This window comes from Streptomyces inusitatus (assembly GCF_014651115.1).
Lineage (GTDB): Bacteria > Actinomycetota > Actinomycetes > Streptomycetales > Streptomycetaceae > Streptomyces > Streptomyces amakusaensis.
The window spans coordinates 113,362-171,032 of sequence record NZ_BMWG01000007.1; the positions used below are offsets into that span (position 1 = coordinate 113,362).

The 57,671-nt window shown below is 71.0% G+C and carries 38 protein-coding genes, 1 tRNA gene and 2 pseudogenes (2 of these 41 only partly in view); 22 read left to right on the forward strand and 19 right to left on the reverse strand.

All coding sequences use genetic code 11. The annotated features are described in order from the left end of the window. The 7 genes from IE247_RS14410 to IE247_RS14440 form a co-directional block, all read left to right on the forward strand. Positions 1 to 340, forward strand: the 3' portion of a protein-coding gene (locus IE247_RS14410; RefSeq protein WP_190123484.1) for an EboA domain-containing protein. It extends 257 nt beyond the left edge of the window; only the last 340 of its 597 coding nucleotides appear in the window; its start codon lies off the left edge, out of view; the stop codon is at positions 338 to 340. Then, positions 340 to 1,188: a TatD family hydrolase gene (locus IE247_RS14415; protein WP_190123485.1), complete on the forward strand. Its 849-nt coding sequence runs from the start codon at positions 340 to 342 to the stop codon at positions 1,186 to 1,188. The genes IE247_RS14410 and IE247_RS14415 overlap by 1 nt, the downstream gene beginning before the upstream one ends. Positions 1,189 to 1,197: 9 nt before the next feature. Next, complete coding sequence (gene eboE, locus IE247_RS14420; protein ID WP_190123486.1) at positions 1,198 to 2,367, forward strand: metabolite traffic protein EboE; 1,170 nt, start codon at positions 1,198 to 1,200, stop codon at positions 2,365 to 2,367. Continuing rightward, positions 2,364 to 3,800 (forward strand): alkaline phosphatase family protein, encoded by a 1,437-nt coding sequence (locus IE247_RS14425; RefSeq protein ID WP_190123487.1) that lies wholly within the window; start codon positions 2,364 to 2,366, stop codon positions 3,798 to 3,800. Before eboE ends, IE247_RS14425 begins: the two co-directional genes overlap by 4 nt. Before the next feature lie 34 nt (positions 3,801 to 3,834). Then, entirely contained in the window at positions 3,835 to 4,881 is a 1,047-nt protein-coding gene (locus IE247_RS14430) for a sugar phosphate isomerase/epimerase family protein (RefSeq protein WP_190123488.1), read from the forward strand. 240 nt (positions 4,882 to 5,121) lie between these two features. After that, positions 5,122 to 5,209, forward strand: a tRNA-Leu gene (locus IE247_RS14435). Positions 5,210 to 5,424: 215 nt separating this feature from the next. Continuing rightward, the gene (locus IE247_RS14440) at positions 5,425 to 6,906 is read left to right on the forward strand and encodes an HNH endonuclease (protein WP_190123489.1); all 1,482 of its coding nucleotides are present in this window, start codon (positions 5,425 to 5,427) and stop codon (positions 6,904 to 6,906) included. Between the two features lie 226 nt (positions 6,907 to 7,132). Here IE247_RS14440 and IE247_RS14445 read toward each other — a convergent pair whose 3' ends face one another. From IE247_RS14445 to hemC (IE247_RS14450), 3 genes are all read right to left on the reverse strand, one after another. Next, the gene (locus IE247_RS14445; protein WP_190123490.1) at positions 7,133 to 7,414 is read right to left on the reverse strand and encodes a hypothetical protein; all 282 of its coding nucleotides are present in this window, start codon (positions 7,412 to 7,414) and stop codon (positions 7,133 to 7,135) included. An 11-nt stretch (positions 7,415 to 7,425) separates the two neighbouring features. After that, complete coding sequence (locus tag IE247_RS34735) at positions 7,426 to 7,560, reverse strand: hypothetical protein (protein WP_268247193.1); 135 nt, start codon at positions 7,558 to 7,560, stop codon at positions 7,426 to 7,428. A 96-nt stretch (positions 7,561 to 7,656) separates the two neighbouring features. Next, positions 7,657 to 8,574 carry a hydroxymethylbilane synthase gene (gene hemC, locus IE247_RS14450; RefSeq protein ID WP_190123491.1) on the reverse strand — a complete coding sequence of 306 codons (918 nt, stop codon included), beginning with the start codon at positions 8,572 to 8,574 and terminating at the stop codon, positions 7,657 to 7,659. 99 nt (positions 8,575 to 8,673) lie between these two features. Here hemC (IE247_RS14450) and hemC (IE247_RS14455) point away from each other — a divergent pair, with 99 nt between their 5' ends. After that, complete coding sequence (gene hemC, locus IE247_RS14455) at positions 8,674 to 9,606, forward strand: hydroxymethylbilane synthase (RefSeq protein ID WP_190123492.1); 933 nt, start codon at positions 8,674 to 8,676, stop codon at positions 9,604 to 9,606. Here the strand turns inward: hemC (IE247_RS14455) and IE247_RS14460 are convergent. Both IE247_RS14460 and IE247_RS14465 read right to left on the reverse strand, forming a co-directional pair. Then, complete coding sequence (locus IE247_RS14460) at positions 9,596 to 10,525, reverse strand: porphobilinogen synthase (protein WP_190123493.1); 930 nt, start codon at positions 10,523 to 10,525, stop codon at positions 9,596 to 9,598. The two genes, hemC (IE247_RS14455) and IE247_RS14460, sit on opposite strands and share 11 nt — an antisense overlap. Before the next feature lie 268 nt (positions 10,526 to 10,793). Continuing rightward, entirely contained in the window at positions 10,794 to 10,949 is a 156-nt protein-coding gene (locus IE247_RS14465) for a hypothetical protein (RefSeq protein WP_190123494.1), read from the reverse strand. 1,450 nt (positions 10,950 to 12,399) lie between these two features. Here IE247_RS14465 and IE247_RS14470 point away from each other — a divergent pair. The 5 genes from IE247_RS14470 to IE247_RS14490 all read left to right on the forward strand — a co-directional run bounded on the left by IE247_RS14470 (position 12,400) and on the right by IE247_RS14490 (position 25,871). Next, positions 12,400 to 13,836 carry a hypothetical protein gene (locus tag IE247_RS14470; RefSeq protein WP_190123495.1) on the forward strand — a complete coding sequence of 479 codons (1,437 nt, stop codon included), beginning with the start codon at positions 12,400 to 12,402 and terminating at the stop codon, positions 13,834 to 13,836. Beyond that, a complete protein-coding gene (locus tag IE247_RS14475; protein WP_190123496.1) occupies positions 13,833 to 18,242 on the forward strand; it encodes a DUF6603 domain-containing protein in 4,410 nt (1,469 codons plus the stop codon). Before IE247_RS14470 ends, IE247_RS14475 begins: the two co-directional genes overlap by 4 nt. A gap of 31 nt (positions 18,243 to 18,273) precedes the next feature. Continuing rightward, positions 18,274 to 20,550, forward strand: coding sequence for a hypothetical protein (locus IE247_RS14480; RefSeq protein ID WP_190123497.1), 2,277 nt, complete (start codon positions 18,274 to 18,276; stop codon positions 20,548 to 20,550). A 37-nt stretch (positions 20,551 to 20,587) separates the two neighbouring features. Beyond that, positions 20,588 to 24,448: a hypothetical protein gene (locus IE247_RS34740; protein ID WP_190123498.1), complete on the forward strand. Its 3,861-nt coding sequence runs from the start codon at positions 20,588 to 20,590 to the stop codon at positions 24,446 to 24,448. Positions 24,449 to 24,515: 67 nt separating this feature from the next. After that, complete coding sequence (locus IE247_RS14490) at positions 24,516 to 25,871, forward strand: hypothetical protein (protein WP_190123499.1); 1,356 nt, start codon at positions 24,516 to 24,518, stop codon at positions 25,869 to 25,871. Positions 25,872 to 26,017: 146 nt separating this feature from the next. Here the strand turns inward: IE247_RS14490 and IE247_RS14495 are convergent, their stop codons facing one another. The 3 genes from IE247_RS14495 to IE247_RS14505 form a co-directional block, all read right to left on the reverse strand. Beyond that, entirely contained in the window at positions 26,018 to 26,536 is a 519-nt protein-coding gene (locus IE247_RS14495) for a hypothetical protein (RefSeq protein WP_190123500.1), read from the reverse strand. A gap of 85 nt (positions 26,537 to 26,621) precedes the next feature. Next, on the reverse strand, positions 26,622 to 27,083 hold the full coding sequence (locus tag IE247_RS14500) for an LIC_13387 family protein (protein ID WP_190123501.1): 462 nt from the start codon (positions 27,081 to 27,083) through the stop codon (positions 26,622 to 26,624). Continuing rightward, complete coding sequence (locus tag IE247_RS14505; protein WP_190123502.1) at positions 27,080 to 28,270, reverse strand: FAD-dependent monooxygenase; 1,191 nt, start codon at positions 28,268 to 28,270, stop codon at positions 27,080 to 27,082. The genes IE247_RS14500 and IE247_RS14505 overlap by 4 nt, the downstream gene beginning before the upstream one ends. A 72-nt stretch (positions 28,271 to 28,342) precedes the next feature. Between IE247_RS14505 and IE247_RS14510 the strand changes: the two genes are divergently transcribed. The 4 genes from IE247_RS14510 to IE247_RS14525 all read left to right on the forward strand — a co-directional run bounded on the left by IE247_RS14510 (position 28,343) and on the right by IE247_RS14525 (position 33,047). Then, a complete protein-coding gene (locus IE247_RS14510; protein ID WP_190123503.1) occupies positions 28,343 to 28,927 on the forward strand; it encodes a TetR/AcrR family transcriptional regulator in 585 nt (194 codons plus the stop codon). A gap of 481 nt (positions 28,928 to 29,408) precedes the next feature. Continuing rightward, a complete protein-coding gene (locus IE247_RS14515) occupies positions 29,409 to 30,845 on the forward strand; it encodes an MFS transporter (protein ID WP_190123504.1) in 1,437 nt (478 codons plus the stop codon). A 150-nt stretch (positions 30,846 to 30,995) separates the two neighbouring features. Continuing rightward, positions 30,996 to 32,486 (forward strand): hypothetical protein, encoded by a 1,491-nt coding sequence (locus IE247_RS14520; protein WP_190123505.1) that lies wholly within the window; start codon positions 30,996 to 30,998, stop codon positions 32,484 to 32,486. A gap of 84 nt (positions 32,487 to 32,570) precedes the next feature. Next, on the forward strand, positions 32,571 to 33,047 hold the full coding sequence (locus tag IE247_RS14525; protein WP_190123506.1) for a DUF5680 domain-containing protein: 477 nt from the start codon (positions 32,571 to 32,573) through the stop codon (positions 33,045 to 33,047). 84 nt (positions 33,048 to 33,131) lie between these two features. Here the strand turns inward: IE247_RS14525 and IE247_RS14530 are convergent, their stop codons facing one another. The 3 genes from IE247_RS14530 to IE247_RS14540 all read right to left on the reverse strand — a co-directional run bounded on the left by IE247_RS14530 (position 33,132) and on the right by IE247_RS14540 (position 45,393). Next, entirely contained in the window at positions 33,132 to 38,822 is a 5,691-nt protein-coding gene (locus tag IE247_RS14530) for a non-ribosomal peptide synthetase/MFS transporter (protein WP_229869114.1), read from the reverse strand. Beyond that, positions 38,822 to 41,890 (reverse strand): non-ribosomal peptide synthetase, encoded by a 3,069-nt coding sequence (locus IE247_RS14535; protein ID WP_190123507.1) that lies wholly within the window; start codon positions 41,888 to 41,890, stop codon positions 38,822 to 38,824. Before IE247_RS14535 ends, IE247_RS14530 begins: the two co-directional genes overlap by 1 nt. A 344-nt stretch (positions 41,891 to 42,234) precedes the next feature. Continuing rightward, positions 42,235 to 45,393 (reverse strand): AMP-binding protein, encoded by a 3,159-nt coding sequence (locus IE247_RS14540; protein ID WP_229869115.1) that lies wholly within the window; start codon positions 45,391 to 45,393, stop codon positions 42,235 to 42,237. Positions 45,394 to 45,916: 523 nt separating this feature from the next. On the opposite strand from IE247_RS14540, the gene IE247_RS14545 reads away from it, so the two are divergent. Together IE247_RS14545 and IE247_RS14550 are read left to right on the forward strand one after the other, a co-directional pair. Next, complete coding sequence (locus IE247_RS14545) at positions 45,917 to 46,954, forward strand: polysaccharide deacetylase family protein (protein ID WP_190123509.1); 1,038 nt, start codon at positions 45,917 to 45,919, stop codon at positions 46,952 to 46,954. 108 nt (positions 46,955 to 47,062) lie between these two features. Beyond that, positions 47,063 to 48,358, forward strand: a complete 1,296-nt coding sequence (locus tag IE247_RS14550; RefSeq protein ID WP_190123510.1) for a serine hydrolase domain-containing protein — start codon at positions 47,063 to 47,065, stop codon at positions 48,356 to 48,358. A gap of 47 nt (positions 48,359 to 48,405) precedes the next feature. Here the strand turns inward: IE247_RS14550 and IE247_RS14555 are convergent, their stop codons facing one another. Both IE247_RS14555 and IE247_RS14560 read right to left on the reverse strand, forming a co-directional pair. Continuing rightward, the gene (locus IE247_RS14555) at positions 48,406 to 49,575 is read right to left on the reverse strand and encodes a glycoside hydrolase family 113 protein (protein ID WP_229869116.1); all 1,170 of its coding nucleotides are present in this window, start codon (positions 49,573 to 49,575) and stop codon (positions 48,406 to 48,408) included. Positions 49,576 to 49,736: 161 nt separating this feature from the next. Beyond that, positions 49,737 to 50,600, reverse strand: coding sequence for an endonuclease/exonuclease/phosphatase family protein (locus IE247_RS14560; protein WP_190123603.1), 864 nt, complete (start codon positions 50,598 to 50,600; stop codon positions 49,737 to 49,739). A 315-nt stretch (positions 50,601 to 50,915) separates the two neighbouring features. On the opposite strand from IE247_RS14560, the gene IE247_RS14565 reads away from it, so the two are divergent. After that, on the forward strand, positions 50,916 to 51,554 hold the full coding sequence (locus IE247_RS14565) for a flavin reductase family protein (protein ID WP_190123511.1): 639 nt from the start codon (positions 50,916 to 50,918) through the stop codon (positions 51,552 to 51,554). 60 nt (positions 51,555 to 51,614) lie between these two features. Here the strand turns inward: IE247_RS14565 and IE247_RS35135 are convergent. The 5 genes and pseudogenes from IE247_RS35135 to IE247_RS34990 all read right to left on the reverse strand — a co-directional run. Beyond that, positions 51,615 to 51,713 (reverse strand): annotated as a pseudogene (locus IE247_RS35135) (DUF1062 domain-containing protein); the annotation flags it as partial. 6 nt (positions 51,714 to 51,719) lie between these two features. After that, a complete protein-coding gene (rutA, locus tag IE247_RS14570; RefSeq protein WP_190123512.1) occupies positions 51,720 to 52,832 on the reverse strand; it encodes a pyrimidine utilization protein A in 1,113 nt (370 codons plus the stop codon). Positions 52,833 to 52,917: 85 nt separating this feature from the next. Continuing rightward, complete coding sequence (locus IE247_RS14575) at positions 52,918 to 54,438, reverse strand: glycosyl hydrolase family 18 protein (protein WP_190123513.1); 1,521 nt, start codon at positions 54,436 to 54,438, stop codon at positions 52,918 to 52,920. A gap of 154 nt (positions 54,439 to 54,592) precedes the next feature. Continuing rightward, entirely contained in the window at positions 54,593 to 54,898 is a 306-nt protein-coding gene (locus tag IE247_RS34870; protein ID WP_308433233.1) for an alpha/beta hydrolase family protein, read from the reverse strand. 221 nt (positions 54,899 to 55,119) lie between these two features. Further along, positions 55,120 to 55,671, reverse strand: coding sequence for a DPP IV N-terminal domain-containing protein (locus tag IE247_RS34990; RefSeq protein WP_373305559.1), 552 nt, complete (start codon positions 55,669 to 55,671; stop codon positions 55,120 to 55,122). 9 nt (positions 55,672 to 55,680) lie between these two features. On the opposite strand from IE247_RS34990, the pseudogene IE247_RS14585 reads away from it, so the two are divergent. Further along, a pseudogene (locus IE247_RS14585) lies at positions 55,681 to 55,975 on the forward strand (MarR family transcriptional regulator); the annotation flags it as partial. Between the two features lie 51 nt (positions 55,976 to 56,026). Here IE247_RS14585 and IE247_RS14590 read toward each other — a convergent pair. Beyond that, positions 56,027 to 56,695: a GNAT family N-acetyltransferase gene (locus IE247_RS14590; RefSeq protein WP_190123514.1), complete on the reverse strand. Its 669-nt coding sequence runs from the start codon at positions 56,693 to 56,695 to the stop codon at positions 56,027 to 56,029. A 247-nt stretch (positions 56,696 to 56,942) separates the two neighbouring features. Here IE247_RS14590 and IE247_RS14595 point away from each other — a divergent pair, with 247 nt between their 5' ends. After that, positions 56,943 to 57,671 carry the 5' portion of an alpha/beta hydrolase gene (locus IE247_RS14595; RefSeq protein ID WP_190123515.1) on the forward strand. The gene runs 2,034 nt beyond the window's last position, so only the first 729 of its 2,763 coding nucleotides appear in the window; it begins with the start codon at positions 56,943 to 56,945; its stop codon lies beyond the right edge, outside the window.

The following is a 57,671-nucleotide window of genomic DNA, read 5'->3' on the forward strand; positions in this document are numbered from 1 at the left end:
CCTGCCCCACCTGGACAGCCTCACCCCGCCCACCGCCGCACTCCCACTCGTCGAAGACGCCCTGCGCACCAACGACACCCGGCTCATCGCCGCAGCCCTCGGCCCCTACGCCGCCCAACACCTCGACGCCCACTCCTGGCGGCACGCGATCCTCAAATGCCTCTTCACCGGCGTCCCCCTCGACACCGTCGCCGACCTGGAACACCGAGCCCGAGGCGACCGCGAACTCGCCCGCATGCTCACCGACTACACCGCCGAACGCACCGCCGCCGGCCGCACCACACCCCCCGACCTGACCCGCGTACAGACCCTGACCGGCGAGCCGCCCAAGGAGACCTGATGCGCATCTTCGACCCGCACATCCACATGACCTCCCGCACCACGGACGACTACCAGGCCATGCACACGGCAGGCATCCGCGCCCTCGTCGAACCCGCCTTCTGGCTGGGCCAGCCCCGCACCTCACCCGCCAGCTTCCACGACTACTTCGACGCACTCCTCGGCTGGGAACCCTTCCGCGCCGCCCAATACGGCATCGCCCACCACTGCACCATCGCCCTCAACCCCAAAGAGGCCAACGACCCCCGCTGCACACCCGTACTCGAAGAACTGCCCCGCTACCTCGTCAAAGACTCCGTCGTCGCCGTCGGCGAAATCGGCTACGACTCCATGACCCCCGCCGAGGACACCGCACTCGCCGCCCAACTCCAGCTCGCCGCCGAACACGGCCTGCCCGCCCTCGTACACACCCCGCACCGCGACAAACTCGCCGGACTCCACCGCACCCTCGACGTCATCCGAGAATCAGACCTCCCCCCGGAACGAGTCCTCCTCGACCACCTCAATGAAACAACCGTAGAACACGCCACTGACAGCGGCTGCTGGCTCGGCTTCTCCATCTACCCCGACACCAAGATGGACGAAGACCGCATGGTCACCCTCCTCCGAACCCACGGAACCGAGAAAATCCTCGTCAACTCGGCCGCCGACTGGGGCAAGAGCGACCCCCTCGCCACCCGCAGAGTCGGCGACGCCATGCTCACCGCCGGATTCACCGACGACGACGTCGACCAAGTCCTCTGGCGCAACCCCATCACCTTCTACGGACTCAGCGGACGCCTCCAAGTCGACACCACCCCACCCCCACCCCTCCACCAGGGAAACTCCATCCTCCGCGGCGGGGAATGAGAGGCCCCCATGCGCTTCCGTCACCCCGACGGCACCACCGTCCACCTCGCCTACAGCACCAACGTCCACCCCGCCGAAACCCTCGACGGAGTCCTCGCCCAACTCCGCGACCACTGCGAACCCGTACGCAGACGACTCGGCCGCGACCGACTCGGCATCGGCCTCTGGCTCGCCAAGGCAGCCGCCGGCACCCTGATCGCCGACCCCTCCGCACAACGCGCACTACGCGCCGAACTCGACCGCCGAGGCCTCGAAGTCGTCACCCTCAACGGCTTCCCCTACGAAGGATTCGGCACAGGCCACGTCAAACACCGCGTCTACCGACCCGACTGGACCGAACCCGAACGCCTCTCCCACACCACCGACCTCGCCCGACTACTCGCCGCACTCCTGCCCGACGACATCACCGAAGGCACCATCTCCACCCTCCCGCTCGCCTGGCGCACCCGCTTCGACACCAAGGCCGCCACCACCGCCCGAACAGCCCTCACCACCCTCGCCGAACGACTCGACGCCCTGGAAGAACTCACCGGCAAATCCATCCGTGTCGGACTCGAACCCGAACCCGGCTGCGCCGTCGAAACCACCGCCGACGCCATCGAACCCCTCACCGCGATCGGATCCCCCCGAATCGGCGTCTGCGTCGACACCTGCCACCTCGCCACCTCCTTCGAAGACCCCGCCACCGCACTCACCCGGCTCACCAACGCCGGCATCACCATCCCCAAGGCACAGCTGTCCGCCGCCCTGCACGCCGAAGAACCCCACCTCCCCGACGTACGCACCGCCCTCGCCGCCTTCGCCGAACCCCGCTTCCTCCACCAGACCCGCACCCGCACCGCCGCCGGCCTGCGCGGAACCGACGACCTCGACGAAGCCCTCAACCAGGAAGCCCTGCCCGACGGCGCACCCTGGCGCGCCCACTTCCACGTCCCCCTCCACGCCCCGCCCGCCCCACCCCTCACCTCCACCCTCCCTGTCCTCCAGGACACCCTGACCCGGCTCGTCGGCCAAGCCGCACCACTGGCCCGCCACCTCGAAGTCGAGACCTACACCTGGCAGGCCCTCCCCACCGCACTGCGCCCCCGCAACCGCGCCCAGCTCGCGGACGGCATCGCCGCCGAACTCGCCCTCGCCCGAGACCTCCTGACCGGCCTCGGACTCAAGGAGCTCCCATGACCACCCCCGGGGGCCTCCCCCCTCCCCCCTCCCCACCCACCCCCGCCCCCCGACCCACCCCCCTGCTCGTCGTCGACGTCGTCGGCCTCACCCCCCGGCTTCTGGAGCACATGCCGCGCCTCAAAGCCCTCGCCGCGTCCGGGTCGCGGGCCCCGCTCGACACCGTGCTGCCGGCGGTGACCTGTGCCGCCCAGTCGACGTTCCTCACCGGAACACCGCCCGCAGAGCACGGCATCGTCGGCAACGGCTGGTACTTCCGTGAGCTGGGCGAGGTGCTGCTGTGGCGTCAGCACAACGGTCTGGTCGCGGGGGACAAGGTGTGGGACGCGGCCCGCCGTGCCCACCCCGGCTACACGGTCGCGAACATCTGCTGGTGGTACGCGATGGGCGCGGACACCGACATCACCGTCACCCCCCGGCCCGTCTACTACGCGGACGGCCGCAAAGAGCCCGACTGCTACACCCGGCCGCCTTCCCTGCACGACGAACTCGTCGAGGAGTTCGGCGACTTCCCCCTCTTCCACTTCTGGGGGCCGGGCGCGGACATCGTGGCCTGCCGGTGGATCGTCGGAGCGACCCGGCACATCATGCGTACCCATGACCCTGATCTGACCCTGTGCTACCTCCCTCATCTCGATTACGACCTACAGCGCCACGGCCCCGACGATCCGCGCTCCCACCGTGCCGCCGCCGAGCTGGACGCCGTCATGGCACCGCTGCTGGACGACGCGCGCGAGCAGGGCCGTACGGTCGTCGCACTCTCCGAGTACGGCATCACTCCGGTGAGCCGGCCCGTCGACATCAACCGTGCTCTGCGCCGCGCCGGACTCCTGGAGGTCCACACCCAGGACGGTATGGAGTACCTCGATCCGATGACTTCACGAGCTTTCGCCGTGGCCGACCATCAGATCGCCCATGTCTATGTGCGTCGGCCGGCGGATCTGGAGGCCACCCGGGAAGCCCTCGCCGGGCTCCCCGGTGTCGAGCGGCTCCTCGACGACGAGGGCAAGAAGGCCGAGGGCCTCGACCACCCCCGCTCCGGCGAACTCGTCGCCGTCGCCGATCCCGACGCCTGGTTCACCTACTACTACTGGCTCCACGACGACCGGGCCCCGGACTTCGCCCAGCTGGTGGAGATCCACCGCAAACCGGGCTACGACCCCGCCGAGCTGTTCATGGATCCGAACGACCCCTACGTACGGCTCAGGGCGGCCGGGGCGCTCGCCCGCAAAAAGCTCGGTATGCGGTACCGCATGGCCGTCGTGCCTCTCGATCCGTCGCCCGTCAGGGGCAGCCACGGCCGCCTGCCCCTGAGCGATGAAGAAGGTCCGCTCATTCTGTGCTCCACCTCCCGCGCTGTGGACGGCCGCGTCGCGGCCACCGATGTGAAGGCCCTGCTGCTGCGGCTCGCCGGGCTTCACCGAACTCACTGAACCACATCCCGCCGACCACGAGGAGTTATCCACAATGAGTCGCTTCGGCAAGGACGGCGACCCCGAACTCATCCACAGATTGAGCCGACGAGGCATGCTCGGCGTGGCAGCGGGTACTACCGCCGCCGCCCTGCTCGGTCCCGGTGCCCCGCCCGTTTCCGCGTCCCCTGGCGAGAAAGACGGAGAGCGGGGGAGGGGCCGTCCCGTACTGCCCCGAGGCCGCCTCGGAATACAGCTCTACTCGCTGCGTGACAAGGTGACCACCCTCGGTTTCGCGGCCGTCTTCGCGGAGCTGGAACGGAACGGCTACGACGAGATCGAGTTCGCCGGCTACCAGCAGGGCTCCGCCGGTCCCCTCACCCTCACCCGGCTGAAGGACCTCGCCCGCGACCACGGCCTCAACCCGATCGGCAGCCATGTCGGCTACCACTCCACCAACCCGAACGCCTACACCTTCGCCCAGAACCTGGACAGAGTCCTCGACGACGCCCAGGCCCTCGGCCTGCCGCACATCGGGACGGCTTCCTCGCCCTTCCGCTACGGCACCACGGTCGACGCGTGGAAACGCGCGGCCGAGGACTTCAACAGCTACGGAGCCGCCGCCCGCCGTCGCGGCATCAAGTTCTACCAGCACAACCACGCGGAAGAGTTCTCCTTCGCCACGGACAAGCCACAGGTCCGCCTCTACGACGTCCTGCTCGCCGAGACCGATCCCGATCTTGTCTTCCTGGAGATGGACATCTACTGGGCCCATGTGGCGCGGCACCGCTTCAGCAAACGCGCGGACGGCACTCCCGCCCCCTTCGACCCACTCCGCTACGTCCTTCGCCGGCCGGACCGCTATCCCCTCTTCCACATCAAGGACGGCGACCGGGACGAGACCGTCCGCGACGGCTACCGGATGACAGACGTCGGAGACGGGGACATCGACTACCGGGCCTTCATCTCCGCCGTGAACCGAACCCCCGGCGGCCGTCGTGATCACCACTGGCAAGCAGAGCACGACAACCCGGCCGACTCCCTCTCCTTCGCCCGCAAATCCAGCGCCCACCTGCGCTCACTCCGCGAGAACGACTGCTGACCGCCCCACCCGGACCGACTCCCTTTTCCCTGGATACCCCCAGGGGGTCTATGGGTGTCCAGTGATGCCCGCCCTGACACCCCCACCGCCACCGTCGCGAGCCCCAGGGCTCGCCCGGCCACTGGTCACCCAGGGTGTCCTGTCAGGGCTCCGGCCCGCGTAAGCGCAGGCCAGGGGAGGTGAGGGTGAAACTCCTGGTATTGTTTTCTCTGTCGCCACGGGAAACCGGGCGGTCACCTGGTCCGGGTGGCGGAATGGCAGACGCGCTAGCTTGAGGTGCTAGTGCCCTTTATCGGGCGTGGGGGTTCAAGTCCCCCCTCGGACACCAGCGAGAACCCCAGTCGATCTGGGGTTTTTTGCTTTCCTGGGCTGTGGCGTGACCCACCATGCGACCAACGGCCCAGAGATTTCCCAGGCCAGACGAGGGATGGCAGGCCGGCACGGGAAAGCGCGCCCGCGCTCCAGTCCAGGCCCTTGGAGCCTCACCTCCTCGCGCAGACACCACGAACACCGACTGTCAGTCGCAGCGCCTACCGTACGCTCATGAACGACAACCCACAGAAGTCGAATCCGGGTCAGTGCACAGCTCGCTCCGAGGTCCTCCAAGGGGCAGCCCCGCCCGAGAAATCCGAAGCCGATGGAATAAAGGGCATTGCCCTTTATCACGACATGCGGGTCGAAGAGGACTTCACTAAGTGCGCCACCCGCCTCTTCTCGATCCTCAAGCACGCTGCCGCTTCCAACCCTGGAGCCCCACGCCGACTCTTCCTCGATGTCCAAGGACACCGCAACGCCGCCGGGGGCTTCGATGCCGATGCTTTCGAGATCATCCAGGAGTTCCTGCTGGGCTTCCTCAGCCCCTACCTCACAGAGATCAGCACGCCTCTCTATCGGGTAAGGAATCCAGAGCCGCAGCGCGAGGACGTACCTGACGTCCTGAACATTCAAGACCCGGACCGTGAACACACCTACGACCACCGCGAGCTGCGTGTGCGCAATCGGGAGAGCAATCCCGATCCGCGCCGCTCCCGACCTCCGGTCCGGGCCATCGCCGACTATCTCGGCCTCGATGAGCCGATCTGTCTCGTCTGCTGGCAGGCACCGGTGGAGAGGGCCCATGTGGTCCCAGAGTCGCTCGGCGGTTCCAACGATGTGCGTAACTTTGCCCTCCTCTGTCCGCGCCACCACCGCGAGGCCCCTGACGTCGCGGACGCCGAGGCGTTCTGGTCCTGGGTCGACTACGCCTGTGAGCGCGACGGCCATATGAAGTGGGAAGGTGTGGATCCTGAGACGCTGGCCAGGGCGGAACGTGTCGGTCTCCGCATCGACACGTCAGGACCGGTCCGAAAGAGCGTTCACCATTTCGGCCGGGTCCGCGACGAACTCGTGCGTCACTACGGCTGGGGCCCGGAGGACTTCGCCGGTGGCGACCACTGGGGTGTGCTGATGGAGGAGTTCCACACTGTGATGGACGCCGCGACCAGCACCCACTTCAATGTCGCCAAGAAGGCATCCACCGAGGCATGGGCCTTCGAAGTAGCCCGCAGACGCCTGCGGGACAGCGCGACGGAGCCCGGGGCGGATGAGGATCTGCCGTTGGCATCGAGCCATCCATCAGTTGAACTGGCCGAGCGGACGGTGCGGAAATCGCCCGAGAGCGGTTCCGCGCAGAGCCTTGTCGATGCCGCACGCCGAGCCGACATCGCCACCGAAGCGGCGGCACTCGTGCACGACATCATCGTTTCTGCTGGGGTTTCCAGTGCCGAGGAAGTGCTGCGGGGCATCAAGGAAGAGGTCGCGGACCGCACCGCGCAGCTCAAGCGGCTGTCTGACGAGTTGATGGGGCACACAGTCTGCCGACACTGCGGCCACGGAATAGCCCGAATCGGGGACGCCGCCTGGCGCCACAGTGCCGCAGCACCCATGTCCCGTGGCTGCCGGGCCGCCAGCTTCGACCGAGACGGCACCTGGGACGATTCCCTCGACCGAGCGTGGAAGGCGAGCCCGCCGAAGACATATCGGTGAGGCGGCCGCAGCTCTGGTCGGGCTGCGGCGGCATGTCGCCGAAACCGTTGGGGAACTCGACTCCTCCCTCAGGGGGCACCTTTAAACAGATGTCCGGCCGGGCTTGAGGTGGGGAAGAATTCAAGTCCCCTCGGACATCAGTGAGAACCCCAGTTGATCTGGGGTTTTTGCGTTGTCGGGTAGTCGCGTGCCCCGCAGAGTGACTCGCGCATCAGCGAGTTTTGAATCAGGCCGGCGAACCCAGGTTGATTCGGTTGGCGCTGGAGGCGGCCAGCTTCTTCGCCCCCTCGGAACGACGCCGACCGTACTTGGACATCGTGTAGCCCGGTGAGTGGTGCCTCGCGTTGGCGCTGACCTCTACAGGGTTCTCGTGGTTGTCAAGATCGTTCGTGATCTTGCTTCCCCTGAAATCGCGCAAACGGAAGTCCGGCTGCTTGGCCGTCCCTCTTGGTCCGGCCTGCGTGAACTCGTGGGGGTGGGATTCCGGAAGCTGCGAAGTGCTCAGCATCTCAGCCAGCTTCAACCGCTGCCGGGCCGTCCGCTCTGGAGCTTGAAGCCGTCCCGGGCAGACACGAGGCCGTGATCCACCCAGAGGTCTCCGAGTCGTTCTTTCTCCGCCTGCTGCCGCTCCCACTGCCACTTGAGAACATTCATCAAGGCTTGGTCCACATAGATGATCGCGTTGTCATCTCCGTCCTTGGACAGCCCCCCGGCCCCTCCTGCGAGAGTGCTGGGGGCCTCGCCCAGGTGTCAAACCGCTTCCCTCAGTTCGCGGGCACCGTGACGGGTGAGTCGCTCACACACCTTCATGGCGGATTCCGACGCGTCATCGCTGGTGTCGCGTACCTCGATGACCGTGCTGCCGTCAGGGGTGAAGACGCGGGCCCGGACGGTGTACAGGGTGGCCCCGTTCATCTGGCTGGTGGTGCAGTATCCGGCGAGCGCCGCGTTGCAGTGTCCCTCCATCTCCCGGAGGATCAGGCGCTCGGCCTCTACCTCGATCTCCGTGTCCGTGTCGTGGAGCTTGAAGATCCTTTTGCGTGTCTTCGTGTCGCCCTCGCGGATCTGGAGGGCGATGACCGCAGCGCCGAGCGGCGGGCAGATGATCTCCGGGTGGATTTTCTGGGCTATGCGGTGGGTGAGTCCGAGGCGTTCCATGGAGCAGGTGGCCACGACGAGGGCGTCTACGTCGCTGAGGCTGTCAGGGCCCAGGGCTCGCAGGCGCTGGTCTACGGGGCCGCGCATGGGGACGACCTCGATGTCCGGCCGATAGGAGAGCAGGGCTGCGGTGCGGCGGACGGAGGAGGTGCCGATCACGGTGCCGGCGGGGAGGGTTTCCAGAGTGAGCCCGGCCTCGCGGGTCACCAGGCAGTCACGGGGGTCGTCCCGTCGCAGGTACAGGCCCGTCTCCAGGCCGGGGGTGTCGTGGGCCGGGAGATCCTTGAGGCAGTGGACGGCGACATCGATCTCCCCCGTGAGGAGAGCTGCTTCGATCTCCTTCGAGAAGGCGCCGTCGGCATCCAGCTCGGCGCGTTCCACCAAGCGGTCGCCTCCGGCGCCGGAGAACGGGTGCAGGATCGTGGGCGTCGATGACAGGCGGGCGAGGACGGGCGCGGTTTGGGCGAGGGACATCAGCGATGAGCGGGCACCGATGCGAAGGGGTTTCACGCTGCTTCTCCTTTGGTGACATTCTGTCGGAAACTGCATGCTTCTGGTGCAAGTAGGATCGGTTCTCAACAACCCTGCTGTTGCGAGGAGTTGAGCCGAATGAGCGACCTGGTGCGTATCGGTTCCCGGGCGAGCAAGCTGGCGAGGAAGCAAGTCGCGGAGTGGCTTGCGCCCGTCGCCGAGGAGTTCCCGTCCGTCCGTTTCAAGCGGGAGGTGATCCTCGAAGGCGGGGATCAGGACCGCGTTACCCCCACGCTCGCCGAGGTTGCGAAGTCGGCCGGAGGGTCCGCGTTCTCCAGCAATCAGGAAGAGGCCCTGGTGGCGGGGAGGGTCGACGTGATCGTGCACTCCCTCAAGGACCTTCCCACCACCGTTCATAAGGGCACCCTCCTGCTGACGACTCCCGGCCCGCGCGAGGATGTGCGCGATGTGCTGTGCGGAGCCGTACTCGCTGACCTCCCTCCTCGCGCCCGCGTGGGGACCGGGGCTCCCCGTCGTGTCGCTCAGCTCCTCGCGCTCCGTCCGGACCTGGAGGTCGTCCCGATCCGCGGCAACGTGCCCGGACGGCTCGCGCGCACCAAGGGCCGTGACCGTCTCGACGCGGTCGTCCTCGCCGCCGCCGGGCTCAACAGGCTCGGCCTGATGCCGGAGGTGCACGAGATCCTCGACCCGGCCGTTTTCCCTCCGTCTCCCGGTCAGGGCGCGCTCGGAATCCAGGTCCGTGCCGATTCCCCGGCAGCACGGCTCCTCGCCGGAACCGGTGACCCGCAGGTGGATGCCTGCGTACGCGCGGAGCGGTTCCTCCTGGCCGACCTCCACGGGGGGTGCTCGGTCCCGGTCGGCGCGTGGGGACGGATCGGGCCGGACGGCCTGCTGCATCTGTCGGCGGCCGTGACGTCCCTGGACGGGGCGAGACAGGCCGTTTCGGCCGGCACGGGGCCGGCAGAGGACCCGGAGAAGCTGGCCGGCTCCCTCGCCGCCGAACTCCTCGACCAGGGAGCGGCGGAGATCCTCGCCACGTTCAGGGCGTGAGGATCTCGGTGATCTCGCGGGCCGCGTAGGTGATGATCCGTTTCGCGCCGGACCGCTTGAGCACCGTGTAAGACTCCGCCAGTGGTCCGACGTCGAGTGTGCCGTCCGTGCGGCGCTCGGTGAGTCTGCTGTACTCGCCGGAGACGGAGAAGGGCATCACGGGCACGGGCAGGATGCCCTTCAGCGCCACGAGGGTGTCGACGGTGAAGAGGGCGGGCTCCAGGAGGATGGCGTCGGCGCCCTCGTCGACGAAGGCGAAGGCGGTCCTGATCGCCTCTTCCGGCTGGCGGGGGTCGAGCTGGAATGAGCGGGTGCCGGAGGCGGGTGAGGCCTCCATGGTGGTGCGGTATCCCTCGTAGAGGCCGGAGTCGAAGATGAGATGGGGCATGAGGAGGACGCCTTGATGTCCGGCGGCGTCCAGGGCATCGCGGACGAGCTTGACCGAGCCGGGGATCATGGAGGCCGGGCCGACGATGTCAGCACCCGCCTCCGCGTGGGTGAGCGCCTGGGTGGCGATCACCTCTCTCGACTCATCCAGGTCGATGCCGCCCCGCAGGTCGGCGAGCCAGCACTCGCCGCTCAGGGCGTGCGAGCAGAGGCAGTTCTCGGTGATGACCGTGAAGGCCGGCCGGGCCTTCTTGATGGCCCTGATCGCGCGGGACATGAGGCCGGTCGGTGAATCGGCCTGGGAGGCACGGTCGTCCCGGATCCGGCTGCCCGCGAAGAGCTTCCCCGATCGGACCCCGAGGTCGTCCAGGGCGCGAACGGCTTCAGGCAGTTCCGCCACGCTGAAGGTCGGCATGGGCCGGCCCCCGGGGCTCTCATCGTCATCCCGGACGAGGAAGGTCATGGTGAGGTCGGCGGGTGTCAGCTCAGGACCGCCGAGGAGCTTCCGGACGGCTAAGCGATGAGTGGACAAGTAATCCTCCTGCAAGGTCGAACGTGGGCTGATTCGATCGAATGTTCATGGGCGCGCCGGTAGGCGTCGTGCGTGATCGAGAACTTCCGCATCGGACAACGCGCACGGGCGTGGGGCTTGCGGAGTCGTGTGCACCTGCAAGTGACGCTCCACCACTGCCACCAGCAGCCGGCATTGTGGGGAGGGGCACCGCAAGGAGGTGATGACTCCCCTGCCGTCCCGCGCGACGAAGTTCAAGTAGTCCATGAGCGGTTCAGACGGTCTGGCCTCACGCGGTGAGGAACCCCGTCAGGTCGGCGACATCGAGGGACTCGGCGGGCACGACCGTGCGGGCGCTCTCATCCTGATGGTCGCCGTCCGATTCCGGGACGGTCTCGCCACTCGTCCCGGTCGGCTCGGAATCGGGCTTGTGGTTGCCGGGCAATGTCCTGCCTCTCAATTTTCTGTGGGCTCCGGCCCAACCGGACCAGAGAGGCCCGCCTGCCCGTCACAACAGGCGGGCATCCGCCATCGGCTGGCTGTCGGCCGTAGTGGGTACCGACAGCGCCCGGGAAGTCCCCGACCGACGGCGGAAGTCCGATCAGTCGCCGGGCTCCTGCTTGGCGGCCCGCGAGTCTTTGATGCGCTGGAGAATGCGTTCCCCGGCCTCCGACAACTCCTCTTCCGACATCTCCCGAGCCCGGTACAGCTCGCGCGCGATGTCAAGCTGCCGGTACAGCTCCCGGTATCTAACGTGCCGATTCCAGAACTCCTCGACACGCCATACTGCGAGGAGAACCCGATCGCGCAGAGTGGGAGGTGGAGGGCCGCACCAGATACGGCACAAATTCTTCTGGACGTTCGACACAGGCCGCCCGTGCACTCGGCAGCGCTGACGGAACCGACGCGGCCGGCCGACCTGGGGACGACGGCTCACTCCGCACCCCCGGGACGGTCAATCTCGCGGTAGGCGATGACAGACGGTTCGCGCCAATCAGTCGCCAAGTTCCACGGACGCGCTCGCGCCCTGGTCAGATAGCCGCGCTTCTGCAAGAAGTCGGTGACCTTCAGCTTCGCGGTGTCCCGGTCGGCGGCAGTAGCGTTCGGCCACGCCCTCCAGTGGACAGACATGCACTCAGAGGCGTACGGAGGCCACTCGAACGGATCGACGCTGTAGCAGTGAAGCGACTTTGCTCATCTGGGCGCCGCCGATCTCGTCATCTCGATGCCTCATGTGGCGGCGCTGGACGCGAACGGGCTGAGCTGCGCGGGGGCGATTGTCCGGGCGCGGGCTCTGTTCAACTGGCGTGGCTCCTGTTGGTGAACCGCAGCCCCCGGGGCCGATAAATGGGTGGTGTGTCCTTTTACGCCATCCGCTGTGGCCGGGTTTTGTCTTCGCGAGACTTGACCTTGTGCGGCATCTGATTGCCCCGTACGCTGCAATTCACTCGCGCGACCGGTCTCGTCCTGTGAAGCCGGCGCGGCCCCTTCTGGGTACGGCGCACTGACGTTTATCCCCGGCTGTGCAGTGAATTCACGCGGGTGGGCGCGATGACTGTTTCCGTCTTCAGATTTACGCACGTACACCGCTGCGGTACACCCGGATTGATCGGGAACCGGCCGCCTGCTGCTCGGCGATGGCAGATCTGGAATTTGCACGCGCGCAACGGAGTCAGTTATCCGCGCGCGCCGGGAAGTTTCTCGCGGCTTCTGGCTCAGGACCACGGTGCCCCTCGCCTCGCAGCCGGGTAACAATCCTGAGACCGGGCGGCATTCCTTTTCATGTGCGGCGCGCCCATGTGCATGTTCCGCCCGTTTCCTGACCGGACAGTGACTTGGCAGGTGGTGTGATGCCCGTCTCGGCTGAGGTGAATGACGCTTACGGTGGCGTGTTGGTGACCTCGAAGTACTCCCCCTTGCGGAATATTGGGTTCGGCGACGATGAGGATTATGGCTCCAAGCTGATGCGGCTCCGGACGGGGATCCTGAGAGGGATGAATCTCATCGGGCGGCTGGAGTTCGTCGTGGAGAACTGGGCGGATGTGCGGACCACGGAAGCCAATGCGCAGCGCAGGCCGCCACTGGTCGTTGTCTCCACAGGTCGAGCGGATTGGATCAGCGCGGGCGTCAATGCCGCCAAGGCTCGCGGGGAAGCCCTGAATGGCGCAGGGGTGCCGTTGCGGGGCATTGGGGATATGCGTGCTCTCGGGCTTGTCCCTGCTGATGAGGGGAATCTGCCCGCCCTCTCGCCAGTCTATTCTCCCGGGCGGGTGGGGGATCACCGCAGCGTTTATCTGATGGTGAACGCGAGGGAGTACACCTATTACGCGAAAAAGCTCAAAGACACGGGAATCACCGTGGTGGGATGGCAGTCCGGAAATGGCATGAAAACTCGTCTGGCAGGGTTCGGGGCCAGCAGGTTCGCCGCTCTCCAGTTCTGCAAAGAATTGCGTGCCGGGCATGCGGCATGGCCCTACGCCTGGGTCTTTGATGACAACGTCGTCGCACTGACCGGCTTACCCGTCAGGGGGCAGAACCAGGCCAATCCGGTGCCGGACGGGCTGTCGGGCATCGAGGACGCCGTCGTCACGGCGGCAGGGGCCGCAGAGCCGTTTCCCGTGTGTGTGGGATTCCAGGCGGGAACGGCGGCGAAGTCCGCGGAAGAGATAGGGGCCTTGGCCACCAAGAACGTGGACAGGGCTCCCATCGCGCTGACTCTGGAGGAGAAGCCGGGTCTGGTGCAGCAGGCCGTCCTGTGGAACATGGGCAGGCTCAATCCACAGGTGCAGCCGCCGCACGATGCTCAGCAGGAGGGTACCGACTGGGGCCTCAATATCGGGCCCGCGTTCGTCGCGTCCGCCGAGGACGTCAGCATGATCAACTACTTCAAGCGGACAGGGATCCCCTACCGGCAGTACAAGGGGATCGCCGTGGTGAAGGCCGCTCCGGCGGAAGACCGCAGCGGAAACCTCGGCAACAAGGGCGCTGCGGATGTCCGGGCCTATCGCGAGGAGATAGCCAGGGTATGCGCACGGGCCGAGAGCGAGTCCTTCGGAGTGGATCCACAGAATCCGCCTCCTCCCGTCCGCGTGCGTGACCAGGTGCTGAGTTCCTTCCTCGCAGCGTTGAACGGAGCCAGTGCGAACGGCGCGTTCGATCAGAACAAGGCGGCGTGCCAGGCCGTCGAACAGATGATGGCCAAGGCGCTCACCGACGACGCTCAGGCCAGAGATCAGACGGCCCTCGAATCCGTCTTCAAGATCAGATTAATGCCGACTGTGTTCCGCAATTCGGGCTTCAGGAACATTCAGCCCGCTCAGGAGGGGCCGTGACCACGCCGTCGGCCGATCTCGACACACTCGCCGGGCGGCTGCGGACCGCCGCCGGCAAGGGCGGGACAGTGGTGCTGGACGACTCGGTGGTGGGCTCGGGCACCGCTGCCGCGCTGGCCGCCGCGTTCGCCCTGCCGGATGGGCAGCGGCTGACGATCAAGGGTGTCACCTCGGGGGACATCGTCGACCCGGTGGGCGGTGTGCTGACCGTCGACGGCGGCACCGCCACCGTACTGAAGGTGGCCGATACGCCGGTCACCCTCACCTTCACCGTGGCGGGAGGCGCCCTGAGGGCGACCGTCACCGCGGCGATGACGAACGGCTGGCACTTCACCGACAGCTTCCCCGGCCTGACCGTGTTTCCCTTCGACACGCTGACGGTGAGCGGCGCGCGGTTCGTCTACGCGACCGACGCCGAGCCTGCGTTCGTGTGGCCGGGCGAGAGCACCAGGGTCGCGCTGGAGCCGGGGCTGAATCTGCTGTGCCGGCTCGGGTTCGGCGGGGTGTCCCTGGCCGGTGCCCTGCTGGGTGAGGCGTTCGGTACGAGCACCTGGCCGGCCAATGGGCCTTTCGCTCCGGTGACCGGTGAAGTCCTGCCGGTGGGGACGCTGTCGGCCCCGATCGACGGCGGCCAGGGGTTCAGCATCGGCCACACCCCCTACGAACTCTCGCTCAGCGAACCGCGGGTGGCTGTCCGGATCGGCACCACCGACGACCTCACCCCGGTGCAGGAGGTCGATCTGCTGGTCGAGGGAGTCTTCCAGCAGAAGCTGTCGGTGTCGGTGTCGGTCCCGGTGGAAGGCGGCGTCTACACGCTCTCCACCGCGCCGCTCACCCCCGGGGACGGCTCGGTGGCCTCCCTGCTCAACGACCTCCCGCTGCCCGGCGGCGCGCATATCACCAGCTATCTTCCGGCCGAGCTGACGGACGTCTTCTCCGCGATCGGCCTGGACGACTTCTCCCTCGCCGTGACCGCGGAGCCCATGGCGGTCGCCTACGCCGGAGTGTCGGTCAGCACCCTGAAGAAGTGGCAGCTGATCCCGGACGCGCTGGAACTGGACGGGCTGCGCCTGGTCGTCGAGACGCTCGATCCCTCCGGTCTGAACTGGACCGCGGTCACGGTCACCGCGGAAGCCACGCTGTTGCCTCAGATCTTCCCCGACCCGTTCGAGTTCACCGCAGAGATCGACAAGACCCCGTCAGGGTGGGAGGTCGGCTCGGTCGGCGGAGCGTATCCGGGGACGGCCGACCTCGGCGATCTTGTGGCCGGACTGACGGGCGACGGCGACAGCCTTCCGCAGGAGCTGCGGGACATCGTCCTCGCCGACATCCGTGTCACCGCCACCCGCCCGGCGGCGGACCAGGCGTTCTCGTACACCCTTCACGGCAGTGTCGAGGCCGCCCTGCCGGTCCACGGCACCGCACTCACCGCGCGTCTGGACCTGACCGCCGACAAGACCTCCACCGGCCACAGCGTGGAACTCACCGGCAGCCTGGTGATCGGTGAGGAGACCTTCGGGTTCGACATCACCCTCGGCACCGACGGTGCCTCCCTCGACGCCACGTGGTCCAGTGGCGGCAGCCCGCTGGAGTTCGCCGACATCGCCGGCGCGTTCGGCTGGACCGACCCGCCCGAACTCCCCGGCGGCCTGGACCTGGCGCTGACCGGAGCCGGGTTCCGGTACGACTTCACCAGCGGCGCCCTCGTTCTCACAGCCACCTCGAAGAACTACGGGCAGCTGGTCCTCGCCGGCACGAAGACCGACTCCGGGCGGGCGTTCCTGCTCGACCTGGCCGTGCCCCTGGACATCAAGCTGTCGGACCTCCCGGTCGCCGGGCCGCAGATCCCCGCCTCGGTGAATGTCGGCATCCAGCATCTGGAGATCGCCTACGCCTCCGAGGCCTGGTCCGCGGAGACGGTGACCGCGCTGAACACCACCCTCCAGGCGCTGCACGGCAGCTCCCTCGGATACGACAAGCTCGACAAGGGGCTGATCCTCACCGCCGGTCTGACGCTGGGCACCGAGACCCGGGAACTGGTTCTGCCGCTCACCACACCCGGCACAGCCAACTCCTCCGACGGCGCCGCCGAGGCGGTCACCTCCGGATCCACCCCCGCCGCCCCTGCGGACACGGCCACCCCCGCGCCGACGGCCGCCACCCCGCCGGCGCAGAGCGGCACCACCTGGATCACTGTCGGCCGGTCGTTCGGGCCGCTGCATCTGGACCGGATCGGCATCCAGTACACGAACGGTGTCCTGTTCTTCCTGCTGGACGCCGATATCGCGCTGGGGCCGCTGGCGTTGTCGCTGGACGGCCTCGGAGTCGGCTCGTCGCTGAAGAAGTTCGACCCGGAGTTCGCCCTCACCGGCCTGAGCGTGTCCTACGACGAGCCACCGCTGTCGATTCTCGGCGCGATCCTGCGCGTCCCGGACGCACAGCTGACCACCGGGGTGAAGTTCCAGTTCGACGGGGAACTCGTCGTCCAGTACCAGAAGTACAGTCTCGGGGCGCTCGGCTCGTACGCGCAGTTCACCGACGGTACGCCGTCGCTGTTCGTGTTCGTCCAGCTGGAGGCCCCGCTCGGCGGCCCACCGCCGTTCTTCGTCACCGGGCTGATGGGCGGCTTCGGCTTCAACCGCACGCTGGTCATGCCGGGGCAGGACGAGGTGACGGACTTTCCGCTTCTGCTGCTGTCCACCCAAAACCCGGGAGGCTCCGGCGCCTCGGCGCAGGGGCCGGACGCGGTCCTGAAGATCATGGAGGGACAGGCGGCCGGGCCGAGCGGCGTCACGAAGAAGTGGATCACCCCGCAGGCGGGGGAGTACTGGCTGGCCGCGGGCCTGGAATTCACCACCTTCAAGGTGGTCAAGTCCAAGGCGGTGCTCGCGGTCGACTTCGGCAACGACCTCAGCATCGCCCTGCTGGGCACATCCACACTGCGACTCCCGCTCGACGACGAGTCCGGCGGTGAGGCGAAGCCGTTCGCCTTCGTCGAGCTGGGCATCCGGGTAATCGTGCAACCGTCCCAGGGCCTGTTCGCGGCCAGCGCGATCCTCAGCCCCAACAGCTACGTCCTGACCCCCGACTGCCATCTGACCGGCGGGTTCGCCTTCTACGTCTGGTACGGGAACAATCCGAACGCCGGGCAGTTCGTGACCACCCTGGGCGGCTACCACCCCGCGTTCAAGGCCCCGGCCTATTTCCCGCAGGTGCCCCGTCTCGGCTTCAACTGGGCCGTCTCGGACGAGGTGTCCATCACCGGTGGCGCGTACTTCGCGCTCACCAGCTCGTGCGCGATGGCGGGCGGCTCTCTCGACGCCGTCTTCCACGACGGGAGCCTGCGGGCCTGGTTCTCGGCGTACGCGGACTTCCTGGTGAGCTGGCACCCCTTCTTCTACACCGGGGACATCGGCGTCTCCATCGGCGTGTCCCTGCGGATCCATGTCCTGTTCTTCACGATCACCATCAGCCTCTCGCTGGGTGCCTCGCTGGAGGTGTGGGGGCCGCCGACCGGCGGGATCGTCACCGTGCACATCGTGGTGGTCAGCTTCAGCGTCTCCTTCGGCGCCTCGCGGCCCGCCGCCGCGACCGAGCCCCTGGACTGGACCGCCTTCACCGAACTGCTGCCCGCCCACACCGACATCTGCGGGATCACTCTGACCGGCGGACTGTTCAAGACCCGGGACGACACGGCCAGCAGCAGCGGCAAGGAGTGGATCGTCCGCGCCAAACAGTTCGCCTTCGAGACCCGCTCGGCCGTCCCCGTCAGCGTCCTCTCCTACGGCACCACCACCCGGCACACCTCCGCCACCACACCCGGCGGCATCTCCATCACCCCGATGGACAAGACCGGCGTCGTCTCCACCCACAGCATCACCATCCACCGGCAGGGGTCGACCACACCCGTCGATGTCACCGAATGGTCGCTCCAGCCTCTGGAACAGACCATGCCCGCCTCGCTGTGGGCCGCGCCGCCCGCGCCGTTCACCCACATCCCCACCGCGGCGTCAGCGAAGATCCTGCCCGGGGAGCTGGTCGGTTTCACCGTCACCGCGCCGCCCCCCACCCCCGGCACGACCCGTGGTGCGCTCCCTCAGAAAGTGCTGTTGGAGGAGTACCTCTCCCCGGACGGACGAGCCCCCTGGCCGCTCGCGGCAACGCCGACCCAGGAGTACATCCCCACGGCGGACCCGCACACCGTGGCCTTGCTGAAGGACGTGAACAGCGCCACGGTGAAGCAGGCCCGGACCGACCTCTGCACGCTCCTCGGCACGGTGACCGCGGCGGACAACGGTCCCCTGTTCACCGGCACGGACGGTGACCTGGCCGCCCTCGCGGCCGGCGCGGGGCATCTCTTCAGCGACGCACCCCTGCGACAGGGCGGACAGGGCGGACAGGACTGACAGGCCCCGAGGAGCCCGGAACGGAGCAGCTGTGACCACTGATCTTCCCATCGGCGACCTGCGGTTCTACGACAACCAGGTGCCGGCACTGGCCGCCGGGAACTGGCAGATCAACCTCACGCACACTCTGAAGGACATCACCACCGGCACCATGGGCGCCACCCAGAACCTGGTCGTCAGCGCCCCCCAGTTCGCCATGGACCCCGCCCTGATCCTCAACCGCTACCCACCCGCGGACAGCACCGGACCCTACGACACGGTGCTGCCGCACATCGTCCTCAACGACGCCCTGCTTCCGTGGGAACGGACCATGACCAACACGGCGGACGCGAATCGCACACCGTGGCTCGCCCTGCTGGTCCTCGGCGAGGACGAGATCATCGGCGGGAGCACCTCCCCGACCCGCACCCAGACCGACACCGTGAGCGGCTTTCTCGCCGCCGACCCCGCAGTGCTCAAACCGGCGGTCACCCGCGAGGACGATGTCGCTCTCGCCGACCCGTGCACCTTCATCCAGCTACCGGCCGACCTCTTCGCCCGGCTCATCCCTCGTCTGGACGAGCTGAGGTTCCTCACGCACTGCCGCGAGTCCCACATCGGCGACAAGGCCGAACAGGGGCTGGAGACGGACGGTCTGTTCTCCGCCGTCATCGCCAACCGCTTCCCGGCCGCCCCCGCCACCGGCACGGAGGCCCAGAAATCCATCGTCCACCTGGTCTCCCTGGAGGGCCTCGAACCGTATCTGGTGGACCAGCCGGCTTTCACCAAGGGCATCTCCTCCGTCGCGCTGGTGTCGCTCGCCTCCTGGACCTTCCACACCACCCCCGACAACCCACAGGACTTCCGCGGCCTCGCGGCCAACCTCGTCGGTCAGGAATACGCCACCGGCACCTGCGACCCCGAAAAGCTGTGGCTGCGGCTGCCGGAACTCTGGGGCTATCTCGGCACCCAGGCCGGCAGCGAAGTCTTCCAACGCGTCACTGAGGGATTCGTGCCCCTCGGGTACCGGCTGCGCACCGGCGAGGAGACCCTCGCCTGGTACCGGGGCCCGTGCGCCCCGGTCCGCACCACCCCGCCGCCCGCGACCGGCCGCACCCCCTGGGCCAGCGCTGACGCCGCGCTCATCTACCACGAGGAGTTCGGGGTCTTCGACGCCTCACTGGCCACCGCCTGGCAGGCCGGCCGCTCCCTCGCGCTGGCCGACCGCGCCTTCGCCCAGGCCCTCCACGACTTCCGCAGGCGTGCCCACCAGCTCGCCGACCGGCTTCAGCAGCAGCTGAACAGCGACGCCTTCACCGTCTCCCGAACCGCCGGCCTCACCACTGACGCCCGGGCCCAGGACACCTTCCTCCCGCAACTGTCCACGGCCCTGCTGACCGACCTCAACACCAGCACCGCCATCACCCCGGTCACCACCCCGCCCATCGCACCCGCCACCCTTACGCAGGCCGTCCCGGTGAACCCGGTCCGGGCGGCACAGGATTTCCTGGCCGATCCGCAGGTCCGGGGAGTGATCACCGCGACGTCACAGGAGGATCTGGCGCCCGTGGCCGCTTGGCTCGCCCGGCTGCGCCTGCTCTACGCCCTGCCGTTCAACCTCCTCGTCCCCGACGAGCGCATGCTCCCTCCCGAGAGCCTCCGGTTCTTCCTCCTTGACGAGAACTGGCTCACCGCGCTCACCGACGGCGCCCTCAGCGTCGCCGTCCAGTCCACCCGGGACACCCACCTCAACCAGGTCATGGACGACACCGTCCAGCAGGCCACCCGCGCCGCCGCCCAGACCGTCCGCGCCCAGAAGACCGGCGTCACCACGTCATCGACGCCCTCCGCCGCCGGTGAACCGGTCAGCGGCTTCCTCCTGCGCTCGGCCCTGGTCTCCGGCTGGCCCAACCTCGCCGTCCGCGGCACCCGGACCGACGACAGCCTCCTGCCCCTCCTGCGCATGGACCACCTCGCCCCCGATCTCCTGCTCTGCCTGTTCGACGGAGTGCCGGACACCGTCGAATTCTCCGAGCCTCAGGAGGGCTTCCGGTTCGGCGTGGACGACGACGGGAGACTCCCCCTGCGCCAGCCCACCACCGGCACGCCCAGCAGGCCCATCGGGACACAGCTGCCGGGGACCGGTATGACCCTCGGCAGTCTGCGCGCGGGCGGACACCACGTACTGGACATCACCTCGGCCGTCACGGCGGTCCAGAACGCCCTCGCCGCCGTGAACGCCCCGGTGACCGGGTTCGGGCCCGGTGACTTCGCCCTCCAGATGGTCAAGTCCCCCGAGGCCGTCCGGTTCACCAGCCAGGCGAGCTGACCCTTCCGCTCTTCCCGACGGACAAGGACACCCCCTTATGGCCGCCCCGCCGCCGCTCGCCGTACCCCTCCACCTGGACGTCCTGGTGGCAAACGAGGGCCTGCTCGGCCGCGACGACTTCCGCTGGTGGCAGTTCAACTACCAGGCACTCAACCACTGGCACAGCCCCCAGCCCACCGCGTTCGACCGCTCCGAGGGCGGCCCCGGGGAAGGAGTCCACCTGAGCTGGACCCTCCCCGACGCACTGCGCCACGCACCCGCCGACCAGCCTCAGGGCACCTACCCGCTGGTACCCAACCGGTGGCTGATCGTCCGGATGTACGGCACCACTAACCGCGGCGCGGCGGCGTGGGTCCTGGAGAGCGACTGCCCCCTCACCCCCAAGGCGCCCGCCGGCGCCGACCCCGGCCGCACCAGCCAGTACCTGGCCGACCCCGCCCTGATCACCGCGTGGAAAGCCTCCCGTGACGATGTCCGGAAGGCCGTCACTCTGGACGAGAACGCCACCACTGTGCAGGTCGCCCGGCTCGGCGTGCCCTTCCCGCTCGACGGGTGGACCGAACGCGCCCCGGCCCAGGACCTGTTCCTCACCGCGATGGCACCGGGCAACCCCCTGTTCACCGGCTATGTCGCCCATCACGCCGGGGTGTTCTCCTTCCACGACCCCCTCAACGGCATCGACAACGACAGCCTCAGCTACTACGTCATCGGCTGGTACTCCGACCCCGCCCATGACATCCTCGCCCCCGCCGCCGGCGACACCGCCGCGTACACGGCCCTGCTGGGCAAGCTCGGCTGGGCCCTGCCCGCCGGAGCGTCCACCACTCCCGCCGGCCGGAGCATCTACCACGCCGCCGCGTTCCACGTCGACTGGCACCGCACCGGCCCCGCCCCCACCGCGGACCCGCTCCAGGCCATCCGCGACAGCGGAGAACTCAACGTCGGCGTCGGCGACACCGCCACCGACGCCTTCACCGCCCTGGTCGCCGAACGCCTTGGCGACCCGGCCCGGGCCCGCCTCCTGCAAGCGTTCCAGTACGAACTGCTGCCCCAGCTCAACGAGGCCAACGGGGACGCCCTCCTCGACCAGGCGATCCGCCGGACCTGGTACGGGCCCAAACCCGGCGGCCACTCCTGGACCATCGTGGAGAACACCTCCCACGGCGCCGCCGGCACCACCCTCACCCCGGCCGAGCAGACCTGGCTCACCCAGCTCAACCAGGACCAGGCCGCACTCGACGAAGCCCTCACCACTCTCAACAGCCTTCAACGAAAGCTCCACACCCTCTGGTTCAAAAAGGGCCACCTGTCCGCGCCCGTGAACACCTGGCCCACCCCGCCCTCTGGCATCACGGACCTCACCGGCTTCCGCGCGCGGCTGGAGACCGAACTCGACCCCGCCCACAGCGGCAGCACCGCCGCCCTGCTCATCGCCCAGTTCGCCACCGTCCAGAACCTGCTCGCCAAGGTGCCACGACCGGACCCGAAGGCCACCGACCCCCAGCAGGCACTGCGACAGGGCATCACCGCCTTCGCCAAGACCAAGAACCTGGACTCCGGCAAGACCCTCAAAGCCGTCAACGCACCCCGCTACTGGCAGGGCAACAACCCTGTCGTCGTCCTCTCCGGCGTCCAGCCCCCACCCGCCACCACACCCACCGGCACCCTCACCGTCCGCCCCTACGACACTCTGATCACCGGTGTCTTCCTGCCCGGCACCCAGGATGCCTGGATGACGGGGGACGATCTCCTGGCCGGCGTCGGCAGTGTGGACGCCCTGCCGGACGGTGCCGTGAAGCCACTGTTGCGGGAGTTCCTGCTCCTCGACCCGGCCAACGCGCATTCCCTGGCCCCCCATAGCACCGCAGGCATTCAGGCGAGCCTCACCACCCTCATGACCGATCACCACCCGGACTCCTACAAGGGCACCCTCCCCGCACTGCCCCTCACCAGCTGGCAGCAGCCCTGGACACCGCTGTTCCTGGAGTGGTCCGGCACCTACACCCACATCCCCCTCACCACCGGCACCACCGAGAACTGGACCTTCGACGGCACCGACTACCGTCTCACCGCACCACCACCCGACACGCCCGAACAGCGCACCGTCCAGGGCATCTCACCGCTCAGCCCGCACACCTCCACCCTCTTCCGCACCCGCCTGGACGACTTCGTCCACCAGTACGGCACCACCAGTGACCTCGCCCGCATCGACGACCTGATCAACAAGACCTACGAGTGGAGGTTCCTCGCCCAGGAGCTCACCGGCTTCCACGAGATCCTCGCCCTGCGCGACCCCCGCCCCTTCCGCCGCCCCACACCCGACGACAGACTCGGCACCCTCCCCCTCGCCCCCCTCCTCGGCTACCCCGACCCCGCCACCGCGTCGGCGTACACCCTCCCGGCAGCCGCCCAGGGCCAGGTCGACACCGCACCCCTGCTCCCCGCAGGACCCGCGCTCCCCTTCCACGGCGCCCGGCACGGCGGCTTCCACTTCACCGATCTGCGCCTCTACGACGCCTTCGGCCGCACCCTCGACATCATGGAATCCGGCCCCTCCAGCGGCGTCCTCGACGAAACCAACTTCCCCCTCCAGCTCGACCCCCACCTCACCCCCGACCGGGCCATCGACCCCGCCATCGCCTCCGTCATACAGCTCCCGCCCCGCCTCCTCCAGCACGCCCGCCTCGACATCCGGCTCCTCGACGCCCACGACGACCACAAGGTCTACGGGCACGACGCCGATGTCACCCCCATCTCCGGCTGGATCCTCCCCAACCACCTCGACCACAGCATCCTGCTCTTCGCCCCCGACGGCACCGCCCTCGGCGACTACCGCATCACCACCCAGAGCAACGGCACCCGCACCGGCACCTGGGCCCCGCCCCCGCACAGCCGGCTCACCCTCAACGACGTCCAGACCGCCGCACCCCGCCTCCACTCCATGATCACCTCACCCCATCTGGCCACCGAGGCGGGCTTCAACGCCTTCCTGGACGTCATCGACGCCACCCTGTGGACCACCGACCCGCTCGGCAACCGTGCCGACACCCATCTCTCCATCCTCGTCGGACGCCCTCTCGCCCTCCTGCGCACCCGGCTGCGGTTCCAGTTCGACGGCGACCCGGCCATCGACACCGGCTGGGCCACCACCTTCACCCCCACCTCACCGGACGTCCTCACCCAGCAGTTCGCCATCCGCCTCGGCGATCAGGCCACCCACCAGGACGGCGTCATCGGCTACTTCACCGGCACCGACTACACCACCTTCAACAGCACCGCCGCCCCACCAACCGCCCCCGCACAGCACTACGTACGGGTGACCGGACCCATCGGCCCCGCCGGCAGCACCCCCGGCAACTACCTGCGGCTCACCCCCAAACCCGGCACCCACCAGGACATCACCGTCCTGGCCGACCCCCGCGCCGCCCTCCACGCCCACACCGGCATCCTCCCCGTCACCCGCTACGACATCCCCCAGCAGCCCGTCGAAGCGGCCCTGGCCGCCATGGAGATCACCTTCCGTACCGGACCGCTCCTGACATCCCTCCGGCCCAGCCCGGCTCAGGGCACCACCCCGCCCGCCCACCCGCAGGCCGTCACGCACCTCGCCCCCGCCGAGCAGAACGGCGTCTGGTCCTGGTGGGAGCCCTCCACCAACGGCACCTGGACCGCCTACGACCTCACCAAACCCTCCACCGCCCCCACCGGCGGCCCGCAGGCGAGCACCCTGCGCGAAGGCATGCTCCAGATCACCATCAGCCTGAACACCACATCGCAGACACCCACAACGGGCCACGCCCCCGAACCGGACACACCGACATCGACCCCCCACCCCGGGGCGCAGCCGCCCACGCAGACACCGGGCATCCACCAGCCGCCGGACGGCACACCTCGCTGACCCGCCCACCCCGGACCGGACCCGCCCAGTCCGGCGCAACGGACCGCCCGCCGCGAAGGAGCACCCGATGCCCCCGGACACCACCCTGCTCGCCTACACCGTTTCCCAGGGACTCTTTACCGGCGATCCGCAGGCCGCCCTCGACATCGCCGTCACCGCGAACACCGCCGGCCCCGTGTACTGCGGTCAGATCCTCATCGCGATACCCGTCGGCCCCGGCGGCCCCGGCGTCTTCACCGCACCCCCGACTGCTTCCGTCAGCACCAACACCTGGGCCCCCACAAGCGCCCCCCGCCGCAGCGCGGACCCCTACAGCACCCCCGACACCACCGCCGACTACACCGCGACCATCGTCTACGACGCACTCACCGGCACCACCCAGCCCATCGGCACCGGCCTCACCCTCGGTCTGGAAGGCGCGGTCAACAACACGTTCGGAGACACGGAGATCCAGATCCGGGAAACCTCCGGCACCACCCCCGACCCTGCCACCTTCACGACCAAGGAGACCAAGGTCATGGTCCGTAAAACCCCCGCCGGTTTCTACGTCAGGAACTTCATCGCCACCGATCCGAGCAGCCCCACGGCCCCCCGCACCGACTTCACCAAAGGCGCGGACATCCGACTGCAATGGGAAAGCAACGGCACCAACTTCAAGATCACCACCCCCAGTCGGACCATCGATCTGGGCACCAAGACCGAATACACCCTCAGCGGCGGCGTCAGCCGCGACACCACTCTCATCCTCACCGCGACCTCCACCTCCTCAACCGGCAGCCAGGCCGTCCTCTACGACAAACTCACCCTCACCATCGCCAACCCCGACCTCACACCCACCAGCGTCGACATCACCAGCACACTCGACGTCAAAGGAAGCACCACTCTGGCCGCCGCCACGGCCGCCGCACTCACCGCCACCGGCCCCGTGAAGGTCGGCAGCCTGAGTGCCTCCGGCACCGTGGACGCCATCAGTCTGACCGCGTCCGGCGCCACCATCAGCGGCGATCTGCAAGCACATGACCTCATAGCTGAGAGCGGGCTGACAGCCGCATCCGCCAAGCTCACCAATGTCACAGTGAACGGTTCGACAGGAGTGACCGGGCCGGTATCGCTCTTCGGTCAATCAGAAGTGATATACAGCGGAACCGACAGTGGTGGCGAAGTTTCGGTGACAAAGAATACGGACGGAATCGTCGTGATGGAATTCATGGGAGGGGACCCCACGAGGGACGGTGCAAGCATATCTGTCTACATCCAAGTCGGGGGGAAGGGATTCGCTCTGGGTAGCCCAGAAAACCCACGCGTCATCAGTGTTCCCATTTCGGCCGGAACTCAATGGACTTACCGCGTCGCTCTTTCCGGCTTTAATTATTCCTTGCCGCCAAGCATCACCTGGTACCCCCTGGGACAGAACCAGACGTGAAAGCCCCGACTCGACACCACCAGGACAACGCCAACCCCGGTGAGGCATGGTGTCGCGGCTCTGCTCGGTCACAGGGGGTGTGACAGTGCGGCCGCACCGGCAGATCCGGCCGCGTCCTGCCCCGTGGCGCAATGCCCGTACGCCCTTCAGTGCAGGGCGACCTTGAGCAGCACGATCAGCAGGCCGATCAGCAGATTGGCCGCCCCGGCGATCAGTGCGAGCCGCCTTGTGACGCCCGCCCGGAGTGCGGCGAGGGTCGCCCAGCCGACCTGGCCGGTGATCGCGACGGAGAGGGCCAGCCACAGAGTGCCTTCCGGGCCGAGTCCGAGCAGTGGGCTGAGGGCCACGGCGAGGGCCGGGGGAACCGCCGCCTTGACGATCGGCCACTCCGCGGCGAAGTCCTGCCGGACGATTCTGCCGGTCAGTGCCCCCTCCGCGATCCGTTCCCCGAACAGGCGGGCGAAGACATGGGCGGCCCAGAACACGACTCCGGTGCCGAGCAGCAGCAGTACGAGCTGCAACCGGGGGAACGGCTCCGTCGGGTCCGTGCCGACGACCACTGACGCGGCGAGCAGTGAGCCGTACACGGCGCCCGTGTAGTCGACCCGTGCCGCGGCGGACGGCCGCGGCGCCGGTGGCTCCGGTGCGCCGGTGCTGTCTGTCATGCCTTCAGTGTCGCCACGCGTCCGCCGTCCCGCACGGCCGGGCCGTCCCTCGGTGAGCGGACCGGCGGCCGAGGCGACCGCCCGGTCAGGCCGCGGGGGCGGCCCTGCGCAGGGACAGGGCGAAAGCGCAGCTGGTGATGGTGAGGATGACGATCGGGGGAGGGGGCAGCAGGGGGACGGATATCGCCAGGGCGGCCAGGGAGACGGTGAGGGCGACTCGGCCGAAGGCGGTGCGGTGCTGGACGAGGGCCGGGGAGTGGTGGATGGCGGTGAGGAGCAGGAGGCCGGAGGCGATGATGAAGAGGGCCATGGCGATGCTGAAGCCGTTGAAGAGGTCGAGGACTGTGCGTTCCAGGCCCAGCAGGGTGAAGGCGGGCTCTCGCATGGCGGTGTCGGTTTCACGCTGTCGCGGGGTTTTGGTGAGTGCTGAAACGGCGGAGAGGGCGAGGTGGCCGACGCCCAGGAGGACGAAGCCGTAGGCGCCGACGGTGAAGGGACGGACGGAGTCCGCCCGGGGGAGGGGGCGGGATGTGTACGTGGGGTTCACCGTTGCTCCTTGAAGTCGGCGGGGACGAGAGGCGGCTGCCAGCCGAGGACGGTGTCCAGGGCTCTCAGCGACAGGGCTCGCGGCGTGGCTCGTACGGCCAGGTCGCGGATGGAAGCGGCAAGTGGATGGGAGAGCCGGGCGAGTTGGCCGACGCGCCGGGAGCGTCGGCTGATTCGGGTGGTTCGCCGGTGTCTGGCCTTCGTGTAGGCGGCCAGCGCGGCGGGTGTGTCGTGGATGGAGGCGAGGAGGTGCGCCGCGACGACGGCGTCCTCGATGGCCTGGCAGCCGCCTTGGCCCAGGTTGGGGGTCATCGCGTGGGCGGCGTCGCCGAGCAGGGCCACTCCGCGGGTGTGGAACCGGGGCGGAGGGGAGGCCAGTTCGTGAAAATGGTGGTGGAGCAGGTCGACCGGGTCCGGGGCTCTCCTGCTCAGCCGGTCCAGCAGCGCGGGTATGGGATCGTGCCAGGCGCCGAAGCGCCGGATCAGCTCGGCGTGGTGGTCGGCGGGCCTTGTGCCGGGGCCGGAGACGGCGGTGGCGTAGACGTAGATACGGCCGTCGGCGAGTGGGACGATGCCGAACCGCTCGCCTCGCCCCCAGGTTTCGGCGGCCCGCTGGGCAGGCAGGCCCGCGCCGGGCAGCACCGCTCGCCAGCCGGCTTCACCGGCGTGACGCAGCCCGCCGTGACCGGGGAAGAGCTGTTCGCGGAGCGCGCTGCGGATGCCGTCGGCGGCCAGTACGACGTCGGCGCGCAGGTCGCCCGCCGACGTACGCACGGACACGCCGTCCCCCGAGTCGTCCACGCCGGTCACCGATACGCCGAGGCGCAGGGCGTCGGACGGCAGGGCGGCCGCGAGGGTGTCGATCAGGAAGCCGCGGTGCACGGCGCGCGCGGCCGTTCCGTGGCGGGCGGACAGCGCGCCGCTGTCGGACCGGCTCAGCCAGGTGCCGTCGGGTGTGCGCAGCCCGATCGGGCCGGGCAGGGCTTCGCCGACCCGCAGGCCGGGGCCCAGGCCGATCGAGTCCAGGGCGCGCAGCGCGTTCGGGGCGAGCACGATGCCCGCGCCGATGCCCGTGAGTACGGAGGCCCGTTCGCAGACGGTGACGCGCCAGCCGCGGCGGCTCAGGGCCACCGCGGCGGTCAGGCCCCCGATTCCGCCTCCGGCCACGACGGCATGACGAACACCCATGTCGACCACCCCCCTCTGTCTCTACATCTGTAGAGGTCGATGAGTCGCACTCTACATCTGTAGAGTGCGGGGATGTCCATCTCCGACCGCCGAAACCTGATCGCCGACGCCGCCATCGGCACCGTGGCCGCCGCCGGGCTGCGCGGGCTGACCCATCGCGCGGTCGACGCCGCCGCAGGGCTGCCGGCCGGCAGCACGTCGTACTACTTCCGCACCCGCAGTGCTCTCATCAGCGCCTGCTATCTCCGCCTGGCCGAACTCTCGGTCGCCGACGCGGACCGCTGGGAAGCGGACCGCGGCCGTCTCGACCCGGACTCCGCCGCGGAAGGGATGGCCGCGCTGCTGCACCACTGGCTGACGGCGGCGCGCGACCGCCAGCTCGCCCGCTTCGAACTCAGCCTGGAAGCGACCCGCCGGCCGGAGCTGCGTGCCGATCTTCAGGCCGCCGACCTCGCCGTCCGGGCCAGGGCCGCCGATGTGCTGGCGGCGCTCGGGGCTCCCCGCCCGGCGTCCGCGGCGGATCTGTTCGTCGCCTGGACCGACGGGCTGCTGTACGACCGGCTCGTCGGCGCACCGGCCGCGACCCGACCGCCGCCCGACGCGGCCGAGCTGACCGCCGTGGTCCGGCGGATGCTCGAAGCCGCGCTTTCCGCCTGACGCCCGCTGTCTCGCGGCGGGCCCCACCGCGCCGCCCTCAAGCCCCGCCCCCCCGCACCGTCAGGCCGAAGCCGCAGCGGAACTCCACCCGCCGTACGGACTCCCGTCGCATTCCGCGGGTGCGGCAATTTCTCGTGAGGGAGTGCTCCGGGCGGTTCCTGCGGATGCGGTCCGGTGTCTGCCGGTGGCGGAAAGCGGCTGGTCCGAGGGGCCGGTCGGCACGGGCGAGATCATGAACCCGCGGCGGCGCTGACGCCCGGGCCCGTGCTCCGTACTGCCCGGTGTCGGGCGTGTGTCGACGGACCATCAGTAAAAAACCCCAGTTCACCTGGGGTTTTTTGCATTCCCGGGGGCTGTGCGCCCCGAGGTCCGGGAAGGGCCGCCGGCGAGATCGGGGCGGGTGGGGCAGGCGCGGAATACCCGTGGGGGGTATATTGCTGTCCGCGAGGAGAGATACCCCCCTCCGGTATAGGAGATAGCTATGTCAACCCCACCCGCCGCTCCCAGCCCACGCCGCTGGACGGCGCTTGTTCTTATAGCCCTGGCCCAGTTCACGGTCATCATGGACACGTCCATCATTGGGGTGGCTCTCCCCAAGATGCAGGTTGACCTGGGCTTTTCCCCGGAGGGGCTGTCCTGGGTCTTCAATGCCTATGTCATCGCCTTCGGCGGGCTGCTGCTGCTCGGCGGGCGGCTGTCCGATCTGTTCGGAGCCAAGCGGATCTTCAGCGCCGGCTGGGTCGTGATGGCCGGGGGATCCCTGGTCGCCGGTCTCGCGTCCGAGGTCTGGGTCGAACTGACCGGCCGTGCCCTGCAGGGCGTCGGCGCCGCGCTGATCGCCCCGGCCGCCCTGACCCTGCTGATGATGCTCTTCGGCTCCCGCCCCAAGGAGCTGACCAAGGCGCTGGCCCTGTACGGCGCGGCGGCCCCGGCGGGAGGCACCGCGGGAGTCTTCCTCGGTGGTGTCATCACCGAATACGCAAGCTGGCCCTGGGTGTTCTACATCAACATCCCGATCGCCCTGGTCGTGCTGGCCCTGGTCCCGTCCGTCATGCCCTCGGCCCCGGTCCGCCGAGGCTCCGTCGACCTCGCGGGAGCGGCCACCGTCACCCTGGGGCTGGCCACCGCCGTCTACGCCATCGTCCGCGCCCCCGAAACCGGCTGGGGCTCGGCGCGGACCTGGCTCGTGCTGCTGGCCGGCGTGGCCCTGATCGCCGCGTTCGTCGCCATCCAGTCCAAGCGCCGCGAGCCGCTGATGCGGCTGGGCATCTGGCGGGCCCCCAACCTGGCCGGAGCGAACATCGCGCAGCTGCTGATGGCCGCCGCGTGGATCCCGATGTGGTTCTTCCTCAACCTCTACCTCCAGCAGGTCCTGGGACTGGGCGCGTTCGCCTCCGGCGCGGCCCTGCTGCCCATGACGGTCGCCATCATGATCATGATGATCGTCCTGGCGCCCCGTCTGATGGCCCGCTTCGGGACCAAGCCGCTGATCGTCACCGGCCTGCTGGCCCTCGCCGCCGGCATGCTGTGGCTGTCCTTCGCCCGGGCCGACGGCACCTTCTGGGTCGACGTCCTGCCCGCCTCCCTGCTCGCCGCGGCCGGCATGTCGCTCGCGTTCATCCCCTCCCTCGGCACCGCGCTGTCCAGCGCCCGCCCCGAGGAAGGCGGCCTGGCCTCCGGCATCGTCAACACCAGCTACCAGGTCGGCTCCGCCCTCGGACTGGCCGCCATGACGGCCGTGTCCGCCGCGTACGGCGCCACTGAGATCGGCGACCCCGACGCGCTCACCAACGGCTTCTCCGCCGCCTTCCTCGGCGCGGCCGCCCTCGCCGCCGTCGGCGCACTCGCGTCACTGCTCACCCTCCGCACCGCCCCCGCGCACAGCCACAAGCGGCCCGCCAAGGCGAACGCGGCCTGACAGCACCGGCACCATCGCGCGCCCGCGCTCGCACAACGCATGTGCTGCTGTGCCGCCCGACAGGGGAGAGAACCCTGCCGGGCGGCACAGGGCGTTCAGCGGACCGCCGCCCGGATACGGGGCCGGAGGCCGGCACGGCACAATGGGCCGGTGCAGCACATTCTCCGGGGACTCGCGGTCAATCCGGCCCTTCCGCCCGAACTCGTGGACCGACTGATCGCCGTCGCGGACGCGGACCTCGCCGACAGCCTCGCCGGCCGCGAGGAGTTGAGCCACGCCCAGGCACGCGCCCTGGCCGCCCGCGACGAGGATCTCGCCGTACGACTCGCTCACGAGGGACGGCTCACCGCCGCCGACATCGACCCGACAGCCCGGCCGCTCGCCGCGCTCGCGCTCCTCGACCGGGGCGAGGGCCCTTTGGAGTGGGCCCGGTCGTTCGCCGGGTCCCCGGTCGTCGAGCACCGCGAGAAGCTGGCGGCCTGTCCCGGGCTCCCGGACGATGTGGTGACCGCGCTCGCCGCGGATCCGGACATCGCTGTCGTCGCGGAACTCGCCCTGTGGGCGGGCCCCGAGCAGGCGGACCGTCTCGCCCGCCACCCGCACGCCGAGGTCCGCAGCGCTGCCGCCGCCAACGAGAACACACCTCCGGCCGCCCTCGCGGCGCTGCTCACCGGTGAGGGGATGCCGCCCGCCCGGCACTGCCTCGTCTGCGACCGTGAGCCGATCCCCTTCGTCCACGATCCGCACTGCCCCCGGCGGGACTGCTCCCTGCCGGGCGGCGCGGCCTGCGACGGCACCCACCAGTCCACCGTCCACACCACGCACATACGGGCGCTCGCCAACCCGGCCACGCCCGCCGAGGCCGCCGCCCGCTTCGCGGACCATCCGTCGACGCTGCTGCGCTGGATGCTCGCGGCCCGCCCCGATCTGCCGCCCGCGCTCGGCGAGCGGCTCGCGGACGACCCCTCTCCCGGGGTACGGGCCGACCTCGCCGCGAACCCCGCCATCGGCGAGCCGCTGATGCGGCGACTGGCCGCGAGCGGCGACCGCGAGGTGCGCCGCGCCCTCGCCCGCCATCCCCGGGTGCCGCTCGACCTGCTCGCCGAACTCGCCGACGCCGACGCCGCCGGATCCGGCTCCGGGGCCGAGCCGCCGCCCCGGATCGCCGCCGCCCCGCCCGCCGAACTCCGGGAACCGGCCCGGTCGTCCCGTCCCGGGCCGCGCCGGCTGCTGGCCAGGCGACGCGATCTGCCCGCCGGGACACGGGACGCGCTCGCCGCCGACCCCGACGCGAAGGTCGCGGCCGCCATCGCGTCCCACCCTGGACTCTCCGAGGACCGGCTGCGTTCCCTGCTCCACCGGCACGGAGCCCGGGTCGCCGCCGGGGTCGCGGCCAACCCGGACACCCCACCCGCCCTGCTGGAGGAGCTGGCCCGATGGGAACCCCGGGCCCGCCGGGCGCTCCTGGCCGCCGCCCGGCACCCCTCACTGCCGCCGCGGACCGTGACCGTGCTCCTCGCCGACGACGACCACGAGGTCGCGGAGGCCGCCGCGGCCCACCCCGGGCTGCCGCCCGCCGTCATGGCGGAACTCGTCACGAATCGCGTCGCGGATCACCTCTCGCCGACCCGCCCGTCCTGAGCCGGACCGGCGGCGGCAGGCCCCAGGACCGGGCCCAGCCCCAGGTCCGGACCCGTTGTCAGACCCGGCTGCTAAAAATCTGTCATGGAGACACCGACACTCACCCCGGCCGCCCTGGAGTCGTTCATCGTCCGGGCCAAGTCCGCCACCTACGTGGGCGGTGCGGGCAAGATCGCCCCCGTCCGCACCGCGTCGCACGACCTGGAGTACCAGGAGGACGATCTGGTCTACCGGGACAGCTACTTCGGCGGTACGGACTTCCTCGGTCAGGAGACGGTGCACCTGACGGGCCGACCGGTCTGGGGCATGAACTACTACGGCTACCTCCTCACCGAGGGCATAGACGCCTTCACCGCGGGCGAGACCATCAAGACGGCACTGACCGCGCTCTACGCGGAGGGCCGCTTCCTCGGCGGATTCCGCCACACGGTCGGCGAACTGACCTATGCCGACGAGACCGTGGGCGAGGTGAACCGCTTCCGGGGCGTCGAACACATCGCCACCGCCGACGGCACCCGGGTGTACGAACTGCGCTACCACGGCGGACGGATCCTCGACTGATCCCCGGTCCCGGAGCGGCACCGGCCGGGGGTGCCCCGCGCGCGGCGGAGCACCCCGTGGTCGTGACCGTGGTCGTGGTGGCGGTCAGGCAGGGCCGTCGCGGTCGGAGGTGAGGGCGGCCAGGCCGACCAGGTCGTCGGCCTGGGCGTCGGGGACGTCCTGGTCGAAGCGGGAGAGGGTGCGGAGGCGGAGGGAGATCGCGCCGAGGAGGAGGATGGCGGTGCCGAGGAGCAGGTAGAGCAGGCCGATGCCGCGGCCGGGGCCTGTTTCCAGGAGGAGGCCGAGGGTGTCGGCGAGGCCGCCGTCATCGGTCATCAGGGGTTCCAGGAACCGGCTGCCGAGGGGGGCGATGAGCAGGTAGCCGATGGGGAGGGTGGACCAGGCGACCAGTTGATTGAGGGCCATGACGCGGCCGTGGAACCTTTGGGGGACCTTGACTTGGACGATCGTCAGGTAGATGCCGTTGAGGAGGGAGAGGGAGGCGGACATGCCGAACACTCCGGCGCCGACGACGAGCAGATCCGGGCGCAACCCGGTCAGCAGACAGAACAGGGCCAGTACGGGCACCACGAGCAGCATGCCGCGCATTCGGCGGCGGCGCGGCCCGCCCCAGACGCCCATCGCGAGGCCGCCGACCACCGCGCCGACGCCGCCGGCCAGGGAGACCGTGGCGACGGAGCCGAGGCTGGAGAAGCCGAGGACGAGGGGCGGCACGAGCTGGAAGAGCACCGGCAGGAACAGATTGAGCACGGCGAAGAAGATCAGCATGGCCCGGAACCCGGGCTGCCCGACGACCATGCGGAAGCCGGCCACGATCTCCTGCCGGAGGGTCTCCCGCCGCCGGGAGGGCAGGGTGCGGGGGAAGCGCACGATCAGCAGGACCGCGGCGGCGATCGTATAGCTGATCACGTCAAGGAGCAGCACCCCGCCCAGACCGATCGCGGCCAGCATGCCGACCGCCGCCAGGGGGGCGACCACCTGGGCGATACCGCCCGAGACCTGGACGGCGCCGTTGGCGTGGCCGAGGAAACGCTTGGGCACCAGCTGGGGGATGGCGGACTGGAAGGCGAGCCGCTGTCCGGTGAGCGACACGGAGAGGATCGCCATGAGCACCCCGACATGCCAGGGCCGCAGATCCCCGAACGCGTACAACAGTGCGAGAACGGCCTCCGAGGTGCCGCAGACGGCGGTCGAGACCAGCATCACCCGCCGCCGGTCGATCCGGTCGACGAGCCCGCCGAGCACCGGTGCCGCGAGCAGCCCCGGCACGATGCCGAGTACGGCGAAGAGACCGAACCAGGCGACGGAGTCGGTCGTGAGGTAGATCCACAGCGGCAGGGCGAACTCGGTCAGCGCCGAACCGGTCTGCGACACCATCTGCGAGGCGGCCACCGCGACGAACCGCCGGGTGTCGCGGCGGGTGCGCGGCGCGGCGGCGGCGGGCTCCCGCGCGTCGGCGGTCTCGCGGTGGACGCCGTCCAGCCACCAGGTCGCGCGCTCCGGCCGCCGCTCCCGGGACAGTTCGGCGGCGTCGCCGCCGATGACCGCCGGATGGACGGCGGTGACGATCTCCGCCAGCTCGGCGGCCCGGTGCTTCAGGAAGTAGTGGCCGCCCTCGTCGAGCACCGCCACGGCGGTGGTGGTACCGAGGAAGCCCCACTCGCGGAACCGCTCGCGGTGGAAGTCGGTCCCCGGGTCGGCCGAACCGATCACCGAGATCACCGGAGTCGCCAGCCCGTCGGCGGGCCGCGCCAGCCGTTCGGTGAAGTACGCCTCGGCGGCCCGCGAGTCCTCGCGGACATTGCGGACGATGGTGGTCAACTGCTCCGGCTCCAGCCCCTCCAGATCCGCCCCCATCGAGCGGAGCCAGTTCAGATGGAGCCGTCCGCTGCGCCGCCGGTCGAGCACGGAGAAACGGGAGAGCAGCCCGAGCAGACCCTCGGTCGGCCGGGCGAAGGGGAAGATCCCGCCCAGATAGACGGCGGTCGGCTCACGCCCCGCCGCGGCCAGCCGCCGGGCCAGCTCGACGGCGAGCGCCGCGCCCACCCCGCAGTGCCCGTACACGGCGACGGGCCCCTCGACCCCGGCCAGCACCTCCTCGGCGCAGCGCCGGGCGACCTCCTCCAGCGGCAGCGACTCCTCGGACATCCCGAGGTCGTGCCCGGGAACGGCGACGGCGTGCAGCGCCACCCCGGCCGGCAGGGCATCGGCGAGCGGCTGGTAGACCACCGCGCTGCCGCCGCCGTACGGCAGACAGACCAGGGAGAGCCGGGTCGTGGCGGCGGGCCGGCGAGGGGTCAGCTCATGGAGCAGCTTCCGGGGGCCGCGCTCCTGCTCGGACCGGCCCGCGAGGGCGGCGAGCGCGGCCGGGGTGCGTTCCTGGAAGACGTCCATGAGGGTGATCCGGGCCTCGGGGCCGAGCAGCCGGCGCAGAGCGGCCACCATCCGGATGGCGAGCAGGGAGTGGCCGCCGAGGTCGAAGAAGTCGTCGTGCGCGCCGACGCGTTCCAGGCCGAGCAGTTCGGCCCAGAGCCCGGCGACGATCTCCTCGGCGGCGTCGCGCGGCGCGACGTACTCGGTCCCCTCCGGGGAACCGGTGGCACCGGGCTCGGGCAGGGCGCGCCGGTCGACCTTGCCGTGCGCCTGGCGGGGCAGTTCGGGGAGGATCACGAAGCGGGACGGGACGAGATAGTCCGGCAGGCTCTCCGCGAGCAGTCGGCGCAGCTCGGCGGCGGCCGGGGGCGGCGCGGTGTCCTCGGCGGGCACCAGATAGCCGACCAGGGTGAGTTCCCCGGCCGGGCCGCGCGCGGCGGCGACGGCCTGGGCGACCCCGGGCAGCCTGGCGAGATGGGCCTCCACCTCGCCGAGTTCGACGCGATAGCCGCGGATCTTGACCTGGTCGTCGCCCCGGCCGAGGAACTCCACGGTGCCGTCGGCCCGGTGACGGGCGAGATCACCGGTGCGGTACATCCGGGCGGCGGTCCCGGTGGTCCCGGCGGTCCCGGTGCCATCGGTGGCACCGGCTGTGCCGGTGGTGTCCGCGAAGGGGTCGGTACGGAAGCGTTCCGCCGTCAGCTCCGGCAGGCCGAGGTAGCCGCGGGCCAGCCGGTCACCGCCGATCCACAGCTCACCGGGAACCCCGGCGGGCACCGGCGACCGATGCGCGTCGAGCAGATAGACCCGGGCGCCCGGCAGCGGACGGCCGATGGGGGTGGTGGGCCCGTCGGCGGGCACGTCCGGGTCGATCAGCAGGGTGGTGACGCCGACGGTGGCCTCGGTCGGGCCGTAGTGGTTGATCACCCGGCAGCCGGTGCGGGCACCGGCCGCCGCGAGCCGGCGGCTCCACTCCCAGCCGGACGCCTCCCCGCCGAGGATCAGCAGCCGGCGCGGCAGCAGCACCGCCGGATCCTCCACCTCGGCGCTGAGCGCGGCCAGATGGGAGGGCGTGAGCTTGACGCAGTCGACGGAGTGCTCGGACAGGTACGCCGCCAGCTCGGTGCCGCCGGTGCGCGGAGCCAGCAGATGCAGCCGGCCGCCGGTGGTGAGCGAGAGATAGAGGGTGGTCAGACCGAAGTCGAAGGCCAGCGACTGGAGCAGCGCGTACCGGGCGCCGTCCGGCAGCCCCGCCTCGGCGAACCGCTGCCGCACCCCCGCGAGATAGATGAGCACCTGGCGGTGCTGCACGGCCACCCCCTTGGGGGTGCCGGTGGAGCCCGACGTATAGATCACATACGCGAGATCGTCCGGGCCCGCGCCGCTCTCCGGCGGGGTGTCGGGCGCGGTGGCGAGTCGCTCGCCCGCTTCCTCCAGCAGCAGTACGGGGGCGTCCGAGCCGGTCAGCAGGGCGCGATGGGCACCGGTGGAGACCAGCACCACCGGCGCGGAATCGGTGAGCATGTGCCCGAGGCGCTCGCGCGGCTGCTCCGGGTCGAGCGGAACGTACGCGGCGCCCGACTTGAGCACCGCGAGCAGGGCGACGGCCTGGTCCAGGCCCTGGTCCAGACAGACGCCGACCAGGGCGTCCGGACCGGCTCCGGCGGCGCGCAGCAGATGGGCCAGACGGTTGGCGCGCCGGTCGAGCCCGGCGTAGGACAGCGACTCGCCCTCGTGCACCAGGGCGATCGCGTCCGGGGTGCGGGCGGCCTGCGCGGTGACCGCCTCGGCGAGGGTGTCCGCCGACGGCAGCGCGGTGCCCGAGTCGTTCCACTCGTACAGCACACGACGGCGCTCGCCGGGGCCGAGCAGATCCAGCGTGTCGACCGGGGCGTACGGATCGGCGGCGGCCGCGCCGAGCAGCCGCTGCCAGTGCCCGGCCAGCCGGGCGACGGTGGCGGCGTCCCACAGATCGGTTCGGTAGGTGATGAAGGCGTCGAGGCCGCCGTCGGTCTCGGTGCAGTACAGACCGAGATCGAGATGGACCCCGCTGCCCTCGAAGGGGAAAGTCCGCCACTCCGGTTCGCGGGGGCGGAACTCCTGGGCGCGGTGGTTCTGGAGCGCGAAGGAGACCTGGAAGAGCGGCGGCCGCGCGATGTCGCGCGGCAGGTCCAGCGCCTCGACCAGCCGCTCGAACGGGGTCTCCTGGTGTTCCTGGGCGCCGAGCGCGGCGGTGCGGACCCGGGCCAGTACGGTCGCGAAATCCGGAGCGGCAGCCTCCGTCTCCGTCCTCGCGTCCTCCGCTCGCGCGCCGAGATCGGCCCGCAGCGGCAGCATCGTGCTGAACAGACCGATCAGACCCTCGGTATCCTCCGCCCCGCGCCCCGCGAACGGGGTGCCGATCGCGAAGTCCCGCTGCCCGGACCAGCGGCCCAGCACCACCTGGAAGCCGGCCAGCAGGGTCATGTAGAGGGTGGTGTTCCGGGCGCGGGACAGCGCGCGGACGGCCCGGTACGTCTCCGGGTCGAGCCGGAAGTCGTACGTCCCGCCGCCCGGCCCCGGCAGCGCGGGGCGCGACCGGTCGGTGGGCAGGTCCAGCGGGGGCACCCCGGCCATGGCGTCGCACCAGTACCGCAGATCGGCGGCGGCGCGCGGACGCTCCTGGCGCTCGCGCTGCCAGTGCGCGAAGTCGCCGTAGCCGATGGGCAGCGGGGGCGGGACCGGCCGCCCCCCGGCGGCCAGTTCCTGGTAGCCGGAGAGCAGTTCGTCCAGCAGCACCCCGGCGGACCAGCCGTCGCCGACCAGATGGTGCTGGCAGATCACCAGAACGTGGTCCTCCGCGTCCAGCCGCAGCAGCAGGGCACGCAGCAGCGGCCCCTCCGCCACATCGAACGGCCGGCCGACCTCGGCCTCGACCGCCGCGCGGGCGGCGGCCTCCCGCTCCTCGGCGGGCAGACCGGTCAGCTCGCGCAGCTCCCAGGGCACGGTGAAACCGGCGGCCGGGGCGGTGCGCACCAGGGGAGCGCCGTCCTCGTCGGCGGGGAAGGAGGCGCGCAGGGTGTCGTGCCGTACGGCGACCAGCCGCAGCGCCTCGGCCAGCGGCTCGGGCCGCAGCGGGCCGAGCAGCCGGCCGGCGATGGGCAGGACGTACGCGGCGGTGCCGGGGGTCAGCTGTTCGACGAACCAGAGCCGTTCCTGCGCGAGCGAGAGCGGTACGGGCGCACCGGGCGGCAGCGGGGGGATCTCGGCCGTCCGGCCGGTGGCGCGCCCGCCGTCCGCCGTGCGCCGGGCCAGCTTGCGGGCGAGCAGCGCGCGCTGCTCGTCGGTGAGCGGGGTACGCGTCCGACGGGCGGTGGCAGCGGCGGGTGCGGGTGCGGGTGCGGGGGGTGACGGGCGGTCCATCAGTTCTCCTCCGTCAGCAGTTCGAGGGTGACGGCGTCCGCCACGGCGGCCACGGTGGGATCCTCGTAGAACACCTGGAGGGGCACCTCCGCACCGAGGCGCCGCCGGATCCGCGCCGCGACCTGGGTGATCGTCAGCGAGTGCGCCCCGAGGTCGAACAGGTCGTCGTACAGGCCGACGGAGGGCAGGCCGAGCACCTCGCACCAGATGGCGGCCACCTCGGTGGTCACCTCGTCCCACGGCTCGTCCGCCGTCCCGTCCGAGGGCTCTCCGAGGCCCGGGGTCTCGGGGGCGCGGACCGGTTCCGGCAGGGCCCGCCGGTCGGTCTTGCCGTTCGGAGTCAGCGGCAGCGCGGGCAGCGCGTGGAAGATCCCCGGAATCATCACCTCCGGCAGTGTCGGAGCGAGATGGGCCCGCAGCTCGGCGGCGGTGGGCGGCACGGGCACTCCGGCCCGCCAGACCGGATACGCGGCGAGCGTCTGCCCGCCCGGGTCGTCGGCCGAGCCGCGCACGGCCACGGCGGCGGCGGCCACGGCGGGGTGCTCCTGGAGCCGGGCCTCGATCTCGCCCAGCTCGATCCGGTGCCCGCGCAGCTTGACCTGGTCGTCGAGCCGCCCCAGGCAGTCCAGTGCGCCGTCGGGGCGGAGCCGGGCGAGGTCGCCGGTCCGGTAGTAGCGCGATCCGGTGCCCGGGTCGGTGACAAAACGCTCGGCGGTGAGTTCCGGGCGGCCCCGGTAGCCCCGGGCCAGCCCCGCGCCGCCGATGGCCAGCTCACCCGTGACACCGTGCGGTACGGGGAGCCCGTCCGGGCCCAGGACCAGCACGGCGGTGCCCGCGATCGGCCGGCCGACGGTCACCTCGTCCGGTACGGGGGGCAGTTCGGCGGCGGTGGACCAGATGGTGGTCTCGGTCGGCCCGTAGACGTTCCACAGCCGCCCGACCCGCTCGCGCAGCCGCCGGGCGAGCGGCGGCGGCAGGGCCTCGCCACCGCTGAGCGCGGTGAGCGCGGGAGCGGTCAGCCCGGCGTCCAGCATGAGCCGCCAGCCGGACGGGGTGGCCTGGAGATGGGTGACGGCATGCCGCTCGACCAGCGCGGTCAGCGCGCGCCCGTCCCGGGCCTCGGCCTCGTCGGCGATCACCACCCGGCCGCCGGTGATCAGCGGAAGCAGCAGTTCCAGGGCCGAGATGTCGAACGAGAGAGAGGTGACGGCCAGCCACACGTCTTCCGGCCCGGCGTCCAGCCGGTCGCGGAAGGCGAGCAGCAGATGGGCCAGGGCGCTGTGCGGCACCTCGACACCCTTGGGACGGCCCGTGGAGCCCGAGGTGTAGATCAGATAGGCGAGATCGTCCGGTGCCACGGCGGGCAGCGGGGCCGGTGTCGCGGCCCCGGCGGCCGGTACGGAGCCGAACAGGCCGTCCAGCAGCAGTGTCCGCCCGTGCCCGGCGACGCGGTCGGCGGTCCCGCGCTGGGCCAGCGCCACGGGCGCCCCGGCGTCGGCGAGCACGAACGCGATCCGCTCCGCCGGATATCCGGGGTCGACCGGCAGATGGACACCGCCGGCCAGGCTCACGGCGAGCACGGCGGCCAGCATCTCCGGCGAGCGCTCGGCGCAGACGGCCACCACCGTGCCGGGGGTGACCCCGGCCCCGACGAGCCGGCCCGCCAGAGAGCGAGCCGCGTCCGCCAGCTCGCCGTAGGTCAGCGACTGTTCGCCCGCCGAGACGGCGACCCGGCCGGTGTGTGCGGCGAAGGCCCCGGCCAGCAGCGAGGGCAGGGTCGCGCCCTCGGCGTCGGCGGCGGGGGCGGGCCCGCACAGCGGCGCCCGCTCCGCGTCGTCCAGCAGCGGAAGATCACCGAGCGCGGTGCCCGGCGCGGCGGCCACCGAGGCGAGCAGACGGCGCAGATGAACGCCGATCCGCTCGGCCCGCTCGGACGTCAGCAGCTCCGTCCGGTGCATCAGCAGGACGCCGAGCCGGTCCGGGCCGTCCACCAGATGCACCCGCAGCGCGCCGCGCGCGGTGCCGGGGAAGAGCACCCAGTCGATGCCGGTGCGCAGCCCGGCGAACTTCACCGGGGCGATACGGCGGCGGTACGTCAGGGAGACCGGGGCCAGTGTCACCCCCGGCCGCACCCGGGCGGCGCGGGCCAGCGGCACCCGGCGGTGCGGATATCCGGCGCGCAGCTCCGCGCGCACCGCGCGGGCGAACTCGCCGAACGGCGTCCTCGCCCCCGGGGAGGTCACCACGGGCAGCTCGTTGACATGGACGCCGATCCCGGCGGTGTCGCCCGGGGCGCGGGTGCCGAGGTCGACGGCGACGGCCGGGCGCTCATTGCCGTACCGCAGCAGCAGGGTGTGCAGGGCCGCCAGCACCAGTTCGAAGAAGGTGACGCCGATCTTCTCGGCGGTGACGGCCAGTTCGGCGCGGAGCGCCGGATCCAGGTCGAAGCCGACGGCCGCACCGGGACCGACGCCGTCCGGGGAGCCGGACAGTCCGGGCAGCAGCACCCCGGCCGTGGGCAGCGGCCGGTCCGCCCAGTGGGCGCTCGCCGCGGCCAGCGCCTCCGGGCCGGTGTCGGCGGTGTCGTACGCCGTCGGCGGGGCGAGGGGCTCGGGGGCCGGGCCCCTGCCGGCGCGGTGGGCGTAGCACTGTGCGAGATCGCGCAGGAGGACATCGGTGGAGGTGCCGTCGAAGACGATGTGGTGCACCACCACCAGCAGGGTGGCGTGTGTCCCGTCGGTGCGCAGCAGGGTGAACCGGGCCGGCGGCCCGGCGGCGAGATCGAACGGCTCCGCGCACAGCTCGGTCAGGTCGGCCGCCGGTCCGCGTACCGTCAGCTCCGGTATCGGGCCGGGGGAGAGCACGGGCACACCGTGCTCCTCCCGGACGGTCAGGGACAGCGCGGGATGCCGGGCCGCCAGATCGGCGCAGGCGGCGGTCAGCGCCGCCTCGTCCAGGGCTCCTTCGAAGTGCACGGCGAACGGCATGTGGTGGACGGAGCCGAGCGGGGCGAGCCGCTCGTTGACCCAGATGCCCTGCTGGGCAGGGCCGGCGGGAATGCTGATCACAGGGGTTCCTCAGTCTGTCCGGCGTCGATACGGATGGGGGGAGGTGAGGGCGGTGCGGGCAGGGCGTCCGGGCATGGGGCATGGCGGCCCGGCGGGGCCGTGCGGGGGATCGGCGGGATCGGCGAGACCGGCGAGGATGGGCCGGGGAAGGTGCGGTACGGCCGGGTCGGGCCGGGGAACGCGGGGCGCGGCTGGTCCGGCCGGGCCGGGTTCGGCCGGCGCGGTGGACGGGGAAGGCGGGAAGGGCGGGGAAGGCGGGGGAGCGCGGGAAGGGCAGGAAGGACGGGGAAGGCGGGGGAGCGCGGGAAGGGCAGGAAGGACGGGGGAGCGCGGGGGAGCGCGGCTCAGTTCGCGGCGGCGGTCAGCGCGGCGCTGAACTCCTCGGCCAGGGAGGCGATGTACTCCTCGTCGAAGGCGAGCGCGTTGAACTGGATCCAGCAGTTCAGACCGGCGTCCGGCTGCTCCACGACGGTCAGCTCGGGCACCCCGAGATCACCGCCGGGCAGCGGCCAGGGCACGGTGGTGCCGCGCGGCAGGACCCAGGGTTCGCAGAGCAGCCCCGGCAGATGGGCCTCGGCGGCCCAGTTCTCGTAGCGCAGCCAGGCGGGGAAGGCCACCACGGACGGTTTGAACTCGGCGTACGGATAGAGCTGGTGGTCGAGTGCTCCGGTGGCGGCCACCCGCACCCGCTCGGCCAGCTCGGCGAAGCCGGGTCCGCCGGAGCAGTCGATCCGCAGCAGCAGCGACTGCACCAGACAGCCGACCGCCCGCTGCGCCTCCGGCCTCGTCCTGCCGGGCACCGGTGTCATCAGCACCAGGTCCGTCCGGCCGCTGCGGGCGGCCAGCACCCCGCTCCACAGGGTGGCGACGGCCATGAAGGGGGTGACGCCGAGCAGCCCGGCCCGCTCCCGCAGCCTCCCGGCGGGACCCGCCGGGACGGTGAAGGGGTGCGCGACGGTGTGCACCCGGTCCACGGCGCGCCGGCCGGGGAAGGGGTCCAGGGCGGACGGAGCGCCGTCGAGCGCGGCGGCGAAGTGCCGGCGTCCGGCCGCCCAGCGGGCGTTGGAGCGCCGGACCAGCTCCTGGTACGGCATGGTCTGCTCGGGCAGCCTGGGGGTGCGGCCGCGCCGCAGGGCGTCGTGGCCCAGCCCGAGTTCGTGCAGCAGAACACCGATCGACCAGCCGTCGGCGACCATGTGATGGACCGCCAGCAGGACGACATGGTCCTCGGGGCCCCGGCTGACCACCAGCAGACGGGCCGTCGGGTCCTCGCCCAGATCGGTGAGCCGGTCGCGCTCGGCGATCAGCAGGGCGTTCACCTCCGCGTCGCTCGCGCCGGGCGCGTCCAGCAGGGTGACACGTGTCCGGGGTCGCTCGTCCAGCACCGTGCGCACCAGACCGGGGACCTCGCCGGGGACCGGTGTGAATCTGGTCCGCAGCGCCGGGTGCCGCCGGACGGTCTCGGTCAGCGCCCGGCCGAGCGCCTCCCCGTCCAGCCGGTCGGTCACCCGGAAGAGCGCGGTGACCGCGCCCACGTCCCGGCCGGACTCCTCGGCCATCCAGTCGAGGAAGTTCTCCTGCTGGCTGGTCAGCGGGACCTCGTGCGGCTGGGCCCGCAGCGCGCGCAGGAAGGGCGGGATCACCATGTCGCTGTCGCTGTCGCTGTCGCTGTCGCTGTCGCTGTCACCGCTGTCCTCGCCGCTGTCGCCGGGCTCGGCGGTCCGCGCCGCCGCCCGCTCCTCCAGCCAGGCCGCCTGCGCCCGCAGCGACGGCCGGCCGAAGACCAGCGCCGAGCCCGCCCCGACGCCGAACCGCTCCGACACGGCCGCCGCCAGCTGGACGGCCCGGAAGGAGTCGCCGCCGAGCGCGAAGAACTCGTCGGCCACGTTCCGTACCGGAGCGCCCAGCACCTCCTGCCACAGCTCCGCGAGCCGCAGCTCGGTCGCGGTGCCGGGCGGCCCGCCGCCGGGGGCCTCCGACGGCGTCCCGGGGGTCTCGAAGAGCGGGCGCAGCTCGTGCTTCAGCACCTTGCCGGTGGCGTTGCGCGGCAGATCGGCGGCGGTCAGGACGCGCACCGGCAGCTCGGCGCGGCTCAGCCGGGTGCTGAGGAACAGCCGCAGCGCGTCGGTGTCCAGGCCGTCGGCCGAGGGCACCACCACGGCGACCGGCACCGAGCCCATCACCGGGTGCGGGACACCGAGCGCCGCCGCGTCCGCGACCCCCGGGTACTCGTGCAGCGCGTCCTCGATCCGCAGGGTGGAGACCTTCAGCGCGCCGGACTTGATGACGTCGCTCTCCCGGTCCACCAGATGCAGATAGCCGTCGGCGTCGAGCCGTCCCAGGTCGCCCATCCGTACCCAGCCGTCGCGGAAGACACCGGCGCCCGCCGCCGGGTCCCCGGCATAGCCGCGCGGCGGTCCCGGCTGGCGCAGCCAGACGTCGCCGACCTCCCCGGCCGGGAGTTCCGCGCCGTCCGCGCCGAGGATCCGCAGATCGCGCGGATCGGCCGGGCGGCCCACCGAGCCGGGGCGCGTCAGATCGACCACCATGGAGATCTGCGCGGGGACGGCCTCCGCCGAGGTGTACACATTGACCACGGTCGCCTTCGGCAGCGCCTCGGTCAGCGCGTGCGCGACGGGTGCGGGCAGCGCGGCGGCGGAGGAGCTGAGCAGCAGCACACTGGACAGGTCGCGGCGCGCGGGCACCTGGGAGTTGAGCAGCTCGATGGCCATCGAGGGCACCAGGAAGACGGTGCCGACCCGCAGCTCCTCGACCGCTTCGCCGAATTCCTCGGCGTCGAAGCGCGGCAGCACCACGGTGCTGGGCGCACCGGTCAGGGCCCCGATCAGCATCATCTGGCCCGCGTTGGTGCCGATGGGGAAGGCGTGCAGGGCATGGCGGGAGTGGGCGTACGGGCGCGGGCGCGGATTGAGGCGCTGGCCCGCCGTCAGATTGGCGTGTGAGGCGACAACGCCCTTGGGCGTACCGGTGGTTCCCGAGGTGCCGATCACCTGGGCGGTGTCACCGGGCGCGGGACGGCAGGGCGGTTCGCCGTCGCCGTACGGGCCGGCCTCGACGTCGGCGAGGAGGTGGTCCGCGAGACCGGGCAGCCCCGGCAGCGCCTGATGCTCCGGCGGCCCCTGGCGCCCCGGCCGCCCCTGGCCCGCCGGGAGTCCGCCGCCGCGAAGTACCGCGACCGCCCCGCAGAGCCCGGCGAGCCGCGCGGCCTCCGGCTCGGCCAGATCGGCGCGCAGCGGCAGCGCCGCCGCCCCCGCGTGGTGGACGGCCAGGAACGCCACCGCGTACTCGTCCCACGCCCGGTCGGTGAAGCGCAGCGCCACCAGATCGCCGGGCCGCACCCCCGCCCTCGCGAGTCCCCGGGCGGCCCGGACCGCCCGCTCGCGCCAGGCGCCGTAGCTGAGCGCCCCGCCGCCGCGCACCTGGACGGCGATGTCGTCGGGTCGGCTCGCGGCCCTGGAGTCCAGCAGGTCGGGGACGGTCAACGGAGTGGGCGAAGCGTTGATGGTGCCCTCCAAGTACGCGTGTGGACCAATGAGTTGACTCGTGAAATCAGGGGCAGAAGAGACGGTCGCGGGCATAGCGCGTGACCCTCCCCCATGGATATGGTCTGGACCATTCGGCGGAGCACGCGAAGAATAGCGCGCCTCTGTCGTACTTGTGTCGCATTGTTGGAGAGTTCATGGAGATTGGTGGACATCGGTCGGGCCGCACCGGCGCCCGACCGCCGTCCACCCCGGTCGGGCGGCACGGCGGCACCCCTCTACAAGGGGGGTAAAACGGTGCGACAGGGGCCCGGTGGCGCGTAGTTGCCGGATTCATGAGAGGCGGAAAAGACCTCTCACGACGACGGCCGCGACGGCCGGCGAAACCCGCCGGGTCCACCGCGCGGCGCTGCCCGGAGGCCCGCCCGTCTCCGTGACCGCGCGCGGCGCACCCGGTCCGGACCCCGTCCCATCAGGCCCTCGGGCGCACCGTGCCGCCCGGACGAGCGAGTAGGAAGTACCCATGCTGTACGCGGGAATCGCCTGGACCGCCGACGGTTACGACGTCGAGGTCATCGACGCCGGAGGAAACCCGGCTGCCGCTCCGGCGCGCTGGGGGGCGGAGCGGCTGCCCGAGCTGACCCGGTGGCTCGTCACGCTCGGACGGGAGTCCGGGCTGCCGTGCGCCGTCGTACTGGAGAGCACCAACGGGCTGGTGGACGGCCTGCTGACGGCGGCCGGGCTCGATGTCCACCGCGCCGACCCCTGGGTGCTCCCCGAGCGGCCCGACTTCGGATCCGTCTCCGCCCGGCTGCTGGCGGAGACGGCCCGGACCGGTCTCGCGTCCCTGTCCCCGCTGACGGCGGCGGGCGGCGGGCAGACCGGCCGGGACGACGACTACCACGACGGGATCCGGCGCAGCGAGGAGATGGAGTCGGCCCTCACCCGGGCGGGCCGCTGCTTCCGGCACGGCCCGAGGGACCGCCAGGAGGTCGCCCTCACCTTCGACGACGGTCCCGATCCCGTCTACACCCGGCAGGTCCTCGACATCCTCGAACGCTACGAGGTGCGGGCCACCTTCTTCTGCGTCGGCCTGCATGTGAACGCGCTCCCCGACGAGGTCCGGCGGATCAGGGAGGCGGGCCACAGCCTGGGCAACCACACCTGGTCGCACCCCTTCCTGCCGGATCTGTCGCCACGTCAGTTCAGACTCCAGATCGAGCGGACCAGCGACGCCTTCGAGCGCTCGGTCGGCGAGACGCCGACGCTGTTCCGGCCGCCGTACGGCTCGCGCACCCCCGAGGCGCTGGGCGAGCTGCTGCCGGACGGGCCCGCTCTGGCGCTCTGGGACGTCGACTCCTGGGACTGGGCCAGGCCGGGACCCGAGAAGATCGCGAAAACCGTCCTGGACCACGCACGGCCCGGGTCCATGATCCTGATGCACGACGGCGGAGGGGACCGCCGGGAGAGTGTGCTGGCCCTGCCCGCGGTGATCGAAGGGCTGCTGGAACGCGGCCTCTCCTTCGTGCCGGCCGACGCCCTGAGATCCGTGGCCATGTGACCCGCGGCGGCGGGGGCCGGCCCGCCCGGGGACAGGGGGCCTGAGTACACCGTGGGACGGGTGCCCGCGCCATGGCGGGTCGGCCGCCCGCTTGGCACTGTGAGAGCCATGACCACACTGAAGACCCGTTCCCGGACCGCCGTCGCGGGCGCGGTGACCGCCCTGCTCGTCGCGGGCGCCACGGCGGCACCCGCCACCGCGTCCGCCGCGCCCGCCCCCGCCACCGCGTCCGCCGTACCCGCGTCCGCCGCGCCCGCCCCCGCCACCGCGTCCGCCGTCGTGGCGGACGAGAGCCACAGGGCCGCACCCCTCACCAGGGCCCGGCTCGCGGCCGAGCTGGAGCGGACCCTGAAGGACGCCGGCTACACCGGCATCGCGGTCGAGGTACGCCATGGACACCGCCGCCTGGCCGCCTCCGCCGGGGAAGCGGTCCTGGGCACCGGCCGGCCCGCCCCGCGCGACGCCGTGTTCCGCGCGGCCAGCGTCACCAAGACCTTCGTCGCCACCGTCGTCCTGCAACTGGCCGCCGAGGGAAGGCTGTCCCTGGACGACACGGTCGAGAGATGGCTGCCCGGAGTGGTCGACGGCAACGGCAACGACGGCCGCCGGATCACGCTGCGCCATCTGCTCCAGCACACCAGCGGCATCTACAACTGGGACCACAGCGAGGTGACCGGCGACACCGCCGAGGACTTCGAACGCACCAGATTCGACCGGTTCACCCCGGAGGAGTCCGTCGCCCACGCGATGCGGCACCGCCCCGACTTCCCGCCCGCGGCGCCCGACGACCCCGCCCCCCGGTGGAACTACTCCAATCCGGGCTATCTGCTCGCCGGCATGATCGTCGAGAAGGCCACCGGACGCCCCTGGGCCGAGGAGGTCGAACGCCGTCTCATCCGCCCCCTGGGCCTGCGCGACACCTACGCCCCCGGCGACGACCCCTATCTGCGCGCACCCCACGCACGCACCTACCACAAGTTCCGCGGCTCCGACCGCTGGACCGACACCACGGTCCGCGACACGACCTCCGCCGGCGCGGCGGGCGCCCTCGTATCCACCCGGCACGATCTCGACCGCTTCTACACCGCGCTGCTCGGCGGCCGGCTCCTGCCCGCCGCGCAGCTCGCCGAGATGCGCCGCACGGTCCCCGTCGGCGGGGTGTACGAGGAGGCGATGCCCGGCCTGCGCTACGGACTCGGGCTGATGCGCCAGCCCCTGAGCTGCGGCGGACACCGATGGGGCCACGGCGGCGACCTCGACGGCGCCACGGTCAGGACCGGGTTCACCGGCGACGGCAGCCGCTCGGTCGTCGTCACCGCCAGCGGCAAGACCGCCGACTTCGCCCAGCTGATGCGCGCGGAGCAGGCCGTCCAGCGGCTCGTGGAGCGCGCCTTGTGCGGCTGACGGGGGGAGCGTCCCGGTCCGCTTCGCGGAGACCGCCCGGCCGCCGATCAGCGCCCGGAAGCCGCCCGGTTGTGGCGAGCCACCGCGGAGAAGGAGAGCTTCGGCTCCCAGTGGTACGGGGAGGCGGGGTCGGTGTGGTCCCGCCTGATCACCTTCACCACGGAGAACGACGCGACGTCCAAATCGTACCGGGGAACGGGGGAGTGCGGGCTGTCCGGGGCGATGAACCCGTAGAGCGACGCTCCGAGGAAACCCTCCCGCTCGAACACCCCGAGCATGTTCGCGATGTGCTCCGCCTGCTCCCGCTCGTCCCGCAGCACATCGCCGACGACCTCGGGCACGGGCCTGTCCCAGTCGACCACGGACCAGCCGTCCCCGCCGCGCTCGGCCGCCCCCCGGAAGGTGCCGCAGCCGAACTCCAGGATCATCACGGGTTTGTTCCAGCGCCGGAAGGGCGCCAGTTCCCTGGTGTGTTCACGCGGGTCACGGTGGTACGTGTAGTAGTCCAGCCCCACGATGTCGAAGAGACTCCAGTCGATCTCCTCCAGCCCCGGGGCGGAACCGTAGGTGATACGCCCGTGGAAGTTCTCACGCGCCACGGCCACCGCCGCACGGACGAATCCGTCGAGCCTTCGCAGGATGGCCGGGTGGTCGAACTGCCCCTCGGTGAGATACCGGATCCGGTCGAGAAACGTCGCGCCCGGCACGATGCCGGGCGCGAAGAGGACGTACTCACAGCCGACGGCGAGAATCACCTCGCTCCGGTACGAGGTCCGCAACCGCTCCGCCAGCCGGGCCGTCCGCGCCAGATGGGCGAGGATCTCCGGCTGAGGATGGTCGAACAGCCGTGGCTGGAGCGTCACCTGGAGACCCCGGCGCAGCGCCTCGCGCGCGCTGAGTTCCAGCCTGCCGAGGTCGGCTCCGCTCACCGTGACCGCGTTGCAGCGGAGCTCCTTGTCGATGGCGCGCAGATCGGTGCGCATCAGGGACGGACTCCACACCTCACGGGTCGTCGTGCCGGGCCCGTAGGCGGTACCGGTGTCGTAGAAGATCCCCCGGTACGTCAGCCCCCGCCCGGCCGCGCCCCGGCTCCCCCCGGAGACCGCGGCCGCGGCCGCCGGCCCGGCCCCCGCCCCCGGCGCGACCGCAGCGAGCAGGCCCAGCGCGGCCGCCCGCCGGAGAAAGGCCGCGCGATTGATCGCGTACGACTGTGTCACCGTGTCTCCCTGACTTTCGGTCCCTGTCCGCTGTCACCACAGTGGCCCGTTCGGAGCACGGCCTTCATCCGCCCTCGGTCTCTCCCCGACCGACTTAAGTCGCGTGTACGGAAAGCCCGTTCAGCCTTCCGTCGCACCTCCGGGCGGCAGCCGGAGAGCGATCAGAGTCCGATCCGGGCGGCGACCGGCAGATGGTCGCTCCCCGTCTCCGGCAGCGACCGGATGTCTGTGGCGGTCGCGCCCCGGGTCAGTATCTGGTCGATCCGGGCCAGCGGCAGCGCGGCGGGCCAGCTGAACGCGAAGCCCGTGCGGGGCGGGTCCAGATGGGAGAGCACCGGTGCGAGGCCGCGGTCGTCCACCGTGCTGTTGAGGTCCCCGAGCAGGATCACCCGGTCGAGACGCTCCGCGGCCAGCGCCCTGCCGAGGAGCGCGGCGCTCTCGTCCCGCCACTCGGAGCGGAACCCTTCGCTCGGACTGAGCCGCACGGAGGGCAGATGGACCGCGTAGACGGCGATGTCGCCCTTCGGCGTCGCGGCGGTGGCTCTGATTCCCCGGTCCCAGCCTTCCGGTATCCCCTCGGGCTTGATGTCCACGCGCTCCACGTCGCTGAGGGGGTACGTGGACCACAGCCCGACCGTGCCCCTGACCGCGTGGTGGGGATAGCGCGGTGCGAGCACCGCCGTGTAGTCCGGCAGGGAGGACGGTGTCAGCTCCTCCAGCGCGATGAGATCGGCACCGGCCTCCAGCAGTTTCCGCGCCGTCCCCGCAGGGTCGGGGTTCTCGTCGCTCACATTGTGCTGGACCGCGGTGAGTCCGTGCCCCGGCCCGGACGGTGGCACGAGCAGGGTTCCGAAGAGGCCGAGCCAGGCCGCCGCGGGCAGGAGCAGCACCGGCAGGACGACGGTCGCGCGGCGCAGCAGCGCCAGACCCGCCAGTACGGGGACGGCCAGGCCCAGCCAGGGCAGAAAGATCTCCAGCAGGCTGCCGAGACGCCCGACCCTGTTCGGCACGGCGGCCGGGAACATCAGCAGCCCCGCCACCAGCAGGGCGAGTGCGGCGAGAACGCGCCCCCGCCCCGCCCGGCCGAAGGGCACTCGCCGCCCGCCCCGGTCCGTCCTGTCCCTGTCGGGATCCGCGTCCGCTTCACCATTCGTTCTCACGCGGTCAGCGACGTCGAAGCGGCTCCGCGGAGTTCCCGGTGCGGCGGAATGATCCGTTCACCCGAAACGTGATGTCGTATTTCCGCCAGCATCGACGGTCTCGCTCACGAGAGAGTCGGCGGAGGCCCGCGTTCCTGATCGCGGGCCCGTCCGCCCGGCACTCCGCGAAAGGCACAGCGCATGCACGTCGTCCCCGGTCTCAAGGTCCTCTACTTCGGAACGCCGGTGGTGCTGATCAGTTCACTCAACGAGGACGGCACGGCGAATCTGATGCCCATGTCCTCGGTGTGGTGGCTGGGCCAGTCGTGCATGCTCGGTCTCGGCGACAACGCCCAGACCACCGCGAACCTGCTCAGGGACGGTGAGTGCGTGCTCAACCTGCCCTCCTCCGCGATGGTCGACGCCGTCGACCGGATCGCGCTCACCACCGGGAAGCCGGCCGTGCCGGACTACAAGGTGAAGCAGGGCTACCGCCACGAGCCGGACAAGTTCTCGGTCGCAGGGCTGACCGAACAGGCATCGGACCTGGTCCGGGCCCCCAGGGTCGCGGAATGCCCGGTTCAGCTGGAGTGCCGCGTCGTCTCCGCCCACCCCTTCGGCGGCCCCGCCCCGCACGCCACCGCCTTCGAGGTCGAAGTCCTGCGCGCCCATGTCGAAGAGGATCTGGTCATCCCCGGGACCCACTATGTGGACCCGCTCCGCTGGAACCCGCTGATCATGAAGTTCTGCGAGTTCTTCGGCGGCGGGGACAACGTCCACCCGTCGAGACTCGCCGAGGGCTGGAACATGCCGCACCGGCTCCGGACGGCGATGGTTTGAGCAAGCGTCCGGCGGTCACCGTACGAGGGGCCTGTCCGGTGTGTCCCGCCGGACAGGCCCCTCGTCCCGGGGAAGACGGCGGCCCTCAGCTGTCAGCCGCACCGGCCGGACCGGTGTCCGCGCCGCGAAGCGGACCGAGACGTCGATCGCACGGGCCTCCGCCGTTCAGGGTTTCCCCGGCACGGAGGCATGTGACCCGGAGGAACGGGACCCGGAGGAACGGGACTTCATGAGCGGCTGAATGCGAGTGCCGAAGTTCTCCATGCCTTCGAGGAACTCGTCGAAGACCAGAATGACCCCTCTGACGCCGTCGACCTCGCTGATCCGGTCGAGCATCCGCGCGACGGTCTCATAGGATCCGACGAGCGTTCCCATATTGAGGTTCACGGCGCCCTCGGGCAGCGCCACGGTTTTCGCGGTCGAGGATTCGTCGGCGTCCTTGTCCGTCGCTGTCTGCGCCGTCAGATATCCCAGCGCCGCGAGGTCGGCGTTCTCGTGGTAGTCCTCCCACTTCGCCCGCGCCGCGCTGTCGGTCTCGTCCGCGATGACCATGAACAGGGCGAGCGCGCCGACATCGCGCCCGGTGGCGCGCGTGTGTTCGGCGAGCGCGGCGGTGGCCTCGGAGAGGGCGAGCGGAGTGTTGACCCCACTGCCCAGGATGAAGTTCCCGTCGGCGTGCTCGGCGGCGAACCTCATCCCCGTACCGCTCTGCCCGGCGGCGAGGATGTCGATGTGCCCGTTCGCCGGGCGCGGGGAGAGTACGCAGCCGTCCATTCGGTAGAACTCGCCGGTGAAGTCGCTTGTGCCCTCGCCCCACAGCTGTCGCAGCACGGTGACGTACTCGGCGGCCCGCGCGTAGCGGTTGGCGAAGTGCTCGTCCCCGGGCCACAGCCCCATCTGGGCGTATTCGGCGGGGGCCCAGCCGGTGACGATATTGACGCCGGCCCGGCCCGGGGCGATCGAGTCGATGGTCGCGGCCATCCGGGCGGCGATCGCCGGGGGCAGCGCGAGGACGGGTGCGGAGGCGTAGAGCCTGATCCGCTCGGTCACGGCGGCCAGCGCCGCGGTCAGGGTGAACGATTCGAGGCAGTGGTCCCAGAACTCCGTCTCGCCCCCGAAACCCTTGAGTTTGATCATCGACAGTGCGAAGTCCAGGCCGTACTCCTCGGCCCGCTGAACGATGGCTTTGTTCAATTCGAAGGTCGGCATGTACTGCGGAGAACTCTTCGAGATGAGCCAGCCGTTGTTGCCGATGGGGAGGAACACTCCGATGTCCATGCCGCTCCTCAGTCACCAGGGGTTTCGCCCCCCATCATGACGACAACGCGGGCCCGCGCAAAGCGTGTCGGGGCCGTCAGGGCCGTCAGGGAGCCAGGGCCGAGGTCAGCGCGGTGAGGAGTTCGCCTCCGGCGGTGTCACCGCGGAGGTTCGACAGGAAGGCCCCGCCCATCCCGTTCTCCTTCAGGTAGGCGACCTTTCCGGTGACCGTCGCCGGTGTGTCATAGGTCCAGTATTCGCTGCCGCAGTGCGCGACGGCCGTCTTGCCCAGCTCTCCGGTGGGCGCGCACCGGGGTTTGACGGTCCGGTAGTCGTCGAGGCCGGGGCCGAAGGCGCCGTCGGCCGGTTCCGTCGAGCGGAGCCAGCCCGACCAGGGGTCGCGGGTGACGTTCTTCCAGCCCCAGGCGTGGGTGGGGATCCCGGCGATCAGCTTGTTCGGGTGGATGCCCTTCTCCGTCAGATTCCACATGTCGGAGTGGACGTCCCTGCCCCACTCCCAGATGTCCCAGGAGGAGTTCAACGGCGCGTGGGGCGCGAGCTTGGGGACCCACATGTCGTCGAGCGGGTGGTAGTAGTCGAAGGTCTTCACGTTGTACCAGTCGACATGGGCGGCCGCCCGGGGAAGATCGGACTCCGTGTAGGACTGCTTCGCGGGCCCCCAGCGGCCGATGGTCACCGTCAGGAGCCTGCCGCCGCCCACGGCGCTCCTGAGTTCCCGGACGAGAGGTGTGATGGTGGTCGGGCCGCCCGGGGGGCAGGCGCTCTGGCAGCGCTCGAACTCCACGGCCAGGTCGATGCCGTCGAAGAGTCCCGCCCAGCGGGGATCGTCCAGAAGCCGGGCGCAGGAGGCGGCGAAGGCGGCCGGGTTCTGCCGGGCCGCGGTCCAGTCGACGTTCTGGCCGGGGCCTCCGAAGGACCACAGGAGTTTCAGCTGCGGCTGGCGGTTCTTGAGCGCGCGCAGCTGGTTGAGGTATCCGCGCAGGGGCTGGCTCGCGGTGTCGGCCTGCCCGGAGACGCTGTTCCCCGCGGTGAAGGACCTCTCCAGCGCCGCGTGCTCGTCCCCGATGCCGCACCGGCCGCCGTCGACGGTGCCGTATCCGTAGGTGAGATGGGTGAGCTTGGCCGCGGAGCCGCCGGTGACCAGGTCTTTGACATGGAAGCCCCGCTCGTGGCTGCCCTTCTCGGTGAAGACGCCCATCACGACCGGCTTCGCGGGCATCGGCGGCGTCGTGCCCGTCGTACGGACCCTGGTGTGAACGCTGGACGCGGGGTGTCCCGTACGGGGCACGGCGACCGCGGCGAACGAGTACACCCTGTTGGGGATGAGCCCGGTGACGGTGAAGGTGGTGCCGGTCGTCGTCCCGATGTTCGTGCCGCCGTTCTTCACCACCTGGTAGTGAAGGATCTCGCCGGGCGCGGTGGGCGGGGTCCAGCTCAGGGTGACCGTGGTGTCCGTGATCTCCACGGCGACGGGGGCGCCCGGATGGGCGCTGTCGTCGGCCTGGGCCGGGCCCGCCAGACCCGTCAGCAACCCCAGTAACACCGCGATTCCTGTCAGTACGGCGGCCACCCGGGTCAGCGGACCTCGTGCGGGGGGACGGCCCATCGCTTCTCCTCAACTGGAAGTGACACAGCTGTGCACCGCATCCCCCGGGCCGATTCACGCGTCCGGCCGAGGCCGAGGCCTGGGCCAGAGGCTAGGAGGAGTGCGTGGGGAGGGCAACGAGTATGAGGCGACTCACATCAAGTGAGAGCTTTTCTCACCGGGCGCCCATCAGCTCGCGGACCAGGAAGTCCCAGCAGCGCTTGCGGACATGGGCCAGGCAGTCGATGAAGGTGTGCTCGGCTCCCGGGACGATGAGCAGCTCGAAGTCCTTGTCGGCGGCGATGAGCCGGTCGGCCAGCCGCAGGGTGTGGTCGGGGTGGACCTGGCCGTCCGGCACGGTGACGACGTGGTCGAACCGGTCGTCCGTGACCCTGGCGAAGCCGGAGCCGTCCAGACCGACCCGGCACACCGTGCGCCGGTACGGATCCTCCTCGACGAGCCCGGAGGCGATGAAGTGCACCACCCGCTCCGCCTCGTCGACGCGCAGGATCCGCCGGACCGCCCACCGCCGTGACCTGCCCGAGCAGCGCCCCGGTGCGCAGGTCGTACCGGTACAGATGCCCCCAGCCGTCCCGCTGCGATTACCACAGCACCTCGTCGGCCAGCCCCCGCACGATCGGCGGCTCGTACATCCACTGGTTGGCTCCACCCGGGTGGAGCCGGTCTCGGTGAGTACGGCGGTTACCTCGCCGGTGGCCGGGTCCAGCCGGTGCAGGGTGAGCGTGCGCCGGTCGCGGGGCCGGTCGAGGCAGTACACCGCCGAGCCGTCCGGGGCCCACCACGCCCACCCGGCCATGACCGGCGACATGTCCGGCATGAGCAGCGGTTCGGCCCGCGAGCGGACGACCGTGCCCTCGGCGACGTCCAGGACGACCAGTTCGGCCAGCGGCAGGTTCTCGTCCCCGGCGTAGGCGAACCGCTGGGTGTGCGACCGGGGCGCGCCGCCGTCGGCGGGCGGGCCTCCAGAAGATGGGTACGCCGGACGGCTCGCTGGTCGGTCCGGTGCGTCAGCACCTTTGTGGAGTCGGGCGACCAGGCCACCGCGGGCGGCGGATGCGGCAGGCCGACCTTGCGGAGCAGGGTGCTGTTGCCCGTGGAGTCCGGGCCGGAGCCGTATGCGTGGTCGGGCCCGCCGCCGGTGGTCAGCGCCCACTCACGGCCGTCGGAGAGCGAGCGGGCCCACAGGTCGTGCCCCCGCCGGGACACCGCGAACCTCCCGTCGGGCGAGAGCACCTCCAGCGGGTTGCCCGGCGGCGCGACGAACGCCGCCGCGAAGACGACGACGTCTGGTGCCAGTCGATGATCGCCACCGCCCGGTCCAACGCCCGGCCCGTCGAGGCCGCACGGCAGGGCGTCGACGTCCTGGGGCCGGGCGTCCCGTCCGCCGTCCGCCGTCCGCTTTGAGAACATCGCCCGCTTCGTCGACTTCGTGAGCGAGGGCATCGTCCGCGCCGCCGAGCAGGCCCGCGAGATCCTCTACGCCAAACCCGAACCGGCCTCGGGCGGCCCCGCCGAGCCGCGCCCGGACCGCTCGTGAACAGCGCCGGTACGCGCCGGAGACGGGACCCCGAGGCCCGCTGAAGGCTGATCAGGCGCCGGCCGGGTCCGGGCCCCGTACGGCACTGGCCACCGGGGTCAGTACGCGCCATCCCGAGGTCTCGTACAGGGCCCGGCCCTCCGGCGTCGCGACCAGTACGCCTGTCGTGGCCCCCTGTTCGGCGGCGGCTTCGGTGAGGGCGCGCACGACCAGGCGGCCGAGGCCGCGGCGCTGATGGGCCGGGTCGGTCTCCACCTGGTCGGCCACGGCGGAGTCGCCTCCGACGGCGATCTGGCCGCGTGCGGCGTAGCCGCCGTCGGAGGCGCGCACCAGGGCGCGGGTGACACCCGCACGGGTCCAGGTGCGCAGCCGGTAGCCGCCGGGCGGTTCGGCCGGGGCGCGGGAGGGGGTGGCGGGCAGCGGGGTGGCCATCAGGAAGTCGGGGCCGTCGGTGAGGGACCAGCCGGGGGCGAGCAGAGGGGCGAGCGTCCCCGGTGGCATACAGGCCTTCAGCCAGACGCCGGGCCCGGTGGTGCTCTCGGTGATCTCACGGACGGCGGCTTCGTCGTCGGAGTGCACGATGTGGCGCGCGACATGCCCGGGGAGGCCGACGTCGATGGTGAAGCCCCAGGGCCGGGGGGCCGGTTCGGCGGCGTTGCGCGAGGCGGCCCAGCCGTGGACCCATGCCCGTACGGCCTCGGTCGTACTGATGAAGGACAAAGCACCCTCCCAAGTTGGTAATAGGCAATCTTGAGTTAAGCCTATTACGTCAAGGGAGTGATGTCAGGTCATCCCGCCCCTGCCCCCGTGACCTGTGAGATTCCTGTCAGACCTTGTCAGATTCCTGTCAGTTCGCCCGGTGCGAGACAACCGGTGGCGAGGCGTCACCCTCTCCCCGGTGCGGGGGGACACCCCCGGAGGATCTCCGGGGGCGCCGAAGCGGGATCGAGGACGAGGAGACATCATCGTGAGACAGGCCTCACGCGCGCTGACGGCCGCCCTGGCGGTCGTGGCACTGGCGGCGAGTGCGCCGGGGGCGGCGTCCGCGCGGCCGGCCGCCGATTCCCTGCCCGGCGCGCCTTCGGGCGCGTCCGGCGAACGGCTGCCGGAGGGCTGGCGGTTCGAGGGCGGCGAGCTGGTCTGGAGTTCGCCCGAGCCCGTGGGTATGGGCGGCGCACTGGTCGAGTTCCGTTCACAGGAGCGGACCCTTGGCGTCCCGGCGCCCTCCGCCGATCATCGGACCTTCCGGCTCCGTGTCGACCGGGCGAGGGTCGGGCCGGTGGGCGAGCTGCGAGTGGTCGCCGGTACAAGGAGGCTGGACGCGGCGGGGACCGGGCGAGCGCCTGGTCAGCGGCGCTCGCCCGCCGAGACGGCACCCCCGGCCCCCCTTCCCGTCCACTCCGTGGATCCCGGCGTTCCGGGCGAGTACCGCACCACCAGTGGTGAGTACGCGCTGAAGCCGGTGAGGCTGCCGGGGTACAAGGAGCCCGTGGAGATGCGTGCCACGGTCGTCGGTCCGACCGACGCGCCGGGCAAGCGGCCCTTCGCGCTCTTCCTCCACGGCCGAGCCGCCACCTGCTACCAGCCCGGCAAGGACGCCCTCGGCATGGAGTGGCCCTGCGAGCCCGGACACAAGGAGGTCCCGAGCCACCGCGGTCATCTGCACGACCAGGAACTCCTCGCGTCCCAGGGGTAT

Bases quoted from the DNA above. Each gene is read 5' to 3' on its own strand.
- IE247_RS14415 (WP_190123485.1), top strand. From the start codon at position 340: ATGCGCATCTTCGACCCGCACATCCACATGACCTCCCGCACCACGGAC.
- eboE (WP_190123486.1), top strand. From the start codon at position 1,198: ATGCGCTTCCGTCACCCCGACGGCACCACCGTCCACCTCGCCTACAGC.
- IE247_RS14425 (WP_190123487.1), top strand. From the start codon at position 2,364: ATGACCACCCCCGGGGGCCTCCCCCCTCCCCCCTCCCCACCCACCCCC.
- IE247_RS14430 (WP_190123488.1), top strand. From the start codon at position 3,835: ATGAGTCGCTTCGGCAAGGACGGCGACCCCGAACTCATCCACAGATTG.
- IE247_RS14440 (WP_190123489.1), top strand. From the start codon at position 5,425: ATGAACGACAACCCACAGAAGTCGAATCCGGGTCAGTGCACAGCTCGC.
- IE247_RS14445 (WP_190123490.1), bottom strand. From the start codon at position 7,414: ATGCTGAGCACTTCGCAGCTTCCGGAATCCCACCCCCACGAGTTCACG.
- IE247_RS34735 (WP_268247193.1), bottom strand. From the start codon at position 7,560: ATGAATGTTCTCAAGTGGCAGTGGGAGCGGCAGCAGGCGGAGAAAGAA.
- hemC (WP_190123492.1), top strand. From the start codon at position 8,674: ATGAGCGACCTGGTGCGTATCGGTTCCCGGGCGAGCAAGCTGGCGAGG.
- IE247_RS34740 (WP_190123498.1), top strand. From the start codon at position 20,588: ATGGCCGCCCCGCCGCCGCTCGCCGTACCCCTCCACCTGGACGTCCTG.
- IE247_RS14490 (WP_190123499.1), top strand. From the start codon at position 24,516: ATGCCCCCGGACACCACCCTGCTCGCCTACACCGTTTCCCAGGGACTC.
- IE247_RS14495 (WP_190123500.1), bottom strand. From the start codon at position 26,536: ATGACAGACAGCACCGGCGCACCGGAGCCACCGGCGCCGCGGCCGTCC.
- IE247_RS14505 (WP_190123502.1), bottom strand. From the start codon at position 28,270: ATGGGTGTTCGTCATGCCGTCGTGGCCGGAGGCGGAATCGGGGGCCTG.
- IE247_RS14510 (WP_190123503.1), top strand. From the start codon at position 28,343: ATGTCCATCTCCGACCGCCGAAACCTGATCGCCGACGCCGCCATCGGC.
- IE247_RS14515 (WP_190123504.1), top strand. From the start codon at position 29,409: ATGTCAACCCCACCCGCCGCTCCCAGCCCACGCCGCTGGACGGCGCTT.
- IE247_RS14525 (WP_190123506.1), top strand. From the start codon at position 32,571: ATGGAGACACCGACACTCACCCCGGCCGCCCTGGAGTCGTTCATCGTC.
- IE247_RS14530 (WP_229869114.1), bottom strand. From the start codon at position 38,822: ATGGACCGCCCGTCACCCCCCGCACCCGCACCCGCACCCGCCGCTGCC.
- IE247_RS14545 (WP_190123509.1), top strand. From the start codon at position 45,917: ATGCTGTACGCGGGAATCGCCTGGACCGCCGACGGTTACGACGTCGAG.
- IE247_RS14550 (WP_190123510.1), top strand. From the start codon at position 47,063: ATGACCACACTGAAGACCCGTTCCCGGACCGCCGTCGCGGGCGCGGTG.
- IE247_RS14560 (WP_190123603.1), bottom strand. From the start codon at position 50,600: ATGTTCCCGGCCGCCGTGCCGAACAGGGTCGGGCGTCTCGGCAGCCTG.
- IE247_RS14565 (WP_190123511.1), top strand. From the start codon at position 50,916: ATGCACGTCGTCCCCGGTCTCAAGGTCCTCTACTTCGGAACGCCGGTG.
- rutA (WP_190123512.1), bottom strand. From the start codon at position 52,832: ATGGACATCGGAGTGTTCCTCCCCATCGGCAACAACGGCTGGCTCATC.
- IE247_RS14575 (WP_190123513.1), bottom strand. From the start codon at position 54,438: ATGGGCCGTCCCCCCGCACGAGGTCCGCTGACCCGGGTGGCCGCCGTA.